This window comes from Nostoc sp. DedQUE02 (genome assembly GCF_034531035.1).
In the GTDB taxonomy this organism is placed as follows: domain Bacteria; phylum Cyanobacteriota; class Cyanobacteriia; order Cyanobacteriales; family Nostocaceae; genus Nostoc.
On record NZ_JAVRBY020000024.1, the window covers coordinates 57,672 to 100,236 of the forward strand.

A 42,565-nucleotide genomic window follows, 5' to 3' on the forward strand; every position below is an offset into this window, starting at 1 on the left:
ATGCGGGCAATGGCTTCTACCATTGCGTCATCTACGGAATTTTCGATAATGTTCTTAATAAATCCACCGTCGATTTTCAAATAATTTACTGGGAGGGTTTTAAGATAGGTGAAAGAGGACATACCACTACCAAAATCATCTAAGGAAAAACGACAGCCGTATTGTTGAAGTTCGCTAATTAACTGACAAGCTTTTGTTAAGTTGGCGATCGCCACGGTTTCGGTAATTTCAAAACAAATCGACTGTGGTCGAATGTGATGCAATAAAAATTGCTCACGCAAAAAGCTAATAAATTGATCGTCGTTGATAGTAGTGCCTGAAAGATTTATGGCATAAACAGTTTTACTATTGTGTTCTGCTAATGACCAAGACTTAAACAGGGTCTTGATCACCCAGCGATCAATTGTCGGCATCAGATTGTAGCGTTGAGCTGCTGGAATAAATGCCATCGGTACAACTAAATTTCCCTTCTCATCTCTCAAGCGCAGCAAGATTTCGTAATGAATTTCCTCTGCTTGCGTGGGAGCGATCGCCACAATAGCTTGAGAATATAGGCAAAAACGATTTTCTGTTAGGGCTTTGTTAATCCGTGAAACCCACTGCATCTCCCCACGCTGTTGTAAAAGTTCTTCATCGTCAGACTGAAAAACATGAACGCGATTGCGTCCTTTATCTTTAGCAACATAGCAAGCCGCATCGGCATGGCTTAAGAGACTGGCTTGGTTTTCAGTACTTGCGTTAATTTTTACTAAACCAATACTGACTCCAACAGCAAAAATATTGTCTTGCCAAATAAACCGAAACCCTTGAATAGTTTCGCGCCAAATATTAGCAATCTGCATAGCTTTCTCTAAAGAGCATTGGTAAAGCAATGCGCCAAATTCATCGCCGCCTAGTCTAGCTAATACGTCTGTCTGACGGATCTTCATTTGCAATAGTCTTGTGACTTGGCGCAAAAGTTCATCACCAGCCGCATGACCAGAGGTATCGTTGACAATCTTGAATTGATCCAAATCCAGATAGCACAAAGCGTGTTCTAGCTTGTATATTTTGGCATTGCTCACCGCTTGTTCTAGACGTTGTTCAAATTCGTGGCGATTGACTAGTCCCGTTAAAGAATCGTGACTCGCTTGCCAAGATAGTTGACGGGAGAGGCTGCGGTTTTGGGTAACATCATGAAACACCATGACCGCACCGACAATTTGATTATGGCGATCGCGAATTGGGGCAGCGGAGTCATCAATAGCAATTTCGCGCTCATCACGAGTAATTAAAACTGTGTGATTTGCTAGACCAACGATTCGCCCTGATTTTAAAGCTTTTTCTACCGGATTTTCTGCTGGTTCTCGCGTAGTTTCATGAAAAATTCTAAAGACTTCTTTGAGTGGTAAACCTTTTACCTGTTGCTGACTCCAACCTGTGAGCATTTCAGCAACGGGGTTGAGATACTCAATTTTGCCAGTTGCATTTGTAGTGATTACCGCATCACCAATGGAATGTAACGTAACTTGCGCTAATTCTTTTTCGTAAAACAGGGCTTCTTGCATCTGTTTACGTTCTGTGATGTCTCGAAAGCTAAAAACTCGTCCAACTGGGCGATCGCTAATCCACTGAGAACGAGTATATAACTCAAAAACTCGCCCATCTTGAAATTCCCAAACATTGTAAGTTTTCTGCTCTGGGTGGTTGAACATTTGGCTAGTCATCTGCAAAAACGCTTCTGGGTTTTGGAGTTGACTGGCAATAAATAACAATATTGACTGATCTTGTTCCCATCTCATCGCATTGAGAACTGAGTCTGTAATTTGCCACATCTCAATAAATTGAGTATTGAAGTTAATTTTTCTTCCCTGAGCATCCAGAACCAAAATGCTATCAGCCGTAGATTCTAGAGTTGCTTGAAGTAATGAGTTAGACTGTAGTAAATCGTAATTTTTCCGTTTTAACTTGGCTGCTTGCTTTTGAGCAAGTTGAGTAAAGTAGAGAACTAGAGTAACAAGCAAGGTCAGGAAGAATCCTTCTAGCAACACTAAGTGAGCCACCGGAGTTAGCATCGATTCAACCTCGTTGGTAATATTTGATAGGTGCTTAACAAGTATATTCTTCCAACTATTTATTGCTTGCCAGAGGAATAGATTTGCAGTCAAAATCCCAAAACCAATATTCAAGGGAAACCATTGTGGGAGGCGCTTGACTCGCTCAATAGTCAGAAATTGAAGGCTAACCCCAAGCATCAGCAAACCTAGTGCAGTTGGAATCGCTACGCCTGTGAGATATCCCCATTTGTATGCTGTTCCTATGCCGCTAAAGTAGCCGATTAATGCGACAACTCCAATAGCGATCGCTCCTGCTGAGAACAGTCCGGTAACAATTAACAAATGCTTGCTGATCCTGGCTAGAGATAAGCACAGCGATGCAATACCCAATAGAGTAAAACCTAATGCTGTATTGGCAGAAGGGCGACCAGGCAGCGAACTATGCACCTCAATGAGAAACTGTTGCACAGGTTCACTCATCCTCAAGCTATGCCTGGAAGTGGGAAGATTGTTTGTCAGGTAATCCTGGATAAAAAGTTGGTCAATACCAAAATTCATTTCAAAGATATATTCTGCCAGGGTCAAGCTACCAATAAAAACTACCAGTAAACTCAGTCCGACTGCAAATGGTCGCCACCCTTTTATCAGAGCCAGCAATGCCCACCCACAGAAGAAAAAGGCTAAAGCAGTGTTGTAGCGTATCGGAGTAGAATCTGGAAGGACTTGGATGAGGACATTCAAATGAATCTGCCACGCAACCATCACAACAAATCCCAAAATAATACTGAATACTGCGGTGAACGTAGTAATAATTTTTAAAGTGTATGAATTAAGCATCCTCTTCCTAATTACACAATATAATTTTTATTGATTTATAGTTGATATTGCTTAATTGGTAAAAAGTAAAAAACTCCTCCAGAGAAATTTTAAAAAAACTTTGCAGGATGAATTGGCTAAACCACATCAGAAAGAACATGGTTAAGCTAATCGGCATTTAGTTAGCATAAAATTAGGGCTGGAGCCACTTACTAACGAGCGAATTATTCTGGAAAAATGAATGATTACTAGCTTACTACATTTATGTAATTTAAAAACATCTATCTTCAGGAATATGGTTTTCAAAAGAGTAGGAATATTTTGCTGCTATATTTTAATAGCAGCCAAGATTTCGGCGTGAGCGCTCATATCATGTTGGGATATCTCACTTTTCTGTGTGTCATTGCAAGCGAAACAAAGTAAAGCAAAGTAATCCCAAAATCTCCAACTAAGAACTAGTCTATGCGATTGCTTTGTCGTTCCTTCTCTCTACGAGATGCTGCGCGTAGCTTGCTTCTCTATAGGAGTACGCAATGACAGTTATTCTCTCAGTGCGAAATAAAAACTGCTATGCACCCTTATTATGTCCGGTTAATCAAGCTGAAAAAAATATTCGTAGTCAGAACTTCAGTTACTACTAAAAACTGTTTATTATGGGTGCATTTTGCGTGACATCATATCAGTTGAATGTTGCCCACACTACTTATGAATTTCACAATGGACAAGATTTCAGTGAGGTACAAAATCTATTCCTGCAAGCGTCATTTTCAAACTAAAGATTAATAAATCTATTAATAATTGTTGGCACTGGTTGCAATTTTGTCTGATAAACCTTAACTAATCGCTCAATACCTTTGAAACGATAATCTCCCATTTCTTGGAAGTCTGAGGGTTGTGAGAGCATTTTATGGGTAGCTTGACTAATCACGCATTCACTAGGGGGACAAACTGCTTCCATACGAGCAGCAAGATTAATCGTCGCGCCTAATGCCGTATAATCTACCCTTTGGGAACTACCGACATCTCCCACCACAGCCTTACCGCTATTAATTGCAATCCGTAATTGCAGGGGTTCGTGCCAAAAACCATTGGCATTAAGATGTTCCAGACGATTGAGCATTCCTTTGGCAGCAGTAACAGCGCGATCGGCATGGTCTGCTTGCGGTTCTGGAGCGCCAAAAAATGCCATAATACAATCGCCAATATATTTATCTAAAGTGCCGCCGCAACCGAACACTTCTTTTAGCATTTCTTCAAATAAATTATTTAATAGTTGAGCGATCGCAGTTGGTGTTAACCTTTCAGAAATTGCCGTAAAGCCAACTAAATCAGCAAACAAAATGCTGATTTCGCTCTCGGCGGGAGCTAAACGACCACCCGGTAATCCGCCTACAGATATCAACTGCTGTACAACTGCTGGAGAATGATAGCGTTCTAGTCGGTGACGAATCATCTCTTCAGTTTTGAGTTTTTCTACTAATAACCAACGCTGCACACTAGAAGCGACAAGATTTGCTAAAGCTGAGAAAAAACTCAATTCTTCTTCACCTTCATTTGCCCAATGATAGGAAGAAAGATTGGCATCGGCATACAGTACGCCCACAACTTTATTTTCATCCCATAAAGGCACCGCCATCGCGCTACGAATGCCTTTGACTAAAATACTCTGTTCGCTAGCAAATCGTTCATCCTGGTGAGTATCACCGGTTTGAATGACGACTTTTTCCTCAAATACCTTTTGACAGATGCTACGACTAATCCAACTACCATCGGAGGGAAGATGTTTTTGTTGGGAAGCGTTTCTAGTAGCAGCATTCATTAATTCTAATTGGCCGCAACCATGAACATCAATTAATAATGCCAAGCGATCAATACTATCAAGGTAACGAAAAACCACTTGCTGCACTTGAGAAAATATCTCTTCTATAGAGGCTGCTGCACAGAGATTTTTCGCTATGTCCACTAAGTCTTTGAGACGGGCAATAGTTTTGTCTTTATTATTGATGTTGCCATCTTTGCTATCAGCCGCGATCCATTGCTGTTGTAATTGTTCGACATTATGAAGGATTGTTCTTTGCTCATTAATGTCCGAAGTTCCAGGATACTCAGGTATCGGTTGGGAAACAGGGCTTGTGAACAGCACTAACAGGCTAACATTGCCCAGCCAAATGATATCGCCGTGACGTAACTCTTGGGGATAGTTAACTAAATATTTATTAACTTGCGTTCCGTTTTTGCTGCCCATATCCTCAATAGTCCACACACCGTCAGCTGTTTTTACCAGGCGAGCATGGTTGCGGGATACTCCAGCAAAAGGTAAGTATAAGTTACATTCCGGCAATCGACCAATTGTAAATACATTTTGGTCAACTGCGATCGTTTTCTCCGTATCTCCCTCTTGTACGCGTAGCGTCAGTTCAGTCATGAGTGTGATAGATCCATCGAGGCTAGAGGTCAAGCAACTCTAAGGTAAGTTATACCTTACAGGTTAACCTTCACCTTTTCTTTATGACACTGTTAACTGCATTCCGCCAACAGGATGTGACAGATATTACATTGAATGAGGCAATTTTGCCACAGCGATCGCAGATAGCGTATTGAATGAGTGATAACGTTTAAACGGTTATTCTCACCTAGATTTTACCAAAGTCGAGTGCCCAGATTTTTAATTTCCACTCAACTGCTACTCAAAAACGCTCTGAAAATGCTTGTAATCTAGTTAGGAGGTAATTCTAAACTCATTTCACCCAACAACCCCTTGCGAAAATCTGTTAAAAGTTGCCTTGCAGCTCGCTCTACATCACCTTTGTAACGATGCTCTGCTAAAGCGTGCAAAAAGGTATCTCCAGTGTCTGATGTCGAATCGAGTTGGTAGCGGGACTGTAATGGTTTTTTTGGTAATAAATCTGTGGCTACGGCTTCTAAATAGTTGAGTAAATCCACTAAGGCTGCTGCTACTAGTTGGTTATCGTAAGATGCTTCACCGATATCATCACAAATGGCTAATTTCAAGGCTGCATCTTGGTCTTCTAACCTTAGAGGGATGACACCAGGAGCATCTAGCAATTCTAAATGTTCGGAAATTCGCACCCAACGGAGTTGGCGAGTTACCCCAGGACGAGCTGCACTTTCCACTACTCGCTTTCCCAACAGGCGATTAATTAAAGCTGATTTACCGACATTAGGAAAACCAATCACTACAGCCCGCACTGGACGGGGTAACATCCCGCGATCGCTTCTTCTTTGATTGAGTTCTACCCCCGCAGCTTGCGCTGCCCGCGCCACTTCTGCTATACCTTTACCATGTTGAGCGTTGGTAAAATAAGGGACTTCTCCTTGACGTTTAAACCAATCTATCCACAGAGATCGCATTTGCGGCGTAATCATATCTACTCGGTTGAGTATCAATACCCGTGTTTTACCCTCCACCCATTCACCTATTTGGGGATGGTGAGTCGCTAAGGGAATTCGCGCGTCTCGTACCTCAAACACCACATCTACCCGCTTTAGCTGTTCTTTGAGCTTCTTTTCAGCTTTGGCAATGTGACCTGGATACCATTGAATCAGGTTTAATCTATAGTTTTGGGTTATAGCCATAATCAATTACCAAATAAATTATTATCACTTATTAATTATCATTCACTGGAGCTTGATGTAAAATCAGACGATTGCCATCAGGGTCATAGGCATAAATTTCTCTGCCGTGGGAAGCAATAGAAATTTCTCCTGGCGGGGGATAGTTTAAAGATGTGAGGTGAGCGATCGCATCTTCTAAGTTACTTACCTCGAAACACAAACTTATCTTACTTTTGGCAATCGCTTCAAATTCTGATTCGTTTGTGTTCTTTGGTTTAAAAATACCTAATCGCATAGCAACCAAATTAAACTCAGCATAGACATTCGGAATCAAAATAACTGGCTTTCGCTCTAGCAATTTAGTATAAAAACTCACTAAATTATCACAATTAACCGATGCTATGGTGACAAATGCGTTAGTGTACTGAAAAACCATATTTACTTTATCTGCTCATTCTCTCTTGTCTGGCTACCGCCAAATCTGTCCAAATATCTATCTGCGATCGCACGATATAACCCTGCGCTATACGCCAGCTATGCACTGAGTTTCGACACACGACTGCGAGGTAGTTGTGAGTCGAGATTCAACTACCGCTATTCATTGTGTCACACTGAATTCAATTCTGTTAGCGGATAGCTAAGGTTTAGCCCATTCTGGCAACTGATACCAATTCTGTATGAAGATGCGCCAAACTCCAAACTATATAAGGAACGAACCGCAAAGGACACAAAGAAAGAAGGAAGCCAAGAGAATTTGGCGCAGCCTCACAAAGAAATGGTATGACGCATGTATTCTGTTTTGATAACAGCAGTATAGTGTTGTCAAATCTACGCAAAAATCTGCTGTAAATTCAAAACAAAACCAGGGAGAACATCTTCACCCGATAAATTTGTGGGAAATTGTAAAACTTCCGGTGCAATATTTGGGCGATAAATTATCACTTGTTTATCTTTAGGATTAATTAACCAACCCAGTTGTAAACCATTTGCTAAATATTCTTCCATTTTGGCTTTAGTATCTTCCACATCATCAGTTTCAGAAACTAATTCCACTGCAAAATCAGGACACAAAGGGAGAAATTTCTTTCTTTGTTCTGGGGTAAGAGCATCCCATCTTTCTATCTTTACCCAAGAAGCATCAGGAGAACGAGTTGACCCATTTGGTAATTTAAACCCAGTAGAAGAATCAAAAGCTTTTCCGAGCTTATTTCGTCTGTTCCAAACTCCTAAATCAAGATACAGTTCAAAATTACGGTTTCCCGTTTCTCCCCCAGTAGGTGACATGATAATTAATTCCCCTTCCACAGTTAACTCTAGTCGTAATTCTTTATTCACGGCTACAATTTGTGCAAATTCCTCATCAGTAAATTGCAGATTAGGAGGTAATTGTAAGGTTACAGTCATAATTAATTGCGCTCCACAAAAATCCTTGTTGCATCAAACCTATGCGCTGCTAATAGGAAAAATTTAGCTTCTACCTCTACTTTAGGGATTCTCCCCAACAAATGCGCCGTTGTTTTATCGTTCTTAAGTGCTTGCGCGTCTTTCCATTGCGTGGCGGCTTCGAGTTTTTCTGGGAAAGGAGTCGTGTTCATGATTCGACTCGTTCGAGTTTCAGCAGGTTGTTGGTGACTTCAATGGTTTGCTCAACTGAGCTTGTAATAGGATAAATAGTAGCGTAAAGTTCGGTTCTTAAATGTCTGGCGATCGCCAAATCTGTCAAAATATCCTCAATGGAACAGAGGCTCCGCTAACGGCGATAACATAAACCGCTTACCTTTACCTTGCAAAAGAAAATTTCTGCCATACTTTAGATATGGCAGGATATAGCTGTGACACACAATTAGTCAATGTGGACATTAGTCTGTCAACGCGAACAAATAATTTGACAATTTATATAACGAGCGCGGAGGGATTTGAACCCCCGACCCACAGAACCGGAATCTGTTGCTCTATCCACTGAGCCACGCGCCCTCATTCTTCTCATATTATAGCACGTCTGTGATAAAATTCGCAGCCTTAAAGATAATTAGCTGGGTCTACGGGTGTACCATTGCGGCGAACTTCAAAGTGAAGGTGGGGGCCAGTTGAGAAACCTGTGGAACCAACAGCAGCGATCGCTTGTCCGCGTTCAACTGTTTGTCCTTCGGAAACAAACAACTCGCTGGTATGTCCGTACAGTGTAGTCATCCCATTGCCGTGGTTGATAATTACAGCTCTGCCATAACCACCATACCACCCAGCAAAAATTACTGTTCCCGAATCGGCTGCCCGAATTGTACTGCCATAACTAGCGGCGAAATCTAACCCGGCGTGAAAGCGACGATAGCCAAGAATGGGGTGTATCCGCCAGCCAAAAGGACTACTCGTAGGAGCGTTGCTAGGATATGTCATTACACCAGTTCCCCGGATGATGATATTTGTCCGGCTGTTGGTTTTGGTTTGGGCTTCTTCTGTTGCTCTGGCTTCTGCTACCTTTTGTTGAATCAAGATTTCCAGATTTTTGGATTCCCTTTCTAGCTGATTTTGTGCCGCTTCTAAGGCGAGGCGATCGCTATTCAGGCGTTGAATCAATTCTGATTGCGATTGCGCCTGAGTTTGATAGTCGGCTTTTTGTGCCAGCAGTTGCTCACGAATTAAGCCAATTTCGTTTTTTTGCTGTTCTACTTCCGTTTTTTGTTTATTGATTGAGTTTGCTTGGGCGTTGAGTTTTACTAAAATTTTCTGGTCTGCCTGAAATACTAACTTCAACTGATGACGACGGCTAAAAAAGTCGCTGATATTTTCACTTTCGAGCAAAACTGCCCATCCAGCAGAAGCAGGCGATCGCTGAAGATAACGCAATCGTGCTACTGTTGCGATTTGCCGCTCCTGATATGAACGTTCTGCCACATCTAAATCCGCTTCTAACTGCTGGAGGCGTTGGGTAGCCAGTTGTAATCGTGATTCGCTCTCTTGAAGATAGCTATCTGTAGTTTGCAGATTTTGCTTTAAACCAGTGAGGTGTATTTGGGCCTGTTGTTGGAGATTTGTTAAGCGATCGCGCTCTTTAACCACACCCTGACGCTGCTGATTCATTTGTTGCTGCTGTTGTTGCAAAGCATCAATAGACCCTGTGGAGGTTGCGCGGGCTGGAATTAATGCCAAACAAATCCACAAAAGGCAACAAAATACAATAGAGAAACAGCCATAAATCTGCTCTTTTCCTAGAAATCGCGCTCTCATAGTGCGAACCTAACTAAAACGATGCTTTCAAACACTATGAGGATTATTCCCAAAATCTGATTCACCCACTCCAACACTATCTATCAAATTAGTCTGCCACGTTGTAACACAAAGATTCTATCTGTGTCAGCATTGAGCAGGTATGTGAGCGGGTAAGATGTATGAACGCACGTATAGCAATTCTCTTAATTACCTTGGTTGCTCCAGGTTTGGCAGTGGTGGGAGTATCGTTGTATTGGTTTTATCTCGATTATGCAGCGCTGATTAAAGCTGAAAAATATGTGGAAAACCTGGTAGAGGTTGGAAAAGTAAATGATAGACAGTTGGAGTATGCCTATCATCGCACCTACATTCATCGCATCAATGTATTTGCCGATGGCACCTGGGGATTACTGGGAGGTGTAATTACAGGACTAGGCATACATGGATTAGTCACTATCAGTAGACCAAAAAGCTCTGCGTTCACTAAAAATATGTGAACAAAATGTGAGTGATTAGCAACTACGAACCCAAATTTCACCGTAGTCGTCTTTCCCAAGGTCTGCTATATCTTCAGGAAAGCGCTTGAAAAACTCATCTGGAGTCAACCATTCTTGAAATACAAATGAATGCATTTCAGCAGGTACAACATTAATTAGTATCTTTCCCAAATTGGATAGATAATCTATACAAGCACAAGTGGTCTTAATTTCGCGTTCTATTATATGATATTCAAATGACAGTAAAGGAATCGGTTGTGTTAGCCCTTTTAAAACTTCAAGCTCCCACCCTTCAACATCAATTTTGCAATAGTCTGGTTTTCCAAATTCATCAATTGCGCGATCAAGAGTGGTAATAGGAACTTGAATACTACTTTGTACTGGGCTTATCCAATCCTCATGAAAACTCGCGATTCCACTTCGTTCGCGAGTGTACAATGTTGCCTCTCCAGGTTCTGCACCAACGGCATTCTGAACGGGATGAAACTTATTGCGATAATGGCTGCATCTAGCTTTTAATTCTCTCATGCATTGGGGCTGTGGTTCAAATGCCACAACTCTTGCACCTACTACGAGAAAAACCTCTGATTTTTTACCTATGTTTGCACCAACATCAAAGCAGAGACTATCAGAATCTAATAGCTTTGAGAAGAAAGAAATTTCTCGTTGAAAATAATCTAAATCATCTTTTAACTGTTCTTGATTTAAAAAACGATATAAATTTCTAATGGGTATATATAGACCAGTTGAAATGGAAAAATTCTTCACAACAGACTTGATTGCAGTAAGTTGCATATTGTATTTACCTCAATCACCAATTTTTGACTCAAAAATTATAAAACATATCCTAAGCCTTTTTATTACTCTGATGAGATTCTAATTAATAAGATAATTCGTAAAGAAAAATCTCAAGGGTTTCAGGGTTTACGATGGCTACCCCGCCGCAGGCATCACAAAATTTTTCGGTCTACTGACTATATAAAGAATAGGAAGTGTAGGAGCAGGGGAGAAGTTGCGGCAAGTCTTTCTCCTCGCCCCTCTGGCTCTTGTAGCCAATGCCCATTAATTATGATTAATATGATTAACTTTCCAATTTGCCAAATCAGCTAAAGAGCGATCGCGGTAACGTCCATAACGCTCTGGTTTACTTTTGATTTTCATTCCTAAATCGGGAAAAATCCCAAAGTTAGGCGGCATTGGTTGGAAATGTTTCGGCGAAGCGGAACTAATAAATTCCAATAACGCACCCATCATTGTTGTTGGTGGCAAAACCAAAGCTTCTTTACCCAAAGCTAACCGCGCTGCATTAATTCCCGCCAAGCAACCACCCGCAGCCGCAGCTGTGTAGCCTTCAGTACCAATCAATTGCCCCGCAGCTAATAATGTGGGACGCTCTTTAAATTGCAAGGTAGGATGCATTAGCTGGGGAGCATTGAGAAAGGTGTTGCGGTGCATTACTCCTAGCCTGACAAACTCTGCTTTTTCTAAACTTGGAATTAATTGAAAGATTCGCTTTTGCTCACCCCAGCGCAGATTAGTTTGAAATCCTACCATATTCCACAGTTGACCAGCTTTATCTTCTTGTCGTAACTGCACCACAGCATAAGGACGTTCCCCTGTGCGAGTATCTGACAATCCCACTGGTTTTAGGGGGCCGTAGCGCATGGTATCTTCCCCCCGGTGTGCTAGTTCTTCTATGGGTAAACATGCTTCAAAAAATTTTGCTGTTTCCCGTTCAAAACCCTTGAGTTCTATTTGTTCAGCTTTACAGAGTTCTTCTCGAAAGTGTAAGTACTGCTCTTTATTCATTGGGCAGTTGAGATAAGCGGCTTCACCTTTGTCATAACGTGATGCCATAAAAGCAATGTCACGGTTAATCGATTCTCCCACGATAATCGGACTAGCTGCATCAAAAAAGCTCAGGTATTCCATCCCTGTAAAGCGTTGTAAATCTTCAGCTAAATCGGGACTAGTTAAAGGCCCGGTTGCTAAAACCACAATTCCTTCAGGAATTGCAGATACTTCACTCCGACGAAATTCAATTAAAGGATGACTCGCTAAAGTTTGAGTTAAATCTTGGCCAAATTGTCCCCTGTCTACAGCTAGCGCGCCACCAGCAGGTACGGCGTGTTCATCAGCTTTTGAGATGACAATCGAACCGAGTTGGCGTAACTCTTCGTGCAATAATCCCGTCGCGCGATCGCTTGCCATTGCCCCAAAGGAATTACTACACACTAATTCTGCTAAATGTTCTGTATGATGAGCAGGACTAAATCGCTTTGGACGCATTTCATGCAGAATTACTGGCACTCCAGCTTGCGCTATTTGCCAAGCTGCTTCTGTTCCAGCTAGTCCACCTCCAATTACTTGTATCGGTTGTGTTTCCATAGTTAAATTTTTAATTCCCATATTATAAGTATCCATCAGCATCGGCGCTAAGATGCATCAACAAGTAGCGCATTGCTGAGTTTGAGTCTAAATATTTGGTGATGGAACTTGGAGTATAACGCACCATCAACAGCAGCAATTACAAATTATCTGTGTCAATCCCTTTTCTTGGAGTTTATAACAATTCTTGATAGCGATCGCGCTCTTTTTCTAATTCTTGTAAAGCCGCTTCCTTTGCTTGGCGTTCTTGTTCCCGTAGTTGAGCGATCGTAATTTGGGCTAACCGAGATTTTTTAACCTAGTAAGGCTTAATATTATTTATGTCACAATTGAGGAAAAGAATATATATCCTACAACCCAGCAAGCACTTATGTGTGTGATTATTTGCCAGTAATTGTCCAATTTCTACCGGGAAATTCAGCTATTCCGTTTTAGTGACACAATTGGCAATGTGTTTATTTTAGCAGGTGATGAACTGCAAATCCTTGTATTTCGTGATGGAACTTGGAGATTTGTAAATGAAACCTAATTTTGCAGAAATGTCTATCAAAGAATTGAGGGCGTATGTGCTTGCTAATCGGGAAGATATAGAAGCACTGGAAATCTTATTTAATCGCCGTTCTCCCGATTCAGAAGCAATTATATATCCGTCGATGTTTACTGAAGATGGTAAACCTATAGAAGATAATATTCGGATAATTGAAGAAGCGATCGCTCAAAGAGTCCAGCAAGAGAAGAAGAATCAAAGTTAATAGTGATACAAGTCATCGTAGCCTCTAATGAACCTTGGAGGTTTGTAGATGAAACTGAACTTTGAAGATATGAATGTACGAGAATTAAGTGCTAAAAAAATATTCTTTTGTAAGTATTCCCAAAGTTAAATAACTATAGGAATCCGGTTTGATTACTGAAATCACTTGTGTAGGTAGGCAATAGGCAAAAGGCACTCTTGCAAGAGGATTTCAGAAGATTAAGGTATACCGAATTTTTTTCACGCAATCAAATATGAGTCCTATATGTAACATTTTTCTATGGCCTTTCAACTGGTCGCGGCAATGCTGCGGTGGTCACTGAGCTTTGTCGTACCACTTGCCTGCGGGACGCTACGCGAACGTGGAAGCAAGCTAGCAAGAGCGTCTCGTAGAGAAGTGTGGGTTACGCCTACGCGCAGCTAAACCGTGTTCTGTGTGAAAGAAAAGCGATCGCTATCCCCAAAAAAAACTTAACATTAACCTTATAAGTGTTAATTTTTCATCACATAAACTCATGGGTTACTACATCGCTCCCCGCTTTTTGGACAAACTTGCTGTCCACATCACCAAAAATTTCCTGAAGCTTCCTGGCGTGCGAGTTCCCGTGATACTGGGTATTCATGGACGCAAAGGAGAAGGTAAAACATTTCAATGTCAATTAGTCTTCGAGAAAATGGGTATCGAAGTGACTCATGTATCTGGCGGTGAATTGGAAAGTCCAGATGCAGGAGATCCAGCGCGGTTGATTCGGTTGCGCTATCGGGAAACAGCCGAACTGATCAAAGTACGCGGCAAAATGTGTGTACTGATGATTAACGATTTAGATGCTGGTGCTGGACGCTTTGATGAAGGTACTCAATATACTGTAAACACGCAGTTGGTGAATGCCACACTGATGAATATTGCTGATAATCCCACAGATGTGCAGTTGCCGGGAAGCTATGATTCCACACCTTTACATCGTGTGCCGATTATTGTCACAGGTAATGATTTTTCTACTCTCTATGCACCGTTAATTCGGGATGGACGGATGGAGAAATTCTACTGGGAACCAGATAGAGACGATAAAGTGGGAATTGTCAAGGGGATTTTTGAACAGGATGGACTGTCACAGAAGGAAGTGGAACAGCTAGTTGATACTTTTGTCAATCAGTCCATTGACTTTTTTAGCGCTTTGCGATCGCGCATTTATGACGAACAAATCCGCAACTACATCCATAAAGTAGGTTTTGAGCAGATATCCTTGAATGTGGTTAACAGCCTTGAAGGGCCACCAGAATTTAAAAAGCCAGATTTCAGGCTGTCTCACTTAATCGAGTCTGGTAACTTCCTCATTGGCGAACAAAAACGAGTGGAAAATTCCCATTTGGTTGATGATTACAATCGACTCAATCGAGGTAGAAATTCTCAATCTGCACCACCTGCTGCTGTGAAACCAATTAATCAGCCGTCAAGCAATGGTGCAACTCAAGAAGCAAAAACTAATGGATTTCAAAAACAGGAAGCATCAAGTGCACATTTGACTCTAGATACACAAGCTCAAATTAGACAATTATTAGCTCAAGGTTACAAAATTACCATTGAACACGTAGATGAGCGCCGCTTCCGCACAGGTTCTTGGCAAACTTGTGTTCATAGCCACATTGATGCTGAGACTGATGCAATTTCAAATTTGGAATCAACTCTGGCAGAATATAGTGGTGAGTATGTGCGCTTAGTAGGGATTGACCCACAAGCCAAGCGGCGGGTAGTGGAGACAATTATTCAGCGTCCCAATGGGAAAAATTAGCAGTCAGTAAGTTATCTGATGTCTGCTTCATTAGTTATTAAATTTGGAAAACCCCAAAGAGCCAAACTTATGCTTTGTCCTCCCTAAGAGCTTGTCTACGGTGTACACACAAATCCTAAAAAACTAGTAGAGACGTAACAGTGCTACGTCTCTACTAAAGTTTTAGGTAACGCATATTTAATTTCTGGAAATGTCTAATATGTAAATGAAAACAGCAGTCTTTAATCAATCGTTCCCATACAGAGTATGAGAACGAGAGAACAATGAAAAATGGAGTAATTTGATAGCTGAATCTTAACCTTCTAACTACAAGTATTAGCTGAAGCCCAGTTCATTTTTCTTAAATCGCCTGTAAATTGAGCTGTGTATTGATAAGGTGATGGCCCAGAGCAATTCATGGAATTTGTACTAGTGCGACGGGGAGTCCACCATGATTTTGCTTGCACAGTCAAATTTGTGCCATTCCATGATAAGTTATTGACAACTAAAGAGTTAGTTTGTCCGTTATCCGCCTTTTTGGCAGATAAGAATGTGGCATAAGAAACATCGCCATTAGCTGGATTAATCCGAGCTATAACTGCGGCTTTTGGCCCGCCTCCGCTACCATAGCTAGATAACCAACGCCCAACGGCAAAGCGGCGAAAATCATTCCCAGTCTGACTGCCAGTGGAAGAGTAAACGCCATATAAAACATCACTGCCATTCCAATACAATCCGTAACCTGTACTATCGTCTCTCGTAGTTTCGTAATCAGTACGACACCATCTTCTTATCCCATTATCAAAGCGAGCAGTTATAGGATCTTTGTTATTTGAGAGTTGCCGATAACCAATGTAAATTCTTGATGTTCCATTAACTACTTTGGGGCCATTTTTAGCTTTGATTGTCGCTTCACTATCATTGCAACTGAATGTCACAGTATTAGCGAAAGATGTATTGATCGTTTCGGCTAAAACTGGAAGAGTTTTTTGTGTGAGAACTAAATCAGCTAGTAATATTACAGACAAAGAAATGCCTGCAAAATACTTTTGTACTTTGCCAAAATAAATCATGGTACGAACCTTCCGAGTCGGTGAAATTGGAAACACCGTACCACTATAATCTTTAATCACTATTTAGACAAGTAAAATTGTTGAAACCCCCATTTTTCAGTATTTTCAGCATTACAAAAAACGAAACTAGACTAGAAAGTGCATAACACAATGTCCATGAGAACGCCTGATAGTAGCTGTATATAATTGTCCTTTATCAAAGAGCATCAGTAAATAAAAGAAATTCTGATGAGTTACACTCTACTGTCAGCGATCACAGCAGTCACAAAAATGGTTTTAATGAATAATGCGAGCCTTGTTTATTCTCTAGACTCCTCGCCAGAAGCTCTTTTTCGCTCTAGTTTCTATTTTCTATCGTTCTTGATTAAGCAGTTTTAGCATTTTCATCTGAGACTTCTCCAGCAACAGCTTTTAAGCGGCTCAATCGGCTTTTACGGATACGTTCGCTATCGCGAACACCACCCGCCATCTCATATTCACTGCTATCTTTACCATATTTAAAAGCAACGCCCCTTACCATCTTGTCTGTAAGATTACTTAAAGTTTTTTCCATCTCATCAATTTTAGTTTTAGAAGAGTCAATTACAGCTAAAGCAGTATTATATTCATCAAGCATGGTTCGTAACTGCTCAATTGATTGAGTTAGATTTTGTAAATCGCAATTATTACCAAAATCCATATTTGAATCAATTGCTTTCAATCCTGCGGATCTCAATTCAGCTTTTTCTAAAACACGGGATGTACGTTTTCTACGAGACATAAATATATTCCTTAGAGAAGGTTATAGAGCTAGTTTGCCTTATAGAAATTGTTTTCTGGTTCAGTAAAATTCAGGAATAATTAGATTTATTCAATAAATACAAACTAATTTGGGTGATTCCTCTTAATTTTAAGTTTGCACCTCTTGCTCTTCACAATTGCTTTAATGTTAATGACAAATATTGCAATCTTAAGGACGAATATTTCAATATTGATGAGGAATATTGCAATGTTAATGAGGAATGTTTCAATGTTGATGACGAACATTACAATATTTATGAAGAATATTGCAATCTTGATAAAGAATATTGCAACGTTGATGAAGAATGTTGCAATGTTGATGAGGAATGTTGTAATGTTACAGCAGTTTGGAGGTGTTTAGACTACGAGTAAGATAGAAAATGGGCTATGAGGGAGAAGTGGTAGGCAAGGACAGTTATTTTCTTGCTGCTGCCAAGCAAAGGCATAGTCGGGGAAATACAGCAGATTTAAAGTTGGTGAGGTACACAAACTAAGTCTGTTACTTAGGTAGAAAGCGTGTTTTACTCCTGTTAGCGTAGCGAGGCGTAGCCCATTCGGAATTCTATGTTCTGAATTCTGCTCTATAACCTCTTCCCAAGAACTATGACAGAAAAATACTCAGATTTTCAACTCTTGTTTGGCTTTTTTATAGATAATTACAATAGAGAATTATCTGGTAAATCCACTTACACATAAAAAGCCATGAGAAAAAAACCTAAACAACAAATGCGTATATGGGCGATGTTGTGTCATTTCTCGGCTTTGTTAGGGTGGATATTATTGTTTTTTTTGGTATTTATGGGTATACCTTTATATTTACCCCTAAATCTTTTGCCTCCCTTTTTAATTTGGCGAATTAAAAAAGCCCAATATCCCTGGATTGATTTCCAAGGAAAAGAATCTTTAAACTTTCAAATTTCTTTAACCTTATATACCTTGATTGTCATCGCAATTTCTTTAATTTTGGTGCTAACTAGTCTGAGTTTGGCAGTGACTAGCAATGGTTCAATTAATGAAATAAAAATGACCTTAGATAGTTTATTAATTTTTCTCACGCTATTACTTTTATTAAAGATGGTACTACAATCATTTGTAGTGACTTTTGCTGCGCTAAAAGCTTACAATGGTGAGCATTATCGTTACCCTTTGACAATTAGAGTTTTACGATAAAAGACAAAGTATATAGCAATCCGATTTTATTTATGTTCGCGCAGGGTGGCGCGTAGGAGGCAAGAGGTAGGAGGTAAGAGGCAATAGGCAATAGGTAAGAGGTAAGAGGCAATAGGCAATAGGCAATAGGCAAGAGGTAAGAGGTAAGAGTCAAGAAGCCTCTTTGAGTTTTACTGAATTCTTTCAGAAATTAAATATGAGTGGTGTTGCTGAATCGAGGTATGAATGATGTAGAGACGTTGCATTGCAACGTCTCTACAAGGATTTTGAAATAACGCAAAATTATTTTTCATACCGCAATCAGCAACGCCAATATGAGTTTTATAGCTTTGGGGTTATTAGGGTTTAAGAAGTAATCAATGGGAGCAAAAATAATATGATTGGAATTGCGATCGCAGGTACTGGATTTGGTCAAAAAGTCCATATACCTGGATTCCAAGCACATCCTCGCACTGAGGTAGTTGCTGTTTATCACCGAGATATAAATAAAGCCAAAGCCATAGCAGAATCCCATAATATCGCCCACGCCTCCGACTCACTTGCAGATATTGTGGCATTACCAGAGGTGCAAGCAGTCAGTATCTCTACACCGCCCTTTTTACACTATGAAATGGCAAAAACTGTACTGCAAGCCAGAAAACATTTATTATTAGAAAAACCGACAACTTTAAATGCAGTTGAGGCTAAAGAACTTTATCAGTTAGCTAAAGAAAAAAGCGTCATTGCAACTGTAGATTTTGAATTTCGCTTTGTACCTGCATGGCAGTTGTTTGCAGAATTATTGTCAGAAGGCTATGTGGGTAAGTTGCGCTTAATTAAAATTGATTGGTTAGGTTCTTCTCGTGCTGATACTTCACGCCCCTGGAATTGGTATTCTGACAAGGATAAAGGAGGCGGTGCATTAGGATCTTTGGGTTCTCACGCCTTTGATTACATTCACTGGTTATTTGGGCCAGTCCGTAGATTAAGCGCTAATTTAACTACTGCTATTGATACACGAGTTGACCCTGTTAGTGGGGAATCTAAGGCAGTGAATACCGATGACAACTGTATATTAACCTTGGAATTAGCAAATGGTACACCATGCCAACTTGCTATCAGTGCGGTTGTTCATGCACCAAGAACCCATTGGGTAGAAGTATATGGCGATCGCGGTACATTAATTGTGGGCAGTGAAAATCAAAAAGACTATATACACGGTTTTCGGGTTTGGGGTTCCCAGCCAGGTAAACCTCTAACAGAAATAGAAATACCGAATCGGTTAATTTTTCCCAAAAATTATGCTGATGGGCGCATTTCCGCATTTATCCGCGTAGTAGACCAGTGGGTACAAGGAATTGACCGCCATCAGGAAATTACACCATCACTACGAGAAGGAATTTATTCTCAGTTGTTGATGGATTTATCCCATGAATCTCATCAAAAATCAAGTTGGGTAGATGTACCCAGCTTGGAAGAATTTCTGAACAGCTAGAAAACAAATGAATAAAACTCCCCGCATTCGTATCCCGCCGGAAGTCAAGAAATATGTTTTTCAACGTGACCAATACCAATGCCGAAGTTGCGGTAAAACTACTGGAGAAACTAACCTCAGCATTGACCATATCATTCCCCTCGCTCGTGGCGGTCAAAATGATATTAGCAATCTCCAAACTCTTTGCTTTACCTGCAATCAGCAGAAAACAGACAATGTTGATCCCCGTTTCCGGCGACATTTTGATTTATAGCAGTTCTCAATTGCCTGGAATAGGGATATTTTCTAGTTTACCCGCGATCGCCTCGCTAGTTGAAGCGGGCAATAAATTAACGTGAGTTTTACAAGTCTTATTTGACCTTTTTTGAATTCAAACTTCACGCGTTCACGCGTTCAATCTGGAAGAATAATTTTGAATTGATTAATTCTGGGTACAAGCCCCTACCATAATCTTTGATTATGGTGGTCTTTAATTAGTGGCGAGTCCAAGCTCCCACTAATTAAATTTTGAATTTTGAATTTTGAATTTTGAATTTGAGCGAAGCGAGTGACCTCTCCCCCAACTCCTCTCCGACACGGAGAGGGGAGCAAAAAGCATCACTACCCCCTGCTTCTCACTATCTTAAGTTTTTTCCTGATACCCACCAGCGTAGTCAATCACGCAGATTGTTTTATATGATTTGTGAGTTCCATAAGCAACACCAGATACTTTAAAAGCGCCGTTAAAAATGTTTTTTCGATGACCGCGATCGCTCACACCATCATCAATAATTAACTGCATAACGATATCTTGAGCCGTGTTTGGCCCATAACTGATATTTTCACCTGCCGTTGTTTGCCATCTACCATAGCGGTTGATGCGAGTAAAAGGGTTACTACCATCGCTACCATCATGACCTATAGCACCTTTTGGGCCTTGGTCTTTTACGTGGTCTTTTGCTCCTAAAGACATACCCTTTGATGGACTCAAGGTTCCTATAGGACGTGCTGATTTGAGAAATGCGATCGCTTCATCGACTGCTTTGACGCCTTCTTGAGTTCGCAAATAGGTATTATTAGAAATTTTGACTCGGTTCCCCTGAAAGCGCTTTCTATAGTTTTCCAAAATTGGAAGGTATGACTTGGGGTTTGTTCGTACCTTATTTGTTTCAACAATTACCTGTTGTTCCAGTGGTGAAAGGTAACTCGCCTTGGCTAATAAAGTTGGACTAGTTTGTTTAACTACTGCTGGCTTAGGCTTGGCTAAAGACGGGTTAGATTGAAACAGTTGATCTGAGCAGCCAAATATTAAAGCAATTGGCAAAAATACCCAAAATTTCAGGCGAAGCATCTATTACCTCACAATTTTTCTATGGATTAATTTAGTGAATTAGAAGAAATAAGAATTTCCAACGCACAGATAAGTTTGTAGACGCTTCTACTGTTAAAAACGACATCAGAACTTAAGTGAGTTCGCCAAAGAAAACGCAGATTCACACGTCAATAATATAGATAAAGCTGCGATCGCCTTTGTTCCTAAAATGTTATAAATCTATCACTTAATACCTGTTGTAACATTCAAAACAATAAAAGGGAAATAACAACAAAAATCTTTTTTATACTTTCAGAAACCAGCGTTGTCGATACATTAGAACACCAACAGCCCACCACAACAACACAGTGACTAAAGCGAATAACAGGGAACCATTTAGCGCCCCTGCCCAAGATGCGAAAAAATTCTGGTAAATCCAATTGTAGGTGCTGGGAGCATCTTTGCCAGTGCCAATAGTGGTTTTAACTAAGATTTTAATCAATAAAACCGATGCAACGAAAAGAGCGATCGCATTTAAGCCCATAATTTCAAAAGGTTTACTCCAGCGACGCATTAGCCGTACTTCGATGAATTCATAACAAGTTGCTAGCAACAGTAACGCCCAACCTGTTGTAAATACTACATAAGAACTTGTCCACAGCTTTTTGTTAATCGGGAATGTCCATCCCCACGCCCAACCGATAATTAAGCAACCAATTCCAAATAATGCTAAACCTGTACTTGTGCGTGACTGTACAGGTTGGCTGCGTATCCATTGACCAGTGAAGTAGCCAGCAAGGACGCTTACTATGGCGGGAATAGTACTGAAAAGTCCTTCTGGATCTCCCATAAAGTTGAAACCATCACCTTTATATAGATGTGCTTTGGGAATAATCAGGCGGTCAATATAAGCGCCAAAATTACCTTCTCGCGTCAGCACTCCCGCGCCATATTCTGGCACTGCTACATACATCATCGTTAGCCAGTAACCGATGAGTAGCACTGCTGCTAGTATCCATTGACCTTTGCGCGGAAGATTGAGAACAGCTAGAGAAGCCAGCAGATAAGTAAGGCTGATGCGCTGCAACACTCCCATAATGCGAATATTGCTCAAATCAAAAGTCCAAATACCCTGATTCCAAAAGCCATTGAGTAGCAATCCTAAAGCAAAGAGAATGGCGGCGCGCCGCAGTATCCGCCAGTAAATAGCTGAGGTTGGTTTATTGCCTTCGCTGTACTTTGACAACGAGAAAGTCATCGCTACACCGACAATGAAGAGAAAGAAGGGAAATACTAAGTCAGTTGGTGTGCAGCCGTGCCAATCGGCGTGGGCTAAGGGAGGATATACATCATCAGCAACACCCGCCATATTGACGAGAATCATTGCAGCAATGGTAATACCGCGAAAAACATCCAGTGAAGTCAGGCGCATAAGCGGAATTTTATGTTAGATGAGTGAGTATCTAAGCTACTCCGCTTGATGCAGGTAATCAAGCAAAATTTATAAACTTGGATACAAGGTAAAATTTTGTTAAGTCATTACCACCACTCGCTATGCCAATCAAAGTTGGAGATACCGCTCCTAATTTCACTCTACCTGCCCAAAACGGCTCACCAGTTAGCCTGCAAGATTTTCGCGGCAAAAAAACTGTTGTCCTATATTTTTATCCCAAGGACGATACACCCGGATGTACGGCGGAATCTTGCGCCTTTCGCGATCAGTATGAAGTGTTTAAAACTGCTGGCGCGGAAGTTGTCGGCGTGAGTGCTGATTCGAGTGAATCTCACCAAAAATTTGCTGCCAAATATAATCTACCTTTTACCCTGTTAACTGACAAAGGCGACCAAGTACGAAAGCTATATGGCGCAACAGCAGCCTTTGGCTTGTTCCCTGGTCGCGTTACTTACGTTATTGACCAACAGGGAGTTGTGCAATACGTGTTTGATTCCATGTTTAACTTTAAAGGTCATGTGGAAGAAGCGCTGAAAACTTTGCAACAACTTGTGAAATAGGGTACTGGGGATTGGGGATTGGGTACTGGGAAACTCTTTTCCAGTCCCTAGCCCCCATTCCTCATTCCCTATTTAGAATGCGACTTTTCTGGCATGACAATATTAGCGTGGCTTGCCTTACCATTCTTGCCGTTAGTATGGCCGTTACCATTGCGGGGATGAATCACACCATAACCGCCGTGGTTACGTTCGTAAATTACATTAATCTCTCCAGTTTCAGAATTGTGGAACATATAAAAGTCGTGTCCTACGAGTTGCAGTTGTTCCAGGGCTTCTGCAAGGGTCATCGGCGGCATAGAAAAATATTTGGTGCGAACGACTTCGTTGGGTAATTCGGGGGTGCGATCGCCAATTAAATCTGTTACTATCGACTCTGGAACAACTACTTCTGTTGGTTGAGCCTGAGTTTTCTGGTCTTGACGGCGTTCTTTGTATTTCCGCAGTTGACGGGCAATTTTATCTGCAACTAAGTCAATGCTGGCGTATAGGTTTTCGCTACTTTCCTCGGCACGAATAACGCTACCGTTAGCATAAATAGTTACTTCAGCTGCTTGTCTAGTATTAATTCGGGGATTACGGGCGACGCTAAGATGCACATCCACTTCATTTGTAAGGCTCTGAAAGTGACTAACTGCTTTTTCAATCTTTTGATGTACATACTCACGAATCGCATCGGTGATTTCAATATTTTTGCCGTGGATGACAAGCTTCATGTAATACTCTCCCACTAAAATATTTGGATGTGTGAATTTGCTTTGTATGAAAAGAAGTTGCGGTAAGGTTTATTACTCCCGCCAAAACAAATTGTGAACTATATTGTATGTAGTGCTGGTAAGCTGTCTCTCAGCTTGCTGCATCTGAGTTGTTGTCAAATTATACCCTTGATTTACCTCCTTATCTCTGCGCTGATATCCAATTCGATATCCACTTAGAACTCTTAGGTGAGGCAATCTGAATGGTAGCTCCTGTGACTACCAAATTCAAATAAAGCAACGCTTACAAAACTGTTGATAGTTGCTCCTTTTGTGTTCGGTTGAAGTTTGCTTGCTATTGTTCGATAATACAAGTATTTGTGGAAGTTTAATTCGGTTTTAAATGCAAGCAATGTTATGTGAATCATCAGCCAGTACATTCGTCTTTTTTGTCTTGGCATGATGCTTATTGCAGAGAATTCCTCCTAAAACCTATTGAGGTTAATATTCAAGCTAGCACTTTGTATTTTCTAATGTAGGTTCCCTTGACTTTCCTTTAAAATCCTTTGCAAAGCTTCACACTTGTTGACTCTAATCTTCTAAATTGAAATATATTTCGTCCTAAATACAGTTGATTTTTGGCATGATCCATAGTAAGAAACCAGACAAAAACCGTTGTTTGCTGTATAATAAAGGGTTAATGCCTTACTTAGAAGCTCATAAATGGCAGCGATCGCTCCTCACTGAGCGTATCCATGACTCCAGTCTAGATGACGTGTTAATTTTGCTAGAACATCCACCTGTCTACACTCTGGGGCAAGGAAGCAACTCAGATTTTCTCAAATTTGATATTGAAAAAAATCAATATGATGTGCATCGAATTGAACGGGGTGGCGAAGTTACTCACCATTGTCCTGGTCAATTGGTGGGATATCCAATTTTAAATCTGCAAAGTTATCGTAAAGACCTCCATTGGTACTTACGGCAACTCGAAGAAGTAATAATTCGCGTATTGGCAGTTTACGGATTGCAGGGAGAGAGAATTCCGGCTTTTACTGGTGTTTGGTTACAAGGGCGAAAAGTTGCGGCTATTGGTATCAAAGTCAGTCGTTGGATTACTATGCACGGCTTTGCATTAAATGTTTGTCCTGACATGACAGGCTTTGAACGCATTGTACCCTGCGGTATTTCTGATAAACCTGTAGGCAGTTTAGCCGAATGGATTCCAGGTATCACCTGCGAAGAAGTGCGTTTTTATGTAGCACAATCATTTGCGGAAGTCTTTAGTGTGGAATTAGTTGAATCTCAACCTCAATAATTTTTCCGGTCTGAGTAAATTCAGATTGTAATTATGTAATAAATACTATAGCAGTCCTATTTAAATTGTGAGAGACTTATGAGAGTAGTCCATATTTAATATAAGACTCATATTTGATTTCTGAAAAAATTCAGTACAACTCAAAAAGGCTTCTTGACTATTGCCTCCTACGCAAATAAGTATGGCTACGCCAAGCTGCGCGAACACAAATCAAATCGGATTGGTATAGTATCAAAATCACTATTTAACTGCGATTGTCAAAGCTAAAATTCGATTATTTACAAATTTATATACTAACTTTTTACGGCTGTAAAGCACAATTTTGCGCGTGAATTACTCAAATAATCTCCAGGTATATGCCCCATCGTTAACATCTTTGAGAGAACGTGATTGGACAGCTTTGATAGAACTATTTGATAGAGACGACGGTGATGAAATTGAAGCCGACATCAGTGGTAGTTTGTTTTGGCTGATACCTGAACCTTGTTGGGAAGATGATCCTTTTGATTTCTTACGCGAGTACCTTTAAGGAGTGATACAGCAGAATTCAGAATTCAGGAGTAAAACACGCTTTATACCTGGGTAACAGACTTAACTTGTGTACCTCACTTTCCTTGAAATCTGCTGTAAGTTCAAAAAAATGAAGTCTTTGATTTATAACTCCTAACTATCTAACATTGAGGCGACTGAGGAAAATACGTAAGCGATCGCTTTGGGGATTAGTCAATACTTCGTAAGCTGGGCCTTGTTCTGTCACAATACCGTTGTCTAAAAATATCACCTGATGGGCTACTTCTTTGGCAAATTGCATTTCATGAGTGACAATCACCATTGTCATCCCTTCTGCGGCTAATTGCTGCATCACTTGCAGAACTTCGCCGACGAGTTCAGGATCTAGGGCGCTGGTGGGTTCGTCAAATAGCATAACTTGCGGATTCATACATAAACTACGGGCGATCGCGACTCGTTGTTTTTGTCCCCCAGAAAGTTGTTCGGGATAAGCAGAGGCTTTCTCAGATAAGCCAACTTTTTCTAAATACAATCTCGCTATCTGGGCACTTTCTTTTGGTGTTTTACCCAAAACTTTACGCGGTGCGAGTGTCATATTTTCTAAAACGCTGAGATGGGGAAATAGGTTGAACTGTTGAAAAACCATGCCTACTTGTGTTCGTAGTTCCCGCAGTTGGTTATATTTTATAGTGGGTCGGGATAGGTTGATACCGTTGATTATTAAACGCCCGTTGTCAATGGTTTCTAGGCGGTTGAAGCAGCGTAGTAAAGTACTTTTACCACAGCCGGAAGAACCGATAACTGCAACGACTTCTCCCCGGTTGATTTCGCCGGTGATTCCTTTGAGAACTTTGAGGGAACCAAAGTTTTTTTCGATATTGTCAAAAATAATCGCGGGGATGGTATTGTTCATTACTTATGTCAAGCTGCTCTAAAGTTGATTGTAAGATTTTCAGGCTAACGCAGAGAGCGCAGAAGAGAAAATAATATGGTTAAATTTGGTTTTGTACGCTGGTGTGTAGTTGTCGGTTTTAGCTGTTTGTTACTGGCTGGCTGTGCTGTAAATCCTAGTGCGGGGAAAACTCTGCGGGTTGCTACCGAACCGGCATTTCCACCTTTTGAGTTTCAAAAACAAGGTGGCGAGTTGCAGGGATTTTCCATTGATTTAATGAATGCGATCGCTTCCTCTGCTAACTTTAAAGTGAATTTTCAAAGTCTGCCTTTTGATGGCATTATCCCAGCTTTACAAGCCAAAACGATAGATGCAGCCATTAGTTCGATCACCATTACAGAGGAGAGGGCGAAGACTATTTCTTTTTCCCGTCCTTATTTTAAGGCTGGGTTAGCGATCGCAATTCGTGCAGACAATCAAGATATTACTGGTTTAGACAGTCTCAAAAATAAAAAAGTTGCAGTCCAAATTGGCACAACTGGGGCTGCAAAGGCTAAGAGTATTCCTGGGGTGCAAATTCGCAGTTTTGATTCTGCACCCTTAGCCCTGCAAGAATTGTTCAATGGTAATGTGGATGCAGTAATTAATGATGCACCCGTAACTTTATATGCAATTAATACAGGCAATCTTCAGGGAATTAAAGTAGTACAGCAATTGTTGACGGAGGAGTTTTATGGAATTGCTACAGCTAAAAACTCGCCAAATTTGGCATTAATAAATGATGGTTTGAATAGGGTGTTAAAAAATGGCACTTATTCCCGAATTTACCAGAAATGGTTTAAACTTCAACCACCATCACTACCAGCTAAATCACCATTTGAGAATCAAACTAACGCTGGCACACCTAAAATATTAACTTCAATTGGCGTGATTTTGCAGGCTTTTCCAAGTTTATTACAGGGTGCATTGATAACGTTGAAATTGACGATACTTTCTGTAGTATTTGGTTTAATTGGCGGTTCCTTAATTGGTATTGTTCGCCTTTCTCATATTGCACCTGTGCGTTGGTTGGCGAGGGCGTATGTAGATTTTTTTCGGGGAACACCTTTGCTGGTGCAAATTTTTATGATTTACTTTGGTTTACCAGCAATTTTACAAGAACTTGGTTTGACATTTACTTTTGATCGCCTAACTGCTGGAGTAATTGCTTTAAGTCTGAATAGCGCTGCATACATTGCCGAAGTTGTTCGTGCTGGAATTCAATCAATTGAACCAGGACAAACAGAAGCAGCAAAATCTTTAGGTTTGAGTTCTGTGCAAACCATGAGTTATATAATTTTCCCTCAAGCTTTCCGGCGGATGATTCCACCTTTGGGTAATGAGTTTATCAGTTTATTGAAAGATACTAGCTTGGTTTCTGTAATTGGGTTTGAAGAGTTACTACGTAAAGGACAGTTAATTGTTGCTGACAACTATCGCGCCTTTGAGATTTACGCAGGTGTCGCGGTGGTTTATTTATGTTTGACGTTACTTTCTTCCCAAGCATTTAGCCGATTAGAAGCTTGGATGAATCCCGTCAAGCGCTAACAGACTTTCAAAAATAATTTCTCAAAATTCAGAGAATAATAATTAATATGCAGCAGTCGGCGGTTAAGATCCCAGATTCCGCAGGTTAGTTGAAAAATCTTGCTATTTTTCATAACCGATATATAGCAATGCTTTCAGGTCTTAAAGTTATATTCCGGATTTTGCGATCGCCTACGTGGGCAGAACCTCATCGCAACTCTATTTAGTGTCAAAATAAATTATTGAGTATATTTACTCATGCAGAATCTAACTGAAGCTCTTTAATATAAAACACAAATAACGGCACACATATCATACCTTATTTTGGGTACTTATAATTTATTGTTTAGTTTAACTTAAGATTTAACTCCGATTCCAATAAAAAAGTTATGTAAGAGCAATCACATAACCATATTGTTATCATAGATTCGGAATCATTAAGAAATGTAAATAGTAACTATAAGTGTGAGTCAATTTAACTTAGTGATTTCGTGCTTGCTATTTGAGGGCTGAATATATCAGTACAGCAGTGATGTAATTAAAACTCCGTAAATATGTTTAAACTATTCAATGCAAACCTACTTTTTCCTGCATTGGAACAGTTCAGCATACCAGCCAAAAATTAAAAACATTTCATTGGAGGAGAAGGAAATGAGAAATTTGAAAGCAATCATAGATAAATCCTCATTTACTAGTGAAGTACCGGCATCATTTGTGGTATTTCTTGTCGCCCTCCCTCTTTGTATGGGTATTGCGATCGCTTCGGGACTTCCGCCATCTCGCGGCTTAGTTACAGGAATAGTAGGCGGAATTATTGTTGGTGCTGTTTCCGGTTCTCCACTGCTAGTCAGTGGCCCTGCTGCTGGGCTTGCTGTGATTGTCGCAGAAATAGTTAAAGAATACGGCATTGAAATGGTTGGGCCAATTTTGCTGCTAGCGGGTTTAATCCAATTACTCGCAGGTATATTTAAACTTGGCCAGTTGTTTCGCGCCATGTCACCGGCTGTCATCTATGGAATGCTTGCAGGTATTGGGATATTAATCTTCGCTTCCCAATTTCATGTGATGTTAGACGACCAACCGCGTATACACGGCATTGAGAATTTAATTTCTATTCCCAACACAATTTACAAAGCTTTCTTCCCGATTGATGGTAGCGTTCATCACGTTGCAGCACTGATAGGTTTAATAACTATTATCAGTCTTCTGCTGTGGGAAAAATTTAAACCCAATAGTTTAAAGCTGATACCTGGTGCGCTTGTCGGCGTTGTAATTGCCACCATCATAGCTACAGTGTATCGATTACCGATTCAGTATGTTGATGTACCTGCAAATTTGGCACAAGCAATTCAATTACCGACACTTGCCAGCTTACCACGCCTAATTCAGGCATCAGTTTTGGTTGATGCGATCGTGATTGCATTCATTGCTAGTACAGAAAGTTTGCTTTCAGCCGTAGCAGTAGATCGACTCCATACCGGAAAAAGAACCGATTTCGATCGCGAATTAACAGCCCAAGGAATAGGCAACATTATATGTGGGTTCTTGGGTGCTTTACCGATGACAGGAGTGATAGCCCGCAGTTCTGTAAACGTAGAAGCTGGTGCTAAAACTAGATTATCAACGATGCTTCACGGTTTATGGCTGTTAATTTTAGTAATTGCAGCCCCAACCTTGCTCAAAATAATTCCCATTTCTAGTCTGGCAGCAATTTTAGTTGTTACTGGTTACAAACTAATCGAAGTAGAACATATTCGCCAATTGAAGAAGTATGGACGTTTTCCTCTGGTAATATTTGCTGCTACTTTAATCGGAATAGTTGTTACTGACCTGATCACAGGTGTTTTAATTGGTATTCTGTTGACAGGAGTTTTACTAATTCACAAAATGTCCGTGCTGAATATCCAAGTTATTAAACATGAAAATAATCAGCGAATAGACATTCATTTACAAGGTGCGGCAACATTTGTGAGGCTACCAAAATTGGCGAAGATTTTAGAACTTATGCCTCCAGGAAGTGAATTACATGTTTATATGCAAGACTTGGCTTATATAGATCACTCTTGCCTAGACTTACTATCGGTGTGGGGAAAACAACAACAAAAAATGGGAAGCACCTTAACTATGCAATGGGATCGTTTGATAGAACGTAATCGCAACCCATTTCCTCTGTAAGATTCAAGCTAAATTGAATTTTGCTTGCGTTAGGGTAGCACAGCTGTGCTGCCTGACGAATTGTTTGTATTTCATGTAATCAGTCAGAGGTTAAAATAGATTTTATATATAGAATTTAAATTGAGTTGCGGCTGAGTCAACCAAAAAAATATGACAATTCTCAATGCTCGTAATTTATCCTTAGAAGAAGTTCAACGTCTGTTTGGCTTTCAAAGACAGTACAATGACTCATTTTCTAACTACTTATCTCTGGAACCTCTCACGGAAGCAGAACAGCAGGAACTTAAACAAATTCAGCATGACTTTGATAGATACCTTACTATAGGAAAAGTTTCTGAAGGTCAGGTAAAGTTTCTTGCAGTTGCGCCTTTATTAAGATTAGCTGGTTTTTATCGCTATCCGATTGAGATTATTTTAGAAGAAAATATTGCTGATATTGAAGTTGAAGATGAAGATATCAAAATTAAAGGCAGATTTGATATCTTAGCTATTAGTAAAGCTAAACATACAAAACTTCAAACATATTTTTGGGTACTGTTAATTGAATCTAAAAATAGTCAGATTGATATATCAACAGGTTTACCTCAGCTACTTACTTATGCTTATAAAAATTTAGATAATCAAAAATCGGTTTGGGGATTAGTGACTAATGGTAGAAGTTATCAGTTTGTCTATATTGAACAAGGAAAACCCCCTATTTATTATCTATTACCAGAATTAAATTTAATGGAAAGAGAGCGTTCAACTCAGTTGCTACAAGTTTTAAAGGCAATTTGTCAACTTTAAAAGATAATTTAACTAGAGCGATCGCTTGTGTATGTAATAAACATTTCAAACCTCCTTCAGACAGAAGATTAAAGCGTTTACCTATAGGGATCATATTTGATTGTTGAAAAAGCTCAGTAAACTAGGAAGCCTTATTGCCTATTGCCTATTGCCTGACGGGAGCAAATCACTATGGTTACGCCACGCTACGCGAACGTATTTTTATATAAACAAACCGAACAGTCTGTAAAAAAACAAAAAAAATCACAGCATTCCTAGTTATTAAATTTTCTAAATCCCTTGTTGATACTGTAAATATTTCTTTTGTAATTCCTCTGGAATGGGAATAAGACGATTATTTTGCAAACTGACAAAACCACCTTTCTGACTAGCTACTGCTGCTAACTCATCGTTAGAGAAAATTTCAGCTTGCACAGTCCACTTTAAACGCCCTAAATTACTCAGCCATAAACGTCCAATCACTTGGTCAATAATCTTTATCGGGCGTTTATATTCAATTTCAGTTCCAGCTAGGATCGGTGTATATCCTTGCTCAATTTGTTGATTTAGTTGCCAATGTTCATCTAAAAACTTTAAACGTAAATCCTCTAGCCACCTGACATACACAATATTACTTACAATTCCCATAAAGTCAATATCGTATGTTTTTACAGGAATTGCTAATACTACTTCTAATGGTCTGTGTAAGCTGTTATTTACTAACATTATTTATCTCTCTATTTTTTAATATTATGTCTGTCAAACTAAAGGTGAGTTCCAAGTATTGATTCAGGTGATTAATTACCCTATGGATATGAATTGAATCTCCATAAAGCTTGCTCATCATTATGGCTCCTTCCAGGGTGGCGATTATGATAGTAGCGATTTCATCAGCACTCACTTCAGGGCGAATTTCACCCTTTTCAATTCCCGTTTCAATAATTCGACGAATTAGATGTAGCCAAGAGTTCATCGCCTGTTGAGCGCGTTCTCGCAACGCTGGATGAGCATCATCACTTTCCACAGCAGTATTCAGTAGTGGACATCCTCCCTTGATTGGTGGATTTTCTGCGAAGCTACTAAATACCTCAATGATTGCTTGCAGACGTTCTACTGCATGGCGTTTGCTTCGTAATGCAAATCTAGTGTGCTGCTTAATGCTAGCGATCGCAAAGTCAAAAGCCTGTAGCGCGAGATCGTCTTTGCTCTGGAAGTGATTGTAAATTCCTCCTTTCTGCAATCCTGTAACACGCATGATGTCAGACATCGATGAACCTGCATACCCCTGTTGGTTAAACAGTTCGGCTGCTTGGTGGAGAATTCTGATTTTTGTTTCTTCGCCTTTAGACATTCAATAATTACCGACCGATTGGTTTTATTATTTTAAACATTATCGGTGCTTGAAAGTCAAGTCTTATTGAATGCTGAATTGGATAAAGAGGTAACGGTGAAAAACTTACTGCAACTTCTTTCCTGCTCTCAAATCCCCAATCTCCGTATTATCCAGATAGTTGAGCGAGATACAACGCGAATACGCTGGACGTTTAATCATGCTTACGAGTAAAATACGGTAAGTGCATCGCCTTACGTGCTTTTACATGTAAAACCGCAAAAACCCAGTTAGAAGTTGAGTTTAGCAGAGCAACTGACCCATAAGTAGTTATCAAAGTTTATTTGACCTAAATGCCAGTTCTCATGCTGATAAAAATTTCCAGACAGGTTTTAAGTTGTCCAGGAATCCTCTGCCCTAACTTTTAGCTGGATAACCTTTGTGTCACTCATCTCTTGAGAAACACAATAACTTGCCATAACTAGCTCTGTCTACCACTGGGCTATATAGCACAATTGCTGCTCTCTAGCAGTGACGTAGTTAACAGTGAACAGTTATCAAGCCTTCGTTTGGGGATTTAAACCTAACCGACGCTGCTCACTTATAGAAGTGGGAGGCTCAACAGGATGATAACTGATAACTAATTGTTGAAACCCCTAAAGAGTATGCACTATTTATTACTACCGTTCTTAAGCTTTTTTGTTGGTATCATCGTTGGTTTGACGGGAATTGGCGGAGCCTCTTTAATCACGCCAATGTTGATTTTTGTTTTTCAGGTTCCGCCTTCAATCGCTGTGAGTTCTGATGTTGTGGCCGCCACATTGATGAAAATTGTTGGTAGCGTCAAGCATTGGGAACAGAAAACCCTTGACACAGAAGTTGTCAAATGGCTGGCCTTCGGGAGTGTTCCAGGCTCACTGTTGGGGGTAGGGATTTTGCACTTTCTTAAACGTACAGGTGAGTATAACCTGGATAACATCTTGCTCCGGTTGCTGGGCGGGATGATTTTGCTAGTCACGGTGTTAGCACTAGTGCAACTGTTGTTATTGACTTTTTTCCCCAAATTTAATTTACCCGAACTGCCAAAGTTAGACTTAGAAACTAATTTTGGTCGCTTTGTGACAATCACTTTGGGAGCGATTTTAGGCTGTTTGGTTGGTCTAACTAGCGTCTCTTCAGGTTCAATGTTTGCTCTAGTGCTGATTGGGTTTTTCCGCCTTGATGCTCGGAAGTTAGTGGGTACAGATATTTCACACGCAGCAATTTTACTGCTGTTTACAGCCCTCGGTCATCTTAGCCTGGGAACAGTTGATTGGAGTTTAGTACTACCTATATGGCTAGGCTCTGTGCCTGGGGTGTTACTAGGTGCTAAAATCTGTCAGATAGCTCCGCAACGCCCACTACGGTTTGTCGTTTACGCCATTTTGATGATGGTAAGTTGGAAATTAGTTCATCAAGTGTAACCAAATTGGGATTTTCAATTCCAAATCCAGCATCCAACATCCAAGATTGATTAACTTTTCACCCAAGGTAGTAGAGTGAATGTACCTCGCTCATACATAATGAACAGACCCAAGCCAATTAACACAAAAGGTACGACAGCTTGACCGTAGCGGCTCAAAATCTCAGCAATGGTAGGTTGACGGCTTAAAAAATAAGCGATCGCACACCAAACCCCTACCATGATAAAAAATATACTTAAAATTACTCCCAAGCTGGTAAGGTCGTGACCAGCGAACAAAGGGATATATATACTAATATTGTCACCACCGTTAGCGATCGTTACTGCTGTTACTTTATAGGTTTGGGGGTGCAAAATACTCAAAATAAAAGACAATACCGGGTTAGTAGGTCTAGACTCTCTAAAATCACTACTGACTGTCTGAACTGTTGTAGTTTCTTCTTTTCTATATACTAATTGCTGAATTCCAATTGCTATTGGTAACAGTCCTAGCAATCCTATCCATTCTCGTTGTACAACCAATCCACCAAAAAATCCTGGTAAGCTAGCGATGATAATGGCTGTAAAACCCAGATATTGACCGAGTAAGACATGTCGCGGCCGAAAATTACCATCTACCTGTGAAAAAAATATTAACAAGATAATTATGTCATCTATGTTAGTGGCGATGAAGGCAATTAACCCTTCACTGAAGGCTGTCCCTAGCTTACTCATGCTGGATTTTTGAATCTACGATTTACCACCATACCATCGGCACTCTAAATTTCTCTGTGTACGTAAGTATCCTTGCTTGTCGGCGAACTATTATCTAGAAAAATCTGGAAGACCGCTTTTATCGGTTCCTATCAATGATAATTTTAAGCATTGGGAACCCCTAAAAATCGAAGTTTATGAACGCAGCCGACGACAAAACGATTGTTCGCGAGTATTTCAATTCCACAGGGTTTGACCGTTGGAAGCGAATCTACGGCGATGGCGAAGTCAACAAAGTCCAACTAGACATCCGCAATGGACACCAACAAACTGTAGATACAGTTCTCGGTTGGCTGAAGGCTGATAACAATTTACCAGAGCTATCAATCTGTGATGCTGGCTGTGGTGTCGGTAGTCTCAGCATTCCTCTGGCGGTAGATGGTGCCAAAGTCTATGCCACTGATATTTCTGAAAAAATGGTAGAAGAAGGCAAGGATAGAGCCAAGCAAACTTTGGGAAATGCCGAAAATCCCACTTTTGCTGTACAGGATTTGGAATCATTGAATGGTAGTTACCATACTGTTATTTGCTTAGATGTTCTTATCCACTACCCTCAAGAAAAAGCAGATGAGATGATATCTCACCTCTGTTCTTTAGCACAGTCGCGGATAATTCTCAGTTTTGCACCGAAAACTTGCGCCCTAAGTATACTCAAGAAAATTGGCAGTTTCTTTCCTGGGCCAAGCAAAGCCACTCGTGCATATTTGCATCGTGAGGCTGATGTGGTAAGAATTTTGGAAAGTAATGGCTTTTCTTTGCAACGACGCGCAATGACGAAGACTCGCTTCTATTTTTCTCGTCTATTGGAAGCTACACGGGAGTAAGGTAAAAATCGCAGCAATCAAAATACTATACCTTTGCTGCGATTTGACAATCTCAATAGTTAACATTCATAAAGCAAGCTAGGCAAAAAAGTTTTGTGCAAAAGCTAAAAAACTGTCGTTGGGAATAGATTGATATATTGGAACCTTTACGAAAGTAAGGTTAAAATCGCAAGCAAAGTCTAAATCTGAAGTGGAACTATGAAAACTGCTGAAAAATTGGCCGCAGGTTGGCTACTGACAATGGGATTCATGTTTGTAATATTATCAGCAGCATCGGTATTTAATAAAACGACTATGGAAAAATCAATTACGCTACCCTTAGCTTGGGATGGCTCGATTGAGTTCTCAGCAGCAACAAATACCCCTGTAATTGATAATACTGCGGTAGAGCGTCTAATTTTTGGCGTTCCTACCTTAACATTGGGTACATGGTTAGCATTAGGATTATACCGTCAAAGTCGGCAGGAGAAAAAGGCGATTAATCAACAAGTTAGCGATCGCCTGCAATCGATTTTTTATGAGATGCTACAAGAAAATCACGGGCGCGTAACTGTTTTAGGCTTTGCCATCCAGTCACAATTACCCGCAGCCCACGCCAGACAATATTTAGATCAAAAAGCTAAAGAATTCAATGCAAATTTTAAGGTAAACGAAGAAGGGGCTGTATCATATCATTTTGATGTCTAATTGTCATTAGTCATTTGTCCTTTGTCCTTTGTTATTTGTTATTCACTAATGACCAATGACTAATGACTAATGACTACTTTACAAACTTACGGCTAGGTCTCATGACGCAGATTTTTTTGAGCGTAGCTGCCATTTTAGGCGGTTTGTCGGTTGCTGCTGGTGCTTTTGCTTCCCATGCCCTGCGGGAAAAGATTAGTGAGCGATCGCTAGAAATTTTTGAAACTGGCGCTCGTTACCAAATGTATCATGCTCTGGCACTTTTCTTAGTAGCCATACTAATTAGTCGTACCGAGTCCCCTCAACCCACTCTAATTGCTAGTGGCTGGCTGTTTCTCATTGGTATTGCTATTTTCTCAGGAAGCTTGTACGCCCTTAGCTTAACCGGTATTAAATCTTTAGGAGCGATCGCACCACTAGGAGGTGCAGCCTTTCTTGCTGGTTGGGGTGCTTTAGCTGTCGCCGCTTGGAACTTGAAGTTGTAAAAAATTTAGAAGTTAGGAGTTAAAAAATTTTAACTCCTAACTCCATTTGTTGAAGGCTCAATTTCCTTCTTTTTACAGCACATTTGATATTAATAGATCACATCCAAGCTTTTATTAAACCTGCACAGACGAATCACGATTAGCGTTGTTATATAAGTAACGCAGAATTTAAAATTACCAACTTTCTATTTTTGAAAAACTTATAATTTATAGCTTCTTGTTCTCAGACGTACTAACAAATTATGCAAAGCCAAATTGGCTGAAGGAGCTTCAGGTAACGGACTAGATTGATATGCCTCCTGCAATTTATTACGTAGACGTTCATATTCTCTTTGATGAAAAGTTATATTAATATCTGACAAAACAGACTTTTCTGTACCTGCTAATTTTTGGGCGATTAAATCAGGAATATATGGTAAATTAAAAACCTCATTCAGCTTAATTAAATTAGCCTCAATTATCCCTGTTTGCATTAGATAAATCCCAGTTAATAGGACTCGATAAACATAAAGCAATGGTTTGATTCGATACGTCTGGTCTTTCTCAAAAAGTTTCCATTGTGTTGCAGCAAAACCAATATAATGGTAGCTATGATGACGAGTAATGCAATTTTTAGCAATAAATTTCAATTCCTTATGTTCGGATGAAGTTGTTAATATCAAAGGAGAATACAGTTGTTCTAACACATAACCATTCTTTTTAAGCAGCATCAAAAAGAATTTTTTTACATCATGAGTTACTAAATCAATTTCTAAAGATTCACGAACTTCTGAAACTTCAATAGTTTCATTTTTGGTCTCTAATCCTACTACTTCTTGAACTGGCAAAATATGCACACCACGCAAGTCATAATCAGAATCAGGTGAGGGAAAGCCATATAAGTGCGAACCACTGATGATGGTGAATAAAAGCGGGTAAGGCTGTTGCCTAATAATTGTGTTAATAGAAACTGGAATATTCATAATGTGCCGTTTACTTGCTTACCTCGGTTCGCCTGTTTCTTTAGAACATCTTCTGTATAAACCAGAACACTCACTCATAGTTCAGAGTTATCAACCCCGCGAAATGATTTCTGGGGTGGTAAATGCAGATGGCTTTGGTGTGGGTTGGTATCATAGTCAAAAAGATATTGAACCTTTTATCTACAAAAATACTCTACCTATTTGGAATGATATAAATCTACCCAGTCTCAGCCGTTACGTTGAATCAAAGTGTGTACTTGCTTATGTTCGCAGTGCGACACCAGAACAAGCTGTAGATTTTGCTAATTGTCAGCCTTTTAACTATCAACAACAGCTATTTATTCACGATGGGCGAATCGAGAATTTCCGCAAAACATTACACAGAAAAATCCGTAGCACTTTAACCCAAGATTTTTACGAAAAAATTAATGGCAGTACTGACTCCGAACACATTTTTGCATTGTTACTTTCACAAAGTCAAATTAACAAACATCGACCTCCAGAATATGCTTTACGTAGTACATTATTAACGCTTTTAGAGATGGCAAAACGCTATCAAGTAGAAGCCTCACTTAATGTAATTTTTAGTGACGGATACCGTTTAATAGCTTCTCGTTTTGCTACCACTTCACCACCTTCATCTCTTTATTGGATACGAGATGATCCGACTTTTCCAAAATCTGTAATTATTGCGTCCGAACCTCTATTTATAGGTAATTGGATTGCTTGCCCAGAAAATAGCATTATTACTGTGGGAGCAGACTGTGAGATCCAAATTGAGCAAATCTAGTGTTACCTAAATCAGAATCTATTCATTTACCAAACTTATTGGTATAAATCCAAGGCATAATCTTTACTTCTTGTTACAGAATTGGGATACGTCTCTACAAAGGTTCTAGATAATACATATTTAAGTTCACCAGATGTCTATTAAGTAACGGGTTAGTAATCGCACTTAAGCGCTTACTTGCTGTCATTTCAATGGGCAAATGCCTAAAAATAGCTTGAAAGCTTGAGCAATATAGCTCAAGCATGATTTTATTAACTATGGCTATATGTTTCACTGATTGGGGTAAAGGTCTGCCATCAAAGGTAGCCTATTACGCCAAGCATACGGAGGTTTCATGTCGATATCTAAAGTTGTTAACAGGAACTTTGCTTCTCAAAACAGCGTTGAAAAACGCTTGCAGATACAGCGTCTGATCGGAGCAACTCAAATAGTTGCACCTAGTACAGGGAGTGATGTGATTAAGGGATTAACTCAAACACCTAAATCTCTACCCCCCTGTTACTTTTATGATGACCGTGGTTCTGAGCTATTTGAGCAAATCTGTGATTTACCAGAATATTATCTCACACGCACAGAAACAACGATTTTACAGCAGTACGCTGGTGAAATTGCTAAGATCACCGGCGCTTGTGAATTGGTAGAACTTGGCAGTGGTAGTTCTAGCAAAACCCGCATTTTACTAGATGCCTACCAGCAGCTAGGCTATCCCCTACACTACCTACCAATTGATGTGTGTGCAGGTATATTGGAAAGTAGCGCCAAGCAGTTATTAGAAGATTATCCGTTACTGCAAGTTTATGCACTAGCGGGAACCTATGAATTAGCTCTTGCAAAACTCCTACCGACGCAATTACCCAGTCGGATGATTTGTTTTATTGGTAGCACTTTAGGTAATCTGACACCTGATGAATGTGATGTATTCCTTTCTCAAATTAAAAATGCTCTACAAGTAGGTGAGTATTTTTTGTTGGGGATAGATTTACGAAAGCCGAAACAGATTTTGGAACCAGCTTATAACGACAGCCAAGGGGTAACGGCAGCATTTAACCTCAATATGTTGGAACATTTAAATCAACGGTTTGAGGGGAATTTCGACACTACTCAGTTTGAACACTGGGCATTTTACAATGAAAGTAAACATCAAATAGAAATGCATTTACGCAGCCTGCGATCGCAAATCGTAGAATTACACGCTCTTAACCTCAAGGTTAATTTTGCACCAGGTGAGACTATCCTTACCGAAATCTCTCGCAAATTTGACCTCAATAGCATCAAACAGCAACTCACCGCACAGGGTTTATTACCACTTCGGATGTGGACAGATGCCAATCAATGGTTTGGTTTACTGCTTTGTCAGCTACATTCATGAACCAAATCAGGATATGCCTCACATATTACATAGTGGTTTTCAGTTGAGTCTAATATAGAGCTAACAAAAACAGCCTCTTTTCCAATGCTTCAACGAGGGGTTGGAAAAGAGGTTCTTTCAGGATTACTGAATTGATGTTCTCGGAAGGGAGTGAAATTTTGGCGTTGCTGATTCCATATATGAAAACGATTTTGCATAATACCAAAATCCTTGTAGAGACGTAGCACTGCTACGTCTCTACATCTAGATTCATACTTCAATTCAGCAACGCCGATATTTTTAATTACTTTTATCGAGTGAATAGCGATGCCTACGGCGGGCTGCGCCTACGCTCCCTTAAAACTGGCGGTTCTGGATTAGGATTAGCGATCGCTAAGGCAATTATTCAGTCACACCAAGGTAGTTTAAGCGTGCAGAGTCAATTAGGCAAAGGCAGCACTTTTACTATTCAATTACCCTTTGATGTAACGCCAATTTCCCAATTTAAATTACTGTATCGTTGCCACCCTAAATTTAAATAAAATTTTCTTACCAAACTTTACTCATATTCAAAATAAACCCAGGTAATACCGACTCGCCGCTTACACTAGCAGGATTATTTAAACATTCTTCTGGCAATCCAGGACGATAAATATAAACTTTACGCTGCTTACGGTCAATCAGCCAACTTAACTGTATTCCTGGCTCGTTCATATATTCCTCCATTTTTTCTTTTAAAGTTTGGAGGTTGTCGCTAGGAGATTTGAGTTCGACTACAAAATCTGGACAAATGGGTACAAATTTTTCTTGTTGTTTTGGAGACAGAGCATTCCACCGTTCTAATTTAATCCAGGAAGCATCTGGCGATCTGTTTGCACCTGTTGATAACTTAAATCCGGTACTAGAGTCAAAAGTTATACCTGTACCATCTTGTTCCGACCACACCCATAGCTGTCCAAAGATGTTGCCTCCACGGTTGCCTGTTGTCCCACCTGTAGGCGGCATAATTGATATCTCTCCAAATTTATTTCGCTCAATGCGTAAGTCACGATTCACCTGACAGAATTCAAAAAATTGTTCGTCTGTCATTTGCATTGATGACGGAATTTGCAAAACCAAAGGAGATGAGAACATAGGGATTTCCTCCAGCTTCAAATGCCTAGTTCACTGACTATATTCTCACGCAAAAAAACAAAGACGCAAAATTATATCTTTGCGACGGCAGTCGCTCATGGGGGAAACCCCCAAGACCGCGCTGCCTCGCCTTTGCTTTATTATCTGAAATCATTTTCAGATTTACTTGTTAGGCTGAGGAGTCATCCGCAGATAGGGTTTGATTTCCTCGTAACCTTTGGGGAATTTCTCTTTGAGTACTTCTGGATCTTTCAATGAAGGGACAATTACGACATCCTCTCCATCTTTCCAGTCAGCTGGTGTTGCCACGCTGTAATTATCAGTCAATTGCAGAGAATCAATTACCCGCAAAAGTTCGTCAAAATTGCGTCCTGTGCTGGGAGGATAAGTGAAACTCAAGCGCAGTTTCTTATTGGGGTCAATTACAAAAACCGATCGCACTGTCACCGCCGCATTAGCATTGGGGTGGATCATGTCGTAAAGGTCAGCAACCTTGCGATCCGCATCCGCCAAAATTGGGTAATTAAGGGTGGTGCTTTGAGTTTCTTCGATGTCTCCCACCCAGCCTTTGTGAGATTCTACGTCATCAACGCTGAGTGCGATCGCTTTGACATTGCGCTTGTCAAATTCTGGTTTTAGCTTGGCAACTGTGCCGAGTTCTGTTGTACAAACAGGTGTAAAATCAGCAGGGTGAGAGAACAGCACAACCCAGCTGTCACCTGCCCATTGGTAAAAATCGATGTCGCCGTGTGTTGAGGCTTGCGTAAAGTTGGGTACTGTGTCACCTAGACGGAGAGCCATGTGAGATTCCCTGTAGTTAGAAAAGCATATATATTCTAGTATGCTATGCCATCATGACATAAAACCCCGATTTCCCAATCGGAGTTTAGCAGTTTGAAACAAAATTTTAGGTTGTCAACACTCTCAGATAAGGGATTAAAAAGAGGTAAAAACTATTGACTAAAGTACAAATATATGCTCTAGGTTGCTATTTGTCTCTCCAGGTTTTTATTTACATAGAGAATTGCAAATATCAGGGCGATATCCGACTAGAAGCCATTGCACATCTAGGCTTATTGAGTTGCCACATTTCCACATTATTGCAGAATTAGGATAAACTTTTTCGCATAGATGCAATATTGTGAGAAGCTTATAAGTTATTAAAAATAGAATTTTTATAAAGCAAGTAGTGAGAATAAAAACTAAAAATATGCTTATTATTTTTGAAGTTTGAATTAATGATGATATTAATTTTTTTGGTGATTGGTGTTATCCTCAGCACAACGGCAAGCTTTGTTTTCGGAATTCCCTGGTTGATGCCGATTTTAGGTGCTGCTGTCCCCTATCCCATTTTCTTTTTACAAGTGCGTCGTCAACAATATAAAAGCGCTTTTTGGTGGATGTTACTGTGGGGAGTTTTGCAGAGTATTGGTGTAATTGTAGCAACAACAATCGCACCACAAATAGCAGCAAAAGTCATTCTCCGTGGACAGTCATACACTACAGAGATGTTTCACTGGATTCGCACGGGAGAAGGAATGGAAGGAACACTTAGTTTATTTTTATCAAATCATTTATTGCACTACGGAATTTTTTGTCTTCTCTGCGTTGTCACCTTGAGTAGTGCAGCATTGATATTTGGTACTTGGATGCTGAACTACATGAATTTTTATGTTGCAGAATTGGTGAAAATGAGTGCTAAACCTTGGTTAGCAGCTATTTTAGGGTGGTATCCGTGGTCAATTTTGCGAATAATCGGGTTTATTGCCACTGGGGTAGCTTTAGCTGCATTAGGATTAAATCTAGTAACTCGTATCAGAGGCGAAGTTCCAAAGTCTCCCTTTCCGAAAACTTATATGTTTATTGGGATTGGTTTTGTGATTTCGGATATCGTTGTCAAAGCAGTTCTAGCACCTATTTGGCAAAAACTGCTGTTGTCTGCGTTGGGTTAAAAGAGAACAGGACTTACGCAACTGTCACAAGCAATGGCGCGGTGTAGCCGCGCCGCGCGCCAAGCAACTACACGATAAACAT

The 42,565-nt window shown here is 40.2% G+C and carries 42 protein-coding genes, 1 tRNA gene and 1 pseudogene (1 of these 44 running past the window's edge); 21 read left to right on the forward strand and 23 right to left on the reverse strand.

Features of this window, described 5'->3' with window-relative positions:
* From RMX98_RS18995 to RMX98_RS19035, 9 genes are all read right to left on the reverse strand, one after another.
* Positions 1 to 2,873, reverse strand: the 5' portion of a protein-coding gene (locus RMX98_RS18995) for an EAL domain-containing protein (protein WP_322677707.1). The gene continues 136 nt to the left of window position 1, outside the view; 2,873 of the gene's 3,009 nt are visible here — the first part of the coding sequence; it begins with the start codon at positions 2,871 to 2,873; the stop codon falls past the left edge of the window.
* Positions 2,874 to 3,624: 751 nt separating this feature from the next.
* Complete coding sequence (locus RMX98_RS19000) at positions 3,625 to 5,277, reverse strand: adenylate/guanylate cyclase domain-containing protein (RefSeq protein WP_322677708.1); 1,653 nt, start codon at positions 5,275 to 5,277, stop codon at positions 3,625 to 3,627.
* A gap of 290 nt (positions 5,278 to 5,567) precedes the next feature.
* Positions 5,568 to 6,449, reverse strand: a complete 882-nt coding sequence (ylqF, locus tag RMX98_RS19005) for a ribosome biogenesis GTPase YlqF (RefSeq protein WP_322677709.1) — start codon at positions 6,447 to 6,449, stop codon at positions 5,568 to 5,570.
* Between the two features lie 31 nt (positions 6,450 to 6,480).
* On the reverse strand, positions 6,481 to 6,864 hold the full coding sequence (locus RMX98_RS19010) for a VOC family protein (RefSeq protein ID WP_322677710.1): 384 nt from the start codon (positions 6,862 to 6,864) through the stop codon (positions 6,481 to 6,483).
* A 392-nt stretch (positions 6,865 to 7,256) separates the two neighbouring features.
* Entirely contained in the window at positions 7,257 to 7,835 is a 579-nt protein-coding gene (locus RMX98_RS19015; protein ID WP_322677747.1) for a Uma2 family endonuclease, read from the reverse strand.
* Positions 7,835 to 8,023 (reverse strand): hypothetical protein, encoded by a 189-nt coding sequence (locus RMX98_RS19020; protein ID WP_322677711.1) that lies wholly within the window; start codon positions 8,021 to 8,023, stop codon positions 7,835 to 7,837. Before RMX98_RS19020 ends, RMX98_RS19015 begins: the two co-directional genes overlap by 1 nt.
* Positions 8,020 to 8,151 (reverse strand): hypothetical protein, encoded by a 132-nt coding sequence (locus tag RMX98_RS19025; RefSeq protein ID WP_322677712.1) that lies wholly within the window; start codon positions 8,149 to 8,151, stop codon positions 8,020 to 8,022. The genes RMX98_RS19020 and RMX98_RS19025 overlap by 4 nt, the downstream gene beginning before the upstream one ends.
* A gap of 178 nt (positions 8,152 to 8,329) precedes the next feature.
* A tRNA-Arg gene (locus tag RMX98_RS19030) sits at positions 8,330 to 8,402 on the reverse strand.
* 45 nt (positions 8,403 to 8,447) lie between these two features.
* Positions 8,448 to 9,653, reverse strand: a complete 1,206-nt coding sequence (locus RMX98_RS19035) for a murein hydrolase activator EnvC family protein (RefSeq protein WP_322677713.1) — start codon at positions 9,651 to 9,653, stop codon at positions 8,448 to 8,450.
* A 161-nt stretch (positions 9,654 to 9,814) separates the two neighbouring features.
* Between RMX98_RS19035 and RMX98_RS19040 the strand changes: the two genes are divergently transcribed.
* Positions 9,815 to 10,132: a hypothetical protein gene (locus RMX98_RS19040; protein WP_322677714.1), complete on the forward strand. Its 318-nt coding sequence runs from the start codon at positions 9,815 to 9,817 to the stop codon at positions 10,130 to 10,132.
* Positions 10,133 to 10,147: 15 nt separating this feature from the next.
* Here RMX98_RS19040 and RMX98_RS19045 read toward each other — a convergent pair whose 3' ends face one another.
* Positions 10,148 to 10,927, reverse strand: a complete 780-nt coding sequence (locus RMX98_RS19045; RefSeq protein WP_322677715.1) for an FkbM family methyltransferase — start codon at positions 10,925 to 10,927, stop codon at positions 10,148 to 10,150.
* Between the two features lie 267 nt (positions 10,928 to 11,194).
* A complete protein-coding gene (gene trmFO, locus RMX98_RS19050; protein WP_322677716.1) occupies positions 11,195 to 12,520 on the reverse strand; it encodes an FADH(2)-oxidizing methylenetetrahydrofolate--tRNA-(uracil(54)-C(5))-methyltransferase TrmFO in 1,326 nt (441 codons plus the stop codon).
* A 394-nt stretch (positions 12,521 to 12,914) separates the two neighbouring features.
* On the opposite strand from trmFO, the gene RMX98_RS19055 reads away from it, so the two are divergent.
* The 3 genes from RMX98_RS19055 (at position 12,915) to RMX98_RS19065 (ending at position 15,061) form a co-directional block, all read left to right on the forward strand.
* The gene (locus tag RMX98_RS19055; protein ID WP_409881191.1) at positions 12,915 to 13,049 is read left to right on the forward strand and encodes a DUF6888 family protein; all 135 of its coding nucleotides are present in this window, start codon (positions 12,915 to 12,917) and stop codon (positions 13,047 to 13,049) included.
* The gene (locus RMX98_RS19060) at positions 13,039 to 13,272 is read left to right on the forward strand and encodes a DUF6887 family protein (RefSeq protein WP_322677717.1); all 234 of its coding nucleotides are present in this window, start codon (positions 13,039 to 13,041) and stop codon (positions 13,270 to 13,272) included. Before RMX98_RS19055 ends, RMX98_RS19060 begins: the two co-directional genes overlap by 11 nt.
* Positions 13,273 to 13,786: 514 nt before the next feature.
* Entirely contained in the window at positions 13,787 to 15,061 is a 1,275-nt protein-coding gene (locus RMX98_RS19065; protein WP_322677718.1) for a ribulose bisphosphate carboxylase small subunit, read from the forward strand.
* A 302-nt stretch (positions 15,062 to 15,363) separates the two neighbouring features.
* Here the strand turns inward: RMX98_RS19065 and RMX98_RS19070 are convergent, their stop codons facing one another.
* Both RMX98_RS19070 and RMX98_RS19075 read right to left on the reverse strand, forming a co-directional pair.
* Positions 15,364 to 16,113 (reverse strand): hypothetical protein, encoded by a 750-nt coding sequence (locus RMX98_RS19070; protein WP_409881211.1) that lies wholly within the window; start codon positions 16,111 to 16,113, stop codon positions 15,364 to 15,366.
* 364 nt (positions 16,114 to 16,477) lie between these two features.
* A complete protein-coding gene (locus RMX98_RS19075; protein ID WP_322677720.1) occupies positions 16,478 to 16,873 on the reverse strand; it encodes a hypothetical protein in 396 nt (131 codons plus the stop codon).
* Positions 16,874 to 17,595: 722 nt separating this feature from the next.
* On the opposite strand from RMX98_RS19075, the gene RMX98_RS19080 reads away from it, so the two are divergent.
* The 3 genes from RMX98_RS19080 to RMX98_RS19090 all read left to right on the forward strand — a co-directional run bounded on the left by RMX98_RS19080 (position 17,596) and on the right by RMX98_RS19090 (position 19,790).
* The gene (locus tag RMX98_RS19080) at positions 17,596 to 18,063 is read left to right on the forward strand and encodes a DUF4870 domain-containing protein (RefSeq protein WP_322677721.1); all 468 of its coding nucleotides are present in this window, start codon (positions 17,596 to 17,598) and stop codon (positions 18,061 to 18,063) included.
* A gap of 376 nt (positions 18,064 to 18,439) precedes the next feature.
* Positions 18,440 to 19,537: a Gfo/Idh/MocA family oxidoreductase gene (locus RMX98_RS19085; protein WP_322677722.1), complete on the forward strand. Its 1,098-nt coding sequence runs from the start codon at positions 18,440 to 18,442 to the stop codon at positions 19,535 to 19,537.
* A gap of 7 nt (positions 19,538 to 19,544) precedes the next feature.
* Positions 19,545 to 19,790 carry an HNH endonuclease gene (locus tag RMX98_RS19090; RefSeq protein WP_322677723.1) on the forward strand — a complete coding sequence of 82 codons (246 nt, stop codon included), beginning with the start codon at positions 19,545 to 19,547 and terminating at the stop codon, positions 19,788 to 19,790.
* Between the two features lie 369 nt (positions 19,791 to 20,159).
* Here RMX98_RS19090 and RMX98_RS19095 read toward each other — a convergent pair whose 3' ends face one another.
* On the reverse strand, positions 20,160 to 20,867 hold the full coding sequence (locus RMX98_RS19095) for a CAP domain-containing protein (protein WP_322677724.1): 708 nt from the start codon (positions 20,865 to 20,867) through the stop codon (positions 20,160 to 20,162).
* Positions 20,868 to 21,132: 265 nt separating this feature from the next.
* Entirely contained in the window at positions 21,133 to 22,260 is a 1,128-nt protein-coding gene (locus RMX98_RS19100) for an acyltransferase family protein (RefSeq protein ID WP_322677725.1), read from the reverse strand.
* A gap of 122 nt (positions 22,261 to 22,382) precedes the next feature.
* Between RMX98_RS19100 and RMX98_RS19105 the strand changes: the two genes are divergently transcribed.
* Complete coding sequence (locus RMX98_RS19105; RefSeq protein ID WP_322677726.1) at positions 22,383 to 22,841, forward strand: peroxiredoxin; 459 nt, start codon at positions 22,383 to 22,385, stop codon at positions 22,839 to 22,841.
* 68 nt (positions 22,842 to 22,909) lie between these two features.
* On the opposite strand, the gene hpf is transcribed toward RMX98_RS19105, so the two are convergent.
* Positions 22,910 to 23,554 (reverse strand): ribosome hibernation-promoting factor, HPF/YfiA family, encoded by a 645-nt coding sequence (gene hpf, locus RMX98_RS19110; RefSeq protein WP_322677727.1) that lies wholly within the window; start codon positions 23,552 to 23,554, stop codon positions 22,910 to 22,912.
* A gap of 622 nt (positions 23,555 to 24,176) precedes the next feature.
* On the opposite strand from hpf, the gene lipB reads away from it, so the two are divergent.
* Positions 24,177 to 24,851: a lipoyl(octanoyl) transferase LipB gene (gene lipB / locus RMX98_RS19115; protein ID WP_322677728.1), complete on the forward strand. Its 675-nt coding sequence runs from the start codon at positions 24,177 to 24,179 to the stop codon at positions 24,849 to 24,851.
* Between the two features lie 328 nt (positions 24,852 to 25,179).
* A complete protein-coding gene (locus RMX98_RS19120) occupies positions 25,180 to 25,380 on the forward strand; it encodes a hypothetical protein (protein WP_141699753.1) in 201 nt (66 codons plus the stop codon).
* A 138-nt stretch (positions 25,381 to 25,518) separates the two neighbouring features.
* Here the strand turns inward: RMX98_RS19120 and RMX98_RS19125 are convergent, their stop codons facing one another.
* Positions 25,519 to 26,274 carry an amino acid ABC transporter ATP-binding protein gene (locus RMX98_RS19125; RefSeq protein WP_322677729.1) on the reverse strand — a complete coding sequence of 252 codons (756 nt, stop codon included), beginning with the start codon at positions 26,272 to 26,274 and terminating at the stop codon, positions 25,519 to 25,521.
* A gap of 75 nt (positions 26,275 to 26,349) precedes the next feature.
* Here RMX98_RS19125 and RMX98_RS19130 point away from each other — a divergent pair, with 75 nt between their 5' ends.
* From RMX98_RS19130 to RMX98_RS19140, 3 genes are all read left to right on the forward strand, one after another.
* The gene (locus RMX98_RS19130) at positions 26,350 to 27,840 is read left to right on the forward strand and encodes an ABC transporter permease subunit (RefSeq protein WP_322677730.1); all 1,491 of its coding nucleotides are present in this window, start codon (positions 26,350 to 26,352) and stop codon (positions 27,838 to 27,840) included.
* A 630-nt stretch (positions 27,841 to 28,470) separates the two neighbouring features.
* Positions 28,471 to 29,994 (forward strand): SulP family inorganic anion transporter, encoded by a 1,524-nt coding sequence (locus RMX98_RS19135; RefSeq protein ID WP_322677731.1) that lies wholly within the window; start codon positions 28,471 to 28,473, stop codon positions 29,992 to 29,994.
* 150 nt (positions 29,995 to 30,144) lie between these two features.
* Positions 30,145 to 30,780: a restriction endonuclease subunit R gene (locus tag RMX98_RS19140; RefSeq protein ID WP_322677732.1), complete on the forward strand. Its 636-nt coding sequence runs from the start codon at positions 30,145 to 30,147 to the stop codon at positions 30,778 to 30,780.
* Between the two features lie 270 nt (positions 30,781 to 31,050).
* Here RMX98_RS19140 and RMX98_RS19145 read toward each other — a convergent pair whose 3' ends face one another.
* Together RMX98_RS19145 and RMX98_RS19150 are read right to left on the reverse strand one after the other, a co-directional pair.
* Positions 31,051 to 31,485 (reverse strand): thioesterase family protein, encoded by a 435-nt coding sequence (locus tag RMX98_RS19145; RefSeq protein WP_322677733.1) that lies wholly within the window; start codon positions 31,483 to 31,485, stop codon positions 31,051 to 31,053.
* The gene (locus RMX98_RS19150) at positions 31,472 to 32,110 is read right to left on the reverse strand and encodes a TetR/AcrR family transcriptional regulator (protein ID WP_322677734.1); all 639 of its coding nucleotides are present in this window, start codon (positions 32,108 to 32,110) and stop codon (positions 31,472 to 31,474) included. The genes RMX98_RS19145 and RMX98_RS19150 overlap by 14 nt, the downstream gene beginning before the upstream one ends.
* Before the next feature lie 644 nt (positions 32,111 to 32,754).
* On the opposite strand from RMX98_RS19150, the gene RMX98_RS19155 reads away from it, so the two are divergent.
* The gene (locus tag RMX98_RS19155) at positions 32,755 to 33,552 is read left to right on the forward strand and encodes a sulfite exporter TauE/SafE family protein (RefSeq protein WP_322677735.1); all 798 of its coding nucleotides are present in this window, start codon (positions 32,755 to 32,757) and stop codon (positions 33,550 to 33,552) included.
* 50 nt (positions 33,553 to 33,602) lie between these two features.
* On the opposite strand, the gene RMX98_RS19160 is transcribed toward RMX98_RS19155, so the two are convergent.
* Positions 33,603 to 34,265, reverse strand: a complete 663-nt coding sequence (locus RMX98_RS19160; RefSeq protein ID WP_322677736.1) for a cadmium resistance transporter — start codon at positions 34,263 to 34,265, stop codon at positions 33,603 to 33,605.
* A gap of 176 nt (positions 34,266 to 34,441) precedes the next feature.
* Here RMX98_RS19160 and bchM point away from each other — a divergent pair, with 176 nt between their 5' ends.
* From bchM to RMX98_RS19175, 3 genes are all read left to right on the forward strand, one after another.
* Entirely contained in the window at positions 34,442 to 35,128 is a 687-nt protein-coding gene (bchM, locus tag RMX98_RS19165) for a magnesium protoporphyrin IX methyltransferase (RefSeq protein ID WP_322677737.1), read from the forward strand.
* Between the two features lie 198 nt (positions 35,129 to 35,326).
* On the forward strand, positions 35,327 to 35,815 hold the full coding sequence (locus tag RMX98_RS19170) for a hypothetical protein (protein WP_322677738.1): 489 nt from the start codon (positions 35,327 to 35,329) through the stop codon (positions 35,813 to 35,815).
* Positions 35,816 to 35,916: 101 nt separating this feature from the next.
* Complete coding sequence (locus tag RMX98_RS19175; RefSeq protein ID WP_322677739.1) at positions 35,917 to 36,297, forward strand: DUF423 domain-containing protein; 381 nt, start codon at positions 35,917 to 35,919, stop codon at positions 36,295 to 36,297.
* 200 nt (positions 36,298 to 36,497) lie between these two features.
* Here the strand turns inward: RMX98_RS19175 and RMX98_RS19180 are convergent, their stop codons facing one another.
* Positions 36,498 to 37,259 carry a DNA polymerase beta superfamily protein gene (locus tag RMX98_RS19180; RefSeq protein WP_322677740.1) on the reverse strand — a complete coding sequence of 254 codons (762 nt, stop codon included), beginning with the start codon at positions 37,257 to 37,259 and terminating at the stop codon, positions 36,498 to 36,500.
* 1 nt (position 37,260) lies between these two features.
* Here RMX98_RS19180 and egtC point away from each other — a divergent pair, with 1 nt between their 5' ends.
* The 3 genes and pseudogenes from egtC to RMX98_RS19195 form a co-directional block, all read left to right on the forward strand.
* Positions 37,261 to 38,049, forward strand: coding sequence for an ergothioneine biosynthesis protein EgtC (gene egtC / locus RMX98_RS19185; RefSeq protein WP_322677741.1), 789 nt, complete (start codon positions 37,261 to 37,263; stop codon positions 38,047 to 38,049).
* Between the two features lie 334 nt (positions 38,050 to 38,383).
* Positions 38,384 to 39,418, forward strand: a complete 1,035-nt coding sequence (egtD, locus tag RMX98_RS19190) for an L-histidine N(alpha)-methyltransferase (protein ID WP_322677742.1) — start codon at positions 38,384 to 38,386, stop codon at positions 39,416 to 39,418.
* Positions 39,419 to 39,693: 275 nt separating this feature from the next.
* A pseudogene (locus RMX98_RS19195) lies at positions 39,694 to 39,939 on the forward strand (ATP-binding protein); the annotation flags it as partial.
* A 7-nt stretch (positions 39,940 to 39,946) separates the two neighbouring features.
* On the opposite strand, the gene RMX98_RS19200 reads toward RMX98_RS19195, so the two are convergent.
* Positions 39,947 to 40,531, reverse strand: coding sequence for a Uma2 family endonuclease (locus RMX98_RS19200; RefSeq protein ID WP_322677743.1), 585 nt, complete (start codon positions 40,529 to 40,531; stop codon positions 39,947 to 39,949).
* 162 nt (positions 40,532 to 40,693) lie between these two features.
* On the reverse strand, positions 40,694 to 41,332 hold the full coding sequence (locus tag RMX98_RS19205) for a peroxiredoxin (RefSeq protein WP_012412697.1): 639 nt from the start codon (positions 41,330 to 41,332) through the stop codon (positions 40,694 to 40,696).
* A gap of 437 nt (positions 41,333 to 41,769) precedes the next feature.
* Here RMX98_RS19205 and RMX98_RS19210 point away from each other — a divergent pair, with 437 nt between their 5' ends.
* A complete protein-coding gene (locus RMX98_RS19210; protein ID WP_322677744.1) occupies positions 41,770 to 42,483 on the forward strand; it encodes a hypothetical protein in 714 nt (237 codons plus the stop codon).
* The last annotated feature ends 82 nt before the right edge of the window (positions 42,484 to 42,565 follow it).

Bases quoted from the DNA above. Each gene is read 5' to 3' on its own strand.
- RMX98_RS19000 (WP_322677708.1), bottom strand. From the start codon at position 5,277: ATGACTGAACTGACGCTACGCGTACAAGAGGGAGATACGGAGAAAACG.
- ylqF (WP_322677709.1), bottom strand. From the start codon at position 6,449: ATGGCTATAACCCAAAACTATAGATTAAACCTGATTCAATGGTATCCA.
- RMX98_RS19010 (WP_322677710.1), bottom strand. From the start codon at position 6,864: ATGGTTTTTCAGTACACTAACGCATTTGTCACCATAGCATCGGTTAAT.
- RMX98_RS19020 (WP_322677711.1), bottom strand. From the start codon at position 8,023: ATGAACACGACTCCTTTCCCAGAAAAACTCGAAGCCGCCACGCAATGG.
- RMX98_RS19035 (WP_322677713.1), bottom strand. From the start codon at position 9,653: ATGAGAGCGCGATTTCTAGGAAAAGAGCAGATTTATGGCTGTTTCTCT.
- RMX98_RS19040 (WP_322677714.1), top strand. From the start codon at position 9,815: ATGAACGCACGTATAGCAATTCTCTTAATTACCTTGGTTGCTCCAGGT.
- RMX98_RS19045 (WP_322677715.1), bottom strand. From the start codon at position 10,927: ATGCAACTTACTGCAATCAAGTCTGTTGTGAAGAATTTTTCCATTTCA.
- trmFO (WP_322677716.1), bottom strand. From the start codon at position 12,520: ATGGAAACACAACCGATACAAGTAATTGGAGGTGGACTAGCTGGAACA.
- RMX98_RS19060 (WP_322677717.1), top strand. From the start codon at position 13,039: ATGAAACCTAATTTTGCAGAAATGTCTATCAAAGAATTGAGGGCGTAT.
- RMX98_RS19065 (WP_322677718.1), top strand. From the start codon at position 13,787: ATGGGTTACTACATCGCTCCCCGCTTTTTGGACAAACTTGCTGTCCAC.
- RMX98_RS19070 (WP_409881211.1), bottom strand. From the start codon at position 16,113: ATGATTTATTTTGGCAAAGTACAAAAGTATTTTGCAGGCATTTCTTTG.
- RMX98_RS19075 (WP_322677720.1), bottom strand. From the start codon at position 16,873: ATGTCTCGTAGAAAACGTACATCCCGTGTTTTAGAAAAAGCTGAATTG.
- RMX98_RS19080 (WP_322677721.1), top strand. From the start codon at position 17,596: ATGAGAAAAAAACCTAAACAACAAATGCGTATATGGGCGATGTTGTGT.
- RMX98_RS19085 (WP_322677722.1), top strand. From the start codon at position 18,440: ATGATTGGAATTGCGATCGCAGGTACTGGATTTGGTCAAAAAGTCCAT.
- RMX98_RS19090 (WP_322677723.1), top strand. From the start codon at position 19,545: ATGAATAAAACTCCCCGCATTCGTATCCCGCCGGAAGTCAAGAAATAT.
- RMX98_RS19095 (WP_322677724.1), bottom strand. From the start codon at position 20,867: ATGCTTCGCCTGAAATTTTGGGTATTTTTGCCAATTGCTTTAATATTT.
- RMX98_RS19100 (WP_322677725.1), bottom strand. From the start codon at position 22,260: ATGCGCCTGACTTCACTGGATGTTTTTCGCGGTATTACCATTGCTGCA.
- RMX98_RS19105 (WP_322677726.1), top strand. From the start codon at position 22,383: ATGCCAATCAAAGTTGGAGATACCGCTCCTAATTTCACTCTACCTGCC.
- hpf (WP_322677727.1), bottom strand. From the start codon at position 23,554: ATGAAGCTTGTCATCCACGGCAAAAATATTGAAATCACCGATGCGATT.
- lipB (WP_322677728.1), top strand. From the start codon at position 24,177: ATGATCCATAGTAAGAAACCAGACAAAAACCGTTGTTTGCTGTATAAT.
- RMX98_RS19125 (WP_322677729.1), bottom strand. From the start codon at position 26,274: ATGAACAATACCATCCCCGCGATTATTTTTGACAATATCGAAAAAAAC.
- RMX98_RS19130 (WP_322677730.1), top strand. From the start codon at position 26,350: ATGGTTAAATTTGGTTTTGTACGCTGGTGTGTAGTTGTCGGTTTTAGC.
- RMX98_RS19135 (WP_322677731.1), top strand. From the start codon at position 28,471: ATGAGAAATTTGAAAGCAATCATAGATAAATCCTCATTTACTAGTGAA.
- RMX98_RS19140 (WP_322677732.1), top strand. From the start codon at position 30,145: ATGACAATTCTCAATGCTCGTAATTTATCCTTAGAAGAAGTTCAACGT.
- RMX98_RS19145 (WP_322677733.1), bottom strand. From the start codon at position 31,485: ATGTTAGTAAATAACAGCTTACACAGACCATTAGAAGTAGTATTAGCA.
- RMX98_RS19150 (WP_322677734.1), bottom strand. From the start codon at position 32,110: ATGTCTAAAGGCGAAGAAACAAAAATCAGAATTCTCCACCAAGCAGCC.
- RMX98_RS19155 (WP_322677735.1), top strand. From the start codon at position 32,755: ATGCACTATTTATTACTACCGTTCTTAAGCTTTTTTGTTGGTATCATC.
- RMX98_RS19160 (WP_322677736.1), bottom strand. From the start codon at position 34,265: ATGAGTAAGCTAGGGACAGCCTTCAGTGAAGGGTTAATTGCCTTCATC.
- bchM (WP_322677737.1), top strand. From the start codon at position 34,442: ATGAACGCAGCCGACGACAAAACGATTGTTCGCGAGTATTTCAATTCC.
- RMX98_RS19170 (WP_322677738.1), top strand. From the start codon at position 35,327: ATGAAAACTGCTGAAAAATTGGCCGCAGGTTGGCTACTGACAATGGGA.
- RMX98_RS19175 (WP_322677739.1), top strand. From the start codon at position 35,917: ATGACGCAGATTTTTTTGAGCGTAGCTGCCATTTTAGGCGGTTTGTCG.
- RMX98_RS19180 (WP_322677740.1), bottom strand. From the start codon at position 37,259: ATGAATATTCCAGTTTCTATTAACACAATTATTAGGCAACAGCCTTAC.
- egtC (WP_322677741.1), top strand. From the start codon at position 37,261: ATGTGCCGTTTACTTGCTTACCTCGGTTCGCCTGTTTCTTTAGAACAT.
- egtD (WP_322677742.1), top strand. From the start codon at position 38,384: ATGTCGATATCTAAAGTTGTTAACAGGAACTTTGCTTCTCAAAACAGC.
- RMX98_RS19200 (WP_322677743.1), bottom strand. From the start codon at position 40,531: ATGTTCTCATCTCCTTTGGTTTTGCAAATTCCGTCATCAATGCAAATG.
- RMX98_RS19205 (WP_012412697.1), bottom strand. From the start codon at position 41,332: ATGGCTCTCCGTCTAGGTGACACAGTACCCAACTTTACGCAAGCCTCA.
- RMX98_RS19210 (WP_322677744.1), top strand. From the start codon at position 41,770: ATGATGATATTAATTTTTTTGGTGATTGGTGTTATCCTCAGCACAACG.